Annotated in this window: 53 protein-coding genes (2 of these 53 only partly in view); 6 read left to right on the top strand and 47 right to left on the bottom strand. The window is 70.6% G+C overall.

Features of this window, described 5'->3' with window-relative positions; translation table 11 throughout:
- A protein-coding gene (gene trxA, locus AB4079_RS05175; RefSeq protein ID WP_441786215.1) for a thioredoxin crosses the window boundary here: on the top strand, positions 1-272 show its 3' portion. 52 nt of this gene lie to the left of the window's left edge; only the last 272 of its 324 coding nucleotides appear in the window; its start codon lies off the left edge, out of view; it ends in the stop codon at positions 270-272.
- 3 nt (positions 273-275) lie between these two features.
- Here the strand turns inward: trxA and AB4079_RS05170 are convergent, their stop codons facing one another.
- Positions 276-1,100: a hydrolase gene (locus AB4079_RS05170; protein ID WP_441786214.1), complete on the bottom strand. Its 825-nt coding sequence runs from the start codon at positions 1,098-1,100 to the stop codon at positions 276-278.
- A gap of 48 nt (positions 1,101-1,148) precedes the next feature.
- Between AB4079_RS05170 and AB4079_RS05165 the strand changes: the two genes are divergently transcribed.
- Together AB4079_RS05165 and AB4079_RS05160 are read left to right on the top strand one after the other, a co-directional pair.
- On the top strand, positions 1,149-2,180 hold the full coding sequence (locus tag AB4079_RS05165; RefSeq protein ID WP_441786213.1) for an LLM class flavin-dependent oxidoreductase: 1,032 nt from the start codon (positions 1,149-1,151) through the stop codon (positions 2,178-2,180).
- Between the two features lie 123 nt (positions 2,181-2,303).
- The gene (locus AB4079_RS05160) at positions 2,304-3,245 is read left to right on the top strand and encodes a hypothetical protein (protein WP_441786212.1); all 942 of its coding nucleotides are present in this window, start codon (positions 2,304-2,306) and stop codon (positions 3,243-3,245) included.
- A 6-nt stretch (positions 3,246-3,251) separates the two neighbouring features.
- On the opposite strand, the gene AB4079_RS05155 is transcribed toward AB4079_RS05160, so the two are convergent.
- Positions 3,252-3,719 carry a VOC family protein gene (locus tag AB4079_RS05155; protein WP_441786211.1) on the bottom strand — a complete coding sequence of 156 codons (468 nt, stop codon included), beginning with the start codon at positions 3,717-3,719 and terminating at the stop codon, positions 3,252-3,254.
- A gap of 92 nt (positions 3,720-3,811) precedes the next feature.
- On the opposite strand from AB4079_RS05155, the gene AB4079_RS05150 reads away from it, so the two are divergent.
- Positions 3,812-4,600 carry an SGNH/GDSL hydrolase family protein gene (locus tag AB4079_RS05150; protein ID WP_441786210.1) on the top strand — a complete coding sequence of 263 codons (789 nt, stop codon included), beginning with the start codon at positions 3,812-3,814 and terminating at the stop codon, positions 4,598-4,600.
- A 12-nt stretch (positions 4,601-4,612) separates the two neighbouring features.
- On the opposite strand, the gene AB4079_RS05145 is transcribed toward AB4079_RS05150, so the two are convergent.
- Positions 4,613-7,057, bottom strand: coding sequence for a phosphoketolase family protein (locus AB4079_RS05145; RefSeq protein WP_441786209.1), 2,445 nt, complete (start codon positions 7,055-7,057; stop codon positions 4,613-4,615).
- Between the two features lie 144 nt (positions 7,058-7,201).
- Between AB4079_RS05145 and AB4079_RS05140 the strand changes: the two genes are divergently transcribed.
- Together AB4079_RS05140 and AB4079_RS05135 are read left to right on the top strand one after the other, a co-directional pair.
- A complete protein-coding gene (locus AB4079_RS05140) occupies positions 7,202-7,771 on the top strand; it encodes a GNAT family N-acetyltransferase (protein WP_441786208.1) in 570 nt (189 codons plus the stop codon).
- 26 nt (positions 7,772-7,797) lie between these two features.
- Complete coding sequence (locus AB4079_RS05135; RefSeq protein ID WP_441786207.1) at positions 7,798-8,685, top strand: EamA family transporter; 888 nt, start codon at positions 7,798-7,800, stop codon at positions 8,683-8,685.
- 15 nt (positions 8,686-8,700) lie between these two features.
- On the opposite strand, the gene AB4079_RS05130 is transcribed toward AB4079_RS05135, so the two are convergent.
- The 44 genes from AB4079_RS05130 to alaS all read right to left on the bottom strand — a co-directional run.
- Positions 8,701-9,582, bottom strand: coding sequence for an ABC transporter permease (locus AB4079_RS05130; RefSeq protein WP_441786206.1), 882 nt, complete (start codon positions 9,580-9,582; stop codon positions 8,701-8,703).
- Positions 9,569-10,504: an ABC transporter ATP-binding protein gene (locus tag AB4079_RS05125; protein ID WP_441786205.1), complete on the bottom strand. Its 936-nt coding sequence runs from the start codon at positions 10,502-10,504 to the stop codon at positions 9,569-9,571. The genes AB4079_RS05130 and AB4079_RS05125 overlap by 14 nt, the downstream gene beginning before the upstream one ends.
- On the bottom strand, positions 10,501-11,559 hold the full coding sequence (locus tag AB4079_RS05120; RefSeq protein WP_441786204.1) for a LolA family protein: 1,059 nt from the start codon (positions 11,557-11,559) through the stop codon (positions 10,501-10,503). The genes AB4079_RS05125 and AB4079_RS05120 overlap by 4 nt, the downstream gene beginning before the upstream one ends.
- Positions 11,560-11,978: 419 nt before the next feature.
- Positions 11,979-13,394, bottom strand: coding sequence for a pyruvate kinase (pyk, locus tag AB4079_RS05115; protein ID WP_441786203.1), 1,416 nt, complete (start codon positions 13,392-13,394; stop codon positions 11,979-11,981).
- A 79-nt stretch (positions 13,395-13,473) separates the two neighbouring features.
- Complete coding sequence (locus tag AB4079_RS05110; RefSeq protein ID WP_441786202.1) at positions 13,474-14,931, bottom strand: glutamate synthase subunit beta; 1,458 nt, start codon at positions 14,929-14,931, stop codon at positions 13,474-13,476.
- Positions 14,924-19,501, bottom strand: a complete 4,578-nt coding sequence (gene gltB, locus AB4079_RS05105; protein ID WP_441786201.1) for a glutamate synthase large subunit — start codon at positions 19,499-19,501, stop codon at positions 14,924-14,926. Before gltB ends, AB4079_RS05110 begins: the two co-directional genes overlap by 8 nt.
- Positions 19,502-19,672: 171 nt before the next feature.
- Complete coding sequence (lgt, locus tag AB4079_RS05100; protein ID WP_441786267.1) at positions 19,673-20,662, bottom strand: prolipoprotein diacylglyceryl transferase; 990 nt, start codon at positions 20,660-20,662, stop codon at positions 19,673-19,675.
- Between the two features lie 84 nt (positions 20,663-20,746).
- The gene (gene trpA, locus AB4079_RS05095) at positions 20,747-21,547 is read right to left on the bottom strand and encodes a tryptophan synthase subunit alpha (protein ID WP_441786200.1); all 801 of its coding nucleotides are present in this window, start codon (positions 21,545-21,547) and stop codon (positions 20,747-20,749) included.
- Positions 21,544-22,755 (bottom strand): tryptophan synthase subunit beta, encoded by a 1,212-nt coding sequence (trpB, locus tag AB4079_RS05090; RefSeq protein WP_441786199.1) that lies wholly within the window; start codon positions 22,753-22,755, stop codon positions 21,544-21,546. The genes trpA and trpB overlap by 4 nt, the downstream gene beginning before the upstream one ends.
- A complete protein-coding gene (gene trpC, locus AB4079_RS05085; RefSeq protein WP_441786198.1) occupies positions 22,755-23,525 on the bottom strand; it encodes an indole-3-glycerol phosphate synthase TrpC in 771 nt (256 codons plus the stop codon). Before trpC ends, trpB begins: the two co-directional genes overlap by 1 nt.
- Positions 23,526-23,528: 3 nt before the next feature.
- Positions 23,529-23,759 (bottom strand): DUF6704 family protein, encoded by a 231-nt coding sequence (locus AB4079_RS05080; protein ID WP_441786197.1) that lies wholly within the window; start codon positions 23,757-23,759, stop codon positions 23,529-23,531.
- Between the two features lie 69 nt (positions 23,760-23,828).
- Positions 23,829-24,527, bottom strand: coding sequence for a Trp biosynthesis-associated membrane protein (locus AB4079_RS05075; RefSeq protein WP_441786196.1), 699 nt, complete (start codon positions 24,525-24,527; stop codon positions 23,829-23,831).
- A complete protein-coding gene (locus tag AB4079_RS05070; protein WP_441786195.1) occupies positions 24,517-26,076 on the bottom strand; it encodes an anthranilate synthase component I in 1,560 nt (519 codons plus the stop codon). The genes AB4079_RS05075 and AB4079_RS05070 overlap by 11 nt, the downstream gene beginning before the upstream one ends.
- A complete protein-coding gene (gene hisI / locus AB4079_RS05065) occupies positions 26,073-26,456 on the bottom strand; it encodes a phosphoribosyl-AMP cyclohydrolase (protein WP_441786266.1) in 384 nt (127 codons plus the stop codon). Before hisI ends, AB4079_RS05070 begins: the two co-directional genes overlap by 4 nt.
- A gap of 8 nt (positions 26,457-26,464) precedes the next feature.
- The gene (gene hisF / locus AB4079_RS05060) at positions 26,465-27,229 is read right to left on the bottom strand and encodes an imidazole glycerol phosphate synthase subunit HisF (RefSeq protein ID WP_441786194.1); all 765 of its coding nucleotides are present in this window, start codon (positions 27,227-27,229) and stop codon (positions 26,465-26,467) included.
- Positions 27,229-28,068, bottom strand: coding sequence for an ATP phosphoribosyltransferase (hisG, locus tag AB4079_RS05055; protein ID WP_441786193.1), 840 nt, complete (start codon positions 28,066-28,068; stop codon positions 27,229-27,231). Before hisG ends, hisF begins: the two co-directional genes overlap by 1 nt.
- 63 nt (positions 28,069-28,131) lie before the next feature.
- Positions 28,132-28,395 (bottom strand): phosphoribosyl-ATP diphosphatase, encoded by a 264-nt coding sequence (locus AB4079_RS05050; protein WP_441786192.1) that lies wholly within the window; start codon positions 28,393-28,395, stop codon positions 28,132-28,134.
- A 92-nt stretch (positions 28,396-28,487) separates the two neighbouring features.
- Positions 28,488-29,174, bottom strand: a complete 687-nt coding sequence (gene rpe, locus AB4079_RS05045) for a ribulose-phosphate 3-epimerase (protein ID WP_441786191.1) — start codon at positions 29,172-29,174, stop codon at positions 28,488-28,490.
- A 9-nt stretch (positions 29,175-29,183) separates the two neighbouring features.
- Complete coding sequence (locus tag AB4079_RS05040; RefSeq protein ID WP_441786190.1) at positions 29,184-30,608, bottom strand: RsmB/NOP family class I SAM-dependent RNA methyltransferase; 1,425 nt, start codon at positions 30,606-30,608, stop codon at positions 29,184-29,186.
- Positions 30,605-31,531 carry a methionyl-tRNA formyltransferase gene (gene fmt, locus AB4079_RS05035; RefSeq protein WP_441786189.1) on the bottom strand — a complete coding sequence of 309 codons (927 nt, stop codon included), beginning with the start codon at positions 31,529-31,531 and terminating at the stop codon, positions 30,605-30,607. Before fmt ends, AB4079_RS05040 begins: the two co-directional genes overlap by 4 nt.
- A 121-nt stretch (positions 31,532-31,652) precedes the next feature.
- Positions 31,653-33,836 (bottom strand): primosomal protein N', encoded by a 2,184-nt coding sequence (locus AB4079_RS05030; RefSeq protein WP_441786188.1) that lies wholly within the window; start codon positions 33,834-33,836, stop codon positions 31,653-31,655.
- 2 nt (positions 33,837-33,838) lie between these two features.
- Positions 33,839-35,032 carry a methionine adenosyltransferase gene (gene metK / locus AB4079_RS05025; RefSeq protein ID WP_441786187.1) on the bottom strand — a complete coding sequence of 398 codons (1,194 nt, stop codon included), beginning with the start codon at positions 35,030-35,032 and terminating at the stop codon, positions 33,839-33,841.
- Positions 35,033-35,092: 60 nt separating this feature from the next.
- Positions 35,093-36,409 carry a bifunctional phosphopantothenoylcysteine decarboxylase/phosphopantothenate synthase gene (locus tag AB4079_RS05020; protein ID WP_441786265.1) on the bottom strand — a complete coding sequence of 439 codons (1,317 nt, stop codon included), beginning with the start codon at positions 36,407-36,409 and terminating at the stop codon, positions 35,093-35,095.
- A 100-nt stretch (positions 36,410-36,509) separates the two neighbouring features.
- Positions 36,510-36,770 (bottom strand): DNA-directed RNA polymerase subunit omega, encoded by a 261-nt coding sequence (rpoZ, locus tag AB4079_RS05015; RefSeq protein ID WP_431221387.1) that lies wholly within the window; start codon positions 36,768-36,770, stop codon positions 36,510-36,512.
- A 105-nt stretch (positions 36,771-36,875) separates the two neighbouring features.
- A complete protein-coding gene (gmk, locus tag AB4079_RS05010) occupies positions 36,876-37,790 on the bottom strand; it encodes a guanylate kinase (RefSeq protein WP_441786186.1) in 915 nt (304 codons plus the stop codon).
- Complete coding sequence (pyrF, locus tag AB4079_RS05005) at positions 37,783-38,691, bottom strand: orotidine-5'-phosphate decarboxylase (RefSeq protein ID WP_441786185.1); 909 nt, start codon at positions 38,689-38,691, stop codon at positions 37,783-37,785. Before pyrF ends, gmk begins: the two co-directional genes overlap by 8 nt.
- The gene (gene carB / locus AB4079_RS05000) at positions 38,688-41,975 is read right to left on the bottom strand and encodes a carbamoyl-phosphate synthase large subunit (protein WP_441786184.1); all 3,288 of its coding nucleotides are present in this window, start codon (positions 41,973-41,975) and stop codon (positions 38,688-38,690) included. The genes pyrF and carB overlap by 4 nt, the downstream gene beginning before the upstream one ends.
- The gene (carA, locus tag AB4079_RS04995; protein ID WP_441786183.1) at positions 41,975-43,183 is read right to left on the bottom strand and encodes a glutamine-hydrolyzing carbamoyl-phosphate synthase small subunit; all 1,209 of its coding nucleotides are present in this window, start codon (positions 43,181-43,183) and stop codon (positions 41,975-41,977) included. The genes carB and carA overlap by 1 nt, the downstream gene beginning before the upstream one ends.
- Entirely contained in the window at positions 43,143-43,685 is a 543-nt protein-coding gene (locus AB4079_RS04990) for a PH-like domain-containing protein (protein WP_441786182.1), read from the bottom strand. Before AB4079_RS04990 ends, carA begins: the two co-directional genes overlap by 41 nt.
- Positions 43,678-44,991 carry a dihydroorotase gene (locus AB4079_RS04985; protein WP_441786181.1) on the bottom strand — a complete coding sequence of 438 codons (1,314 nt, stop codon included), beginning with the start codon at positions 44,989-44,991 and terminating at the stop codon, positions 43,678-43,680. Before AB4079_RS04985 ends, AB4079_RS04990 begins: the two co-directional genes overlap by 8 nt.
- A 2-nt stretch (positions 44,992-44,993) precedes the next feature.
- Positions 44,994-45,953, bottom strand: coding sequence for an aspartate carbamoyltransferase catalytic subunit (locus tag AB4079_RS04980; RefSeq protein ID WP_441786180.1), 960 nt, complete (start codon positions 45,951-45,953; stop codon positions 44,994-44,996).
- Positions 45,950-46,531, bottom strand: coding sequence for a bifunctional pyr operon transcriptional regulator/uracil phosphoribosyltransferase PyrR (pyrR, locus tag AB4079_RS04975; RefSeq protein WP_441786179.1), 582 nt, complete (start codon positions 46,529-46,531; stop codon positions 45,950-45,952). Before pyrR ends, AB4079_RS04980 begins: the two co-directional genes overlap by 4 nt.
- A gap of 318 nt (positions 46,532-46,849) precedes the next feature.
- A complete protein-coding gene (locus AB4079_RS04970) occupies positions 46,850-47,563 on the bottom strand; it encodes a DsbA family protein (RefSeq protein WP_441786178.1) in 714 nt (237 codons plus the stop codon).
- Positions 47,560-47,976, bottom strand: a complete 417-nt coding sequence (gene nusB, locus AB4079_RS04965) for a transcription antitermination factor NusB (RefSeq protein WP_441786177.1) — start codon at positions 47,974-47,976, stop codon at positions 47,560-47,562. The genes AB4079_RS04970 and nusB overlap by 4 nt, the downstream gene beginning before the upstream one ends.
- Entirely contained in the window at positions 47,977-48,537 is a 561-nt protein-coding gene (gene efp / locus AB4079_RS04960; RefSeq protein ID WP_441786176.1) for an elongation factor P, read from the bottom strand.
- A 104-nt stretch (positions 48,538-48,641) separates the two neighbouring features.
- On the bottom strand, positions 48,642-49,079 hold the full coding sequence (locus AB4079_RS04955; RefSeq protein ID WP_441786175.1) for a type II 3-dehydroquinate dehydratase: 438 nt from the start codon (positions 49,077-49,079) through the stop codon (positions 48,642-48,644).
- A 1-nt stretch (position 49,080) separates the two neighbouring features.
- Positions 49,081-49,464: a hypothetical protein gene (locus AB4079_RS04950; RefSeq protein ID WP_441786174.1), complete on the bottom strand. Its 384-nt coding sequence runs from the start codon at positions 49,462-49,464 to the stop codon at positions 49,081-49,083.
- A complete protein-coding gene (gene aroB / locus AB4079_RS04945; protein ID WP_441786173.1) occupies positions 49,461-50,540 on the bottom strand; it encodes a 3-dehydroquinate synthase in 1,080 nt (359 codons plus the stop codon). The genes AB4079_RS04950 and aroB overlap by 4 nt, the downstream gene beginning before the upstream one ends.
- Positions 50,537-51,076, bottom strand: coding sequence for a shikimate kinase (locus AB4079_RS04940; protein WP_441786172.1), 540 nt, complete (start codon positions 51,074-51,076; stop codon positions 50,537-50,539). The genes aroB and AB4079_RS04940 overlap by 4 nt, the downstream gene beginning before the upstream one ends.
- Before the next feature lie 7 nt (positions 51,077-51,083).
- Entirely contained in the window at positions 51,084-52,292 is a 1,209-nt protein-coding gene (aroC, locus tag AB4079_RS04935; RefSeq protein ID WP_441786171.1) for a chorismate synthase, read from the bottom strand.
- 74 nt (positions 52,293-52,366) lie between these two features.
- Positions 52,367-53,584, bottom strand: coding sequence for a shikimate dehydrogenase (locus AB4079_RS04930; protein WP_441786170.1), 1,218 nt, complete (start codon positions 53,582-53,584; stop codon positions 52,367-52,369).
- Positions 53,577-55,142 (bottom strand): endolytic transglycosylase MltG, encoded by a 1,566-nt coding sequence (mltG, locus tag AB4079_RS04925; protein ID WP_441786169.1) that lies wholly within the window; start codon positions 55,140-55,142, stop codon positions 53,577-53,579. Before mltG ends, AB4079_RS04930 begins: the two co-directional genes overlap by 8 nt.
- A gap of 1 nt (position 55,143) precedes the next feature.
- Positions 55,144-55,611, bottom strand: coding sequence for a Holliday junction resolvase RuvX (gene ruvX, locus AB4079_RS04920; RefSeq protein WP_441786168.1), 468 nt, complete (start codon positions 55,609-55,611; stop codon positions 55,144-55,146).
- A 6-nt stretch (positions 55,612-55,617) separates the two neighbouring features.
- Positions 55,618-57,671, bottom strand: partial view of an alanine--tRNA ligase gene (gene alaS / locus AB4079_RS04915; protein WP_441786167.1) — the 3' portion only. Its footprint extends 604 nt past the window's final position; the window shows 2,054 of its 2,658 coding nt (coding positions 605-2,658); its start codon lies beyond the right edge, outside the window; the stop codon is at positions 55,618-55,620.

Raw genomic sequence — 57,671 nt, 5'->3', positions numbered from 1 at the left:
CCGCACCGGGCACCACCGTCGTCGAGTTCTGGGCGGAGTGGTGCGGTCCCTGCCGTGCGCTGTCGCCGATCCTGCAGAAGTTGCAGGAGGAGCACGGCGACCGCATCCGCATCGTCAAGATCAACGCCGACGAGAACATGGAGACCACGGTCGCCTACAAAGCGATGGCGCTGCCGGTGATGAAGGTGTTCCGCGACGGCGAGGTGGTCAAGACGATCGTCGGCGCCAAGCCGAAGCGGGCGATGGAGATGGAGCTGGCGCCGTTCCTCTGAGGCTCAGGTGAGGTGGTCGAACGCGCCGCTCACCCAGCCGATGTACCGCTCGGCCGACCGCTGCACCGCACCCCGGGCGTCCTGCAGCACGACGTTGCCGAGGTTGCCGTACAGCCGCTCGAACGGACGGTCGCAGACGTCGTCGGCGATGCGCCGGACCACGGAGGCGGAGAGTGGGATGTCGTTCGGGTAGCTGCGCTGGAACGTCACCCAGCGCTGCGACGGCCCCGGGAAGACGGTGTCCCCGCTGAGCACCACACCGCGGTCCCAGTGCACGACGGCGCTTCCCGGGAAGTGGCCGCCGATGGTCCGCAGGGTGACGCCGGGGAGCACCTCGACCTCACCGGTCCAGGATTGGATGGCCGGGTCGTCTCGTTGCACCCAGTGCCGGTCGGCCGCGTTCACGAGCACAGGAGGGTCGCCCAGCATCCGGGACCAGGTCACCTGAGCCCCGAACATGTGCGGGTGGCTGGTGGCGATGATGGCGGCGCCGCCGAGGTCCTGCACCGCAGCGGCCGCCGCCTCGTCGACGTACCCGGTCGGGTCCCACAGCAGGTTGCCCTCCGGCGTGCGGAGCAGGATGCTCTGCTGCCCGATCCCGACCCGCGGCTCGCTGCGCAGCCCGTAGAGGTCGGGCTCCAGCTCGGTGATGACGACCCGCTCCCCCTCGCGTTGCAGGCGCTGCAGGGTGGTCCACTCCTGACCGGTCGGCGGGACGTACTGCCGCTCGTCCTCGCAGATGGGACACGAGGCGGGTGGACGCTCACCCGCGGCGTCTGGGACCGCGCTCGTCTCCACCGCACACGTTGCACACAGCCAATCCGCCACACCCGGACTCTAGCGTGACGGAATAGGCTGCGACGAGGACCGATTGGAGTGGATGTGAAACGCATCGGGTTCCTCAGCTTCGGGCACTACCAGCCCATTCCCGGCTCCGTGTCGCGCACCGCGGCCGACGCCCTCACCCAGACCATCGAGCTCGCCGTCGCGGCGGAGGAGCTGGGTGCGGACGGCGCGTTCGTCCGCGTGCACCACTTCGCCCCGCAGCTCGCCTCGCCCTTCCCGCTGCTGGCGGCGATCGGCGCGCGCACGAGCCGCATCGACATCGGCACCGCCGTGATCGACATGCGCTACGAGAATCCTCTGTACATGGCCGAGGATGCGTCAGCCGCCGACCTGATCAGCGGCGGCCGGCTGCAGCTGGGCGTGAGCCGCGGCTCACCGGAGACCGCGCTGCGCGGTTCGGAGTCGTTCGGCTACGCGCCCGCCGAGGGCGAGACGGATGCCGACATGGCCCGCCGGCACACCGAGCTGTTCCGCGCCGCGATCTCGGGCGCGGGTGTGGCCGAGGCGAACCCGGCGATGACCGGCGGCCAGCGCGGCGCGCTCGCGATCGAGCCGCAGTCGCCCGGGCTCGCGGACCGGATCTGGTGGGGCGCGGGAACGCGTGCGACCGCCCTCTGGGCCGCGGAGCAGGGCATGAACCTGATGAGCTCGACCCTCCTCACCGAAGACACCGGCGTTCCCTTCTCCGACCTGCAGGCAGAGCAGCTGCAGCAGTACCGCGACGCCTGGGCCGCGGCCGGCTGGGAGCGCGAGCCGCGCGTCTCGGTCAGCCGCAGCATCCTGCCGATCACCACGGACCTGGACCGCCGGTACTTCGGCGCCTCCGCCCTCGCCGAACGGCACGACCAGGTCGGCCACCTCGACGGCGGACTCGCCCGCTTCGGCAAGAGCTACGTCGGCGACCCCGAGCGCATCGTGGAGGAGCTGCGCGAGGATGCCGCGGTCGCCGACGCAGACACTCTGCTGGTGACCGTGCCGAATCAGCTGGGGGTGGACTACAACGCGCACCTGTTGGAGACGATCGTCACCCAGATCGCGCCGGCCCTCGGCTGGCGCGACTAGCGAACACTTCCCCCTCGTGTCCCCCGAACGCGGCATAGACGAATCCTCTGGGCCTGGAATGATGGGGATACCGCACACCCGAATCTGCGGTGACCGTACCGTTCCGCGTTCAAAGGGTGTGCCATGCGCGTTCCACGTCTCCGCTCCGCCGTCACGGCGTCGGCGCTGGCCCTCGCCATCGGCGGGTCTGCTCTGATCGCCACCGCGCCGGCAGCGGCCGTGACCCAGCGCGTCGCGAGCACCACACCCACCTCGGCGATCACCGGGATGTGGGCGTGGGGCAACCCCATCGATCCTGCAGTGGATGCGCGTGGCCTCGGCGAGGCGCAGTTCGAGCCGCAGGCGCTGGCCGACTTCGCTGCGGCGCACAAGCTGCGCACGGTGTTCCTCTCCGTGCCGTGGGCCGCCGACGAGGGGCCGTTCTCGGCCTGGCTGACCGACGCGGTCGCCGCGCTGCACGCCGCCGGCGTCACGAAGGTCGCCGCACTCGGCGGCGACGCCGCGTGGGCGGACGATCCGTCTCTCGCCGCGGACTGGACGGCCGCGGCCCTCCGTGCGGCGCCGTTCGACGCCATCCAATTCGACGTGGAGCCGTGGGTGGTCTCCTCCGACGACCAGCTGCCGGCGGTCGTGGCGAAGCTGCAGGCCATGTACGACAGCGCGAAGACAGCCGCGGGTTCGGTGCCGATCGGAGCCGACCTGCCGTGGTGGCTCGCTGCCAAGCCGCAGCCCGGCGGTGGGACCGCGTTCGACGCCCTGCTCCCCCGGCTGAAGTCGGTGGCCATCGTCGCGTTCAGCGACCACGCGGGCGGCACCGACGGCATCGTGGCGCTCGCCAAGCCGGCGGCGACGGCGGCCGCCGCCAAGCGCATCCCGTTCACCATCGGGGTCGAGACGGACACCCCGGAGGTCGCCGGCGGACCCTCGGCGACGTTCGGTGACGACACGGCAACCCTGCTCGAGTCCGAGACGGCGAAGGTGCGCAGCCAGCTGTCGTCGCTGCGCGGCTACGGCGGCGTGACGGTCGAACACCTGCTCAGCTGGCAGGACCTGATCGCCCGCTAGCGACCGTCAGCGGCCGTCAGCGGCCGCCTCCAGCGCTGCGACGTCGAGCTTCCGCATCCCCAACATCGCCTGGTTCGCCCGGCTCGCTCGCGCGCGGTCCGGGTCCGCCTGCAGTTCCAGGAGCCGTCGCGGCACGATCTGCCAGCTGACACCCCAGCGGTCCTTCAGCCAGCCGCACATGCTCTCCTCGCCGCCGTCGGCCGTCAGCGCGTCCCACAACCGGTCCACCTCGGCCTGGTCGTCGCACACCACCGAGAGCGAGAACGCCTCGGTGAAGCCGCCCGCCGGACCGGTGTTCATCGCCTGGTACTCGACACCGCCCAGGGTGAAGCGCAGAACGACGAGCCCGTCCGGCATCCCCTCGCCGAAGCGCTGGACCTCCAGGATGCTCGAGTCCGGGATCAGGGACGTGTACAGCTCCGCCGCCTCCTCCACTCCGCTCTCGAACCACAGGAACGTGCTGACCTTCTGCATGGGATCCCCCTCCGGACTCCGTCGTCGTTGCGGCCCATGCTAGCCGCGGGCTGCGTTCGGAGGGCAGCTCCCGGCGGAGTAGCGTTGCACCCGTGTCGAGCACCGCATTCTCCAGCTACATCGCCATCGGGGACAGCTTCACGGAGGGCGTCGGCGACGACCTGCCCGACGGGCGCGTGCGCGGCTGGGCCGACTTCGTGGCGCTCGGGATGGCCGCCGCCTCGGACGAACCGTTCCGTTACGCCAACTTGGCCGTACGCGGCCGCAAGCTGGGGCCGATCGTGACCGAGCAGGTGGACCCCGCGATCGCGCAGCATCCGGACCTGGTCAGCCTGAACGGCGGCGGCAACGACATCATGCGTCCGCGCGTCTCCATCGAGGGCGTCGCGCAGACGCTGATGGCCGCGGCCGACCGGGTGATCGCCTCCGGCAGCCACATGCTGCTGCTGAGCGGTGCGAACCCGAGCGCCCATCTGCCCCTCGGCGGCCTGATCCGCCGCAGGGGCGAGGAGTTGGCGGTGGCGGTGCGGGCGATGCTCCCGCGCGACGGCATCACGTTCGTCGACAACTGGGCCGATCAGGGCCTGGAGGACATCCGCTACTGGTCGGAGGACCGCCTCCACCTCGGCCCGCTCGGCCACGCCCGCGTCGCGAGCAACGTGCTGACCGCGCTCGGCGTTCCGGTACCGCCGGAGTGGGGCGTGGAGGAGGTCGCAGCGGCTCCGCCGGGCGAGAAGACCCGACGCACCGCCGACTACTACCGCCGCTATGTCCTGCCCTGGGTGGGCCGCCGGCTGACGGGCCGCTCCTCCGGCGACCACCGCGCGGCTAAGATCGCCGAGCTGACTGTGGTCGACCCGGAGGGCGCGCACCCGCTCTGAGCGCCGCGCACATCAGTCGTTGTCGCCCCCGGTGGTGTCGATGCGCGTGGTCCGCTCGCCGCCGCCCCACTTCCACTCGGCCACCTCGGGGATGTCCTCCCCGTGCTCCCGGGTGTACTGGCGGGCGCGGAGACGCGCATCCTGCATCTCCTGTCGCAGCCCCGCCTCGCGGGAGGAGAGCCCGGCCACCCGGTCGATCACGTCGATGACCAGGTGGTACCGGTCGAGGTCGTTGAGCATGACCATGTCGAACGGTGTGGTCGTCGTCCCCTCCTCCTTGTACCCGCGGACGTGGAGGTTGTCGTGGCCGCGCCGCCGGTAGGTGAGGCGGTGGATCAACCAGGGGTAGCCGTGGTAGGCGAAGATGACCGGCTTGTCGGTGGTGAACAGCGCGTCGTACTCGCGGTCGTTCAGGCCGTGAGGATGCTCCCGCTCGTCCTGCAGCCGCATCAGGTCGACGACGTTGACCACGCGCACCTTCAGGTCGGGCAGGCGGCGACGCAGGATGTCGGCGGCCGCGAGCGTCTCCAGCGTCGGGATGTCGCCCGCGCAGCCGAGCACCACGTCCGGCTCCTCCCCCTCGACCTCGGTGCCCGCCCACGGGAAGATGCCGATGCCACGGGTGCAGTGGGCGACGGCGTCCTCCATGTTCAGCCACTGCGGCGACGGCTGCTTGCCGGCGACCACCACGTTGACGTAGTCGACCGACCGCAGGCAGTGGTCATAGGTCGAGAGCAGCGTGTTCGCGTCGAACGGCAGGTAGACGCGGACGACATCCGCCTTCTTGTTGACGACGTGGTCGATGAAGCCGGGGTCCTGGTGGGAGGCGCCGTTGTGGTCCTGCCGCCAGACATGCGAGCTGAGCAGGTAGTTGAGGGAGGCGACGGGACGCCGCCAGGGCACCTCGCTCGCCGACTTCAGCCACTTGGCGTGCTGGTTGAACATCGAGTCGACGATGTGGACGAACGCCTCGTACGACGTGAAGACGCCGTGCCGGCCAGACAGCAGGTACCCCTCGAGCCAGCCCTGGCACTGGTGCTCGCTGAGCACCTCCATCACGCGGCCCTGCGGCGCCAGGTGGTTGTCCGAGTCGATCGGCAGGTACTCCGCGTTCCACTGCTTGGCCGTCTCCTCGAAGACGGCCTGCAACCGGTTGGAGGCGACCTCGTCCGGACCGAACAGGCGGAAGTCGTGCGGGTTGGCGATCATCACATCCCGGAACCAGTCGCCCAGCACGCGGGTCGCTTCGGCCACCGTGTCGCCGGGGACCGGAACGTCGACGGCGTAGTCGCGGAAGTCGGGCAGCCGCAGGTCGCGCCGGAGGAGGCCGCCGTTCGCAACAGGATTTGCGCTCATCCGCCGGTCGCCCGCTGGCGCCAGCGAGGTGATCAGCTCGACCGGGCGGCCCTCCTCGTCGAAGAGCTCCTCTGGCCGGTAGGAGAGCATCCAACTCTCCAGCAGCCGCGTGTGCTCCTCGGTGTCGCGTGCGTTCGCGAGCGGCACCTGGTGTGAGCGCCAGTTGTTCTCGGCCGGGTGGCCGTCGATCTCGGCCGGGCACGTCCATCCCTTCGGCGTGCGCAGGATGAGCATCGGCCAGGCCGGACGTCCGTCGAAGTCGCCCTCCGCCGCGCCGCCTTTGATCGCGGCGATCCGGTCGAGGATCACGTCGAGCGTCGCCGCCATCCGCTTGTGCACCTCGCGCGGGTCCTCGCCGTCGAAGCCGCCGGACACGACGAACGGCTCGTAGCCGTAGCCGCGCATGAGGTCGAGGAGTTCCGCCTCCGGGATGCGCGCCAGCACCGTCGGGTTAGCGATCTTGTAGCCGTTGAGGTGCAGGATCGGCAGCACCACACCGTCCTGCTGCGGGTTGAGGAACTTGTTCGAGTGCCAGGCGGTCGCCAGCGGCCCGGTCTCGGCCTCCCCGTCGCCGACCACCGCCGCGACGAGGAGGTCGGGATGGTCGAACGCCGCGCCGTACGCGTGCGAGAGGGCGTAGCCGAGCTCACCGCCCTCATGGATGGAACCCGGCGTCTGGGGGGCAGCGTGGCTCGGGATGCCGCCGGGGAAGGAGAACTGCCGGAACAGCCGGCGCAGCCCGTCCTCGCTCTGGTCGATTGCGCTGTAGACCTCGCTGTACGTGCCGTCGAGGTAGGCGCTCGCCACCACGCCCGGTCCGCCGTGGCCGGGACCGGCGACGAACAGCATGTCGAGGTCCCGCTCCCGGATGGCGCGGTTGAGGTGGGCGTAGATGAAGTTGAGGCCGGGAGTGGTTCCCCAGTGCCCGAGCAGCCGGGGCTTGATGTCGTCGCGGGACAGCGGCCGACGGAGCAGCGGATTGTCGAGCAGGTAGATCTGCCCGACCGAGAGGTAGTTGGCCGCTCGCCACCAGGCGTCCAGCCGGTCGAGCATCCCCTCGCTGAGATCGTGTCCGTTGGACGCGGTGGTCGTGTCGGTCATCGTGCTCCCTCCGGTCCCCCGCCCGCACGACGACGCGCCGGGTGCGGGGGTGGCTTGTCGCGAATACTACGGCCGGCAGGTGACGAAGAACAGGCATGCCGCCGGCTCTTGGCCGACGTCGGGGGTCAGCGCTAGCGTCGTGACATGAGCGACACAGTGGTCCGCCCGGTGGACGAAAGCGTGTGGGGCGACATGGAGACGGTGTTCCGCACGCCAGGCGACCCATCCGGATGCTGGTGCCAGTGGTTCCGGTTTCCCCGCTCCGGCTTCGAGGAACTGAAAGTGGCCGGCCGGCACGACCAGCTGCACGAGCAGGTGCGCGACGGGTCACCGGGAGTCCTCGCCTGGATCGACGGCGAACCGGCGGGCTGGGCGGCGGTCGAGCCGTACACGGCCTACCCGAACCTGGCCCGCTCGCCGATCACGAAGCGCCTCGAGGGAGACCCGGCCGACCCGTGGGCCGTCACGTGCTTCGTCGTGCGGACGGAGTTCCGCAGGCAGGGGGTCGCGCGCGCCCTCCTCGACGGAGCCGTCGAGCACGCCCGCGCGCAGGGGGCGGAGGTGCTCGAGGGCTACCCCGTCGACCCCGAGCTGCGGCCGTCGATCTCGACGGCGGCGCGATACCACGGCACCGTGTCGCTGTTCCGGGACGGCGGATTCGAGGTGGTGCGGCGCCCGAGCGCGATCCGCGCGATCATGCGGCGCACGCTCTGACGCCGGGCGCCCAGTAGGCTCCATCGGTGAGCTCCACCCGTCGCGACCGCCTCGTCGGCGCCGGCACCCAGGTGGCGACGGAGGTGAGCATCAACTTCGGCTCGGCCATCGCGGGGCTCCTCATCCCGGTCGTCGGGTCGATCGTTGTGGTCGCAGCGCGACAGGTCGTCACAGCCGTGGCCGTGCTGCCCTTCTACCGTCCCCGCCGCTCCGAGCTGCGCTGGCGACGTCTGTGGTCCGCGCTCGCCCTCGGCGTCGTGCTCGCCGCGATGAACCTCAGCTTCTACGAGGCCGTCGGCCGCCTCGGGCTGGGTATTGCCGCGACGATCGAGTTCCTCGGTCCGTTCGCCCTGGCCCTGGTCGGTTCACGACGCCTACTCGATGCGGGATGCGCACTCGCGGCCGCGGCGGGAGTCCTCCTCCTGACGGCGACGGAGGGCGCGATCGACCCACTCGGCGTGGTCCTCGCGCTCACGGCCGCCGCCGCCTGGGCGGCCTACATCCTGCTCACCCGGCAGGTCGCAACGCGGCTCCCGGGGCTGGAGGGGCTGAGCGTCGCCAGCGTCGTCTCGACGGTGCTGACCGTCCCGCTCGCCCTGATCGTCGTCGACGTCGCCCGACTCGATGCTCACGTACTGCTCCTGCTGCTTGCGCTCGGCGTGCTGTCGTCGGCTGTCCCCTACAGCCTCGACACATTCATCCTGCGCCGTATCACGCCGCGGCTGTACGCCGTCATCACCAGCTTCGGGCCGGTGGTCGCGACGGTGTTCGGGGTGATCGTGCTGCACGAGCGGTTCACGCTGATCCAGCTGGTCGGTATCCTCGTCGTCTGCGCAGCCGCGGCCGTGACGATCGCGACGCAGCGTGAGGCGCCGCGATCTGACCTGGAGCAGACGGCCGAAGGTGTCCCGTGAGCAGACGGGGCCGCTTCAGGACAGGATGTCCTTCGTCGTGAACCGCCCGATCGCCAGCGCGCCGAACACCGCGACGTAACCGAGCTGCAGCAGCGCGTTGTCGCCGAACGAGTCCCACGCGATGGGGTCGCGCAGGAAGTCGCCGAACCCCAGCCAGTAGTGACTGAACAACCACGGGTGAAGTCCATCCAGCTGCGGCAGCTGGTCGAGGACCTGCGAGAAGACGGCGAGCACAGCCGTCGCCGCCATGGCGCCGACGGGGACGTCGGTCAGCGTCGACAGGAACAGCCCGATCGCGCACAGCCCGAGCAACGACACGACGATGTACAGAGCGATCAGCAGGAGCCGGAGGTACGCATCCGGCAGGCTCACCTGGATCCCCGACAGGAGCGTCACCGGACCGATCGGGAACAGCAGCATGCCGATGAGCGCGCCGGCGAGACCGACCACCAGGGCCGCCGCGACGGAGAACACCGCGCAGCCGGCGTATTTGACGGCCAGCAGGCGCAGGCGCCCGGCCGGTGCGATCACGAGGTAGCGCAGAGTTCCGTGGCTCGCCTCCCCCGCGATCGTGTCGCCCGCGACGACACCGATCGTCAGCGGCAGGAACAGCGGAACGCAGACCACGAGCGCGGTGAACGCGACGAACAGGCCATTGCTGCTGATCTCGCTGAGGAAGGCCGGGCCGCGGGAGCTGCCGCCGGTGATGCGCACCGCGACGGCGATCAGGATGGGCACAGCGGCCAGCGCCGCGAGCATCGCCCAGGTGCGCCACCGCCGGAACATCACCGAGATCTCGGAGCCGAGCAGCGCCCAGCCTCCCGAGGGCCGTTCCCGTCGGGCGGCGGTGGTGGATCGCGTGGCCGGAGGCGCGGCGGTCAGTTCACTGCTCGACATCGAAGCCCTCCCCGGTGAGCTCGACGAAGCGCTCCTCCAGGCTGGAGGCGCGCACCGCGAAACCGCGCAGCCGCACGCCGTCGCCCACCAGGGCCGCCGCCAGCTGCTCGGCGGCCGGAGCCGATTCGGAGAGCGACGCCTCGACGCCAGAGGGGACGGTCTCCGGCTCCAGGCCGAAGCGCGCGAGCACGGAGACGGCGAGCGGCACATCCGGCGTCTCCACCACCACTCGCGGACCGGAACCGCGCCTCAACTCGTCCAGCGACCCCTGGGCCACCAGACGGCCCGTCCGCATGATCGCGGCGTGCGTGCACACCTGCTCGATCTCGGCCAGCAGGTGGCTCGACACGAAGACCGTCGTCCCCTCGTCGGCGAGCGACCGCACCAGGGTGCGGACCTCGCGCGTCCCCTGCGGGTCGAGCCCGTTCGTCGGCTCGTCGAGCACCAGGAGGTCACGGTCGGTGAGCAGGGCTCCGGCGATACCGAGCCGCTGCTTCATGCCGAGGGAGTACGCCCGGACGTGCTTGCCTGCCGCATGCGACAGGCCAACGCGCTCCAGCGCGGTTTCGACCCGAGACGTCCGGGTCGCGCCCGGCGCGTAGCGGTCGGCCGTGTCGCGGCGCACCAGATTCGCGGCGCCGGAGAGATACGGCGCGAACGCCGGCCCCTCCACCAGGGCGCCGACCCGCGGGAGCACGCGCGCACCCCGATCCGGCATCGCCTCACCGAGCACCTGGATGGAACCCGCCGACGGCGAAACGAGTCCGAGCAGCATCCGGATCGTCGTGGTCTTTCCGGACCCGTTCGGACCGAGGAAGCCGAACACCGAGCCGCGCGGCACGTTCAGGTCGAGGCCGTCGACGACCGCCCGCGACCGGAAGCGCTTGGTGAGCCCGCTGGTCGCGATGGCCGCGTCGGTCACTGGCCGGCTGCGTTCGCCGCCGCCTGCAGGGTCGAGACGGGCACCGCACCCGTCAGCACGCGGCCGTCGGACGTGACCAGCACCGACAGCAGCGACGAGGTCAGGGCGCGTCCACCATCCACCGGCTGCGTCAGCTGGCTGAACAGCGGGTCACCGGAGACCGAGGCCGGCGCTGAGCCCGCAGGCAGCGCGACGACGGTCGCCCATCCCTCGCCCGTCACGGTGGGCCGCGGATGAGTGCCCGCGTGCTTCGCGGCGTCGCCGCCGGTCGGCAGCTTCTGCTCGGTGACGGTGGCGCCCTTCGGCGGAGTGAAAGCGAACACCGAGGCGTCGGGCTTCTGGTCGCTGAACTGCGTGTACCCGGCCTCGAACCCCGGAGCGCTCGCGCCGCGCGGCGTGACGGCCACCTTCAGCGGGATGCCGGTCTTGCCGTCGACGGCGATCGACACGTGCCCCACCAAGGTCTGGTCGGTCCTCGGAGTCAGCACAAGGTCATAGGCGTCCCGCCCGGCCACCGACACGTTGTCGCCGAGCGTCACCTTCGTGGAGGGGTCGACGGCGTCGAGGAAGCGCTCGGCGATCTGCGAGGGAGTCGTCGCGGTCGCATCCGGAGTCGGAGCGGTCTGCTCATGGGCCGGAAGCGTCGCGTGCGACACCTTCTCGCCCGACGACTGGTAGAGCCACAGGTCGGAGCCGTTGCGGATCGCATCGCGCTCAGCCAGCTTGTCGAGCACCTGCACCCGAACCTGGGTGGGACCGTCGACCCACACCTTGGCCGTGTGGTCGGCGAGGGCGAGCTCCAGCATGTCGGCGGCGCTCGCATCCTGTGAACCGGAAGATGTGGAGGGAAGGCTCGGCAGCCCCAGGTCGGAGGTCTGCTCGACCGTGCCCGAGAACGAGCGCGTGTCGCTCGCGGCGACCAGCCGGAGCACGTCGGACGGCGACTTCACGGGCAGATCTGCGGCGCCTGCGGCCAGCGGCGTCACGATCGCAGCGGTCGCGATCGCGACCGGGATCACGACGGCCGGCGCCCAGCGCATCCAACGGTGTTCCATAGCCTGAGGATACGCGCGGGGCACCCCATCCGACCCTCCGGATTCCATGGGAGAACAGGAGTTCATCCCCTGGTCTGACACCGCGTCATACCCCCGGAGGACACGCCCCGCGGCCGTCTACAAAAAAGGGAGGACGTACGAACCGGATGGCGCCGGACCTCCTCCCATTCCGCACGCCGATCGGCGTGTCGCGGCGGATCTCCTCCGTCGCCCGCCGCAGCCACAAACGGAGGAAAGGGAGGAGATCCGATCCGCCACGCCGGGGGAAGACAGGAAACGGAGGAGGTGGGAGGTGGGGACGGATCGATGTCCTCCGTTTGCGGCGGCAAGACGGGGAGGCGCAGTGGACGAGAGGAGGCGGCCAGGAGACCGACCGACGAAAAAGGCCCCGCACGAAGCGGGGCCTTTTCCGGCCGGTGCTAGAGGACGTCGCCGACCTTGTGCACGCGGATGTCGTTGGTGGTTCCGGGGATCCCTGGAGGGGAACCGGAGATGATGATCACCTTGTCCCCGTCGACGGCACGGCCGGTGGACTTGAGGGCCTCATCCACCTGCGCGACCATCTGGTCGGTGTGGGTGACGCGGCCGACGACGAACGACTCGACGCCCCAGAACAGCGACATGCGGCGACGGACCGACTCCTCCGGCGTGAAGGCCAGGATCGGGATCCTGCTGCGAATGCGCGCCATGCGTCGTGCTGACTCGCCGGACTCGGTGAACACGCAGAGGAACTTGGCCTCGACGAAGTCGGCGACCTCGACGGCGGCCAGCGTGATCGCACCGGACTGGGTGCGCGGGCGCGTTCCGAGCGGCAGGATGCGCTCCAGACCGTGCTCCTCGGTGGAGGTGACGATCTTGGCCATGGTCTGCACCGTGACGGTCGGGTACTCGCCGACGCTGGTCTCACCCGAGAGCATGACCGCGTCCGCACCGTCGAGGACGGCGTTCGCGACGTCCGAGGTCTCGGCGCGGGTCGGCACCGGGCTGGAGATCATCGACTCGAGCATCTGCGTCGCCACGATGACCGGCTTCGCCGCACGACGAGCCAGCTCGACGGCGCGCTTCTGCACGATCGGAACCGCCTCCAGCGGCAGCTCGACGCCGAGGTCGCCGCGGGCGACCATGATGGCGTCGAACGCCTCGATGATCTCCTCCAGAGCATCGACGGCCTGGGGCTTCTCGATCTTGGCGACGACCGGGACCTTGCGGCCCTCCTCCGCCATGATCTCGTGCACGCGCTCGATGTCGGCGGCGTTCCGGACGAACGACAGCGCGATCAGGTCGGCGCCGAGCTTCAGGCCCCAGCGGAGGTCCGCCTCGTCCTTGTCGGAGAGAGCCGGCACGTTGACGGCCACGCCCGGGAGGTTGATGCCCTTGTTGTTGGACACCGGACCCGCGACGATGACCTCGGTGGTGACGACCTGGCCCTCCACCTCGACGACGCGGACGCGCACCTTGCCGTCGTCGATCAGCAGGTAGTCGCCCGCCTTGACGTCCTGCGGGAGGCCCTTGAACGTCGTCGAGGAGATCTCCTTCGTGCCGATGATGTCTTCGGTGGTGATCTTGAAGATGTCGCCTTCGGCGAGCTCGTAGGGACCTGCCTCGAACTTGCCGAGACGGATCTTGGGGCCCTGGAGGTCGACGAGAACGGCGACCGGCTTTCCGGCGTCGTCGGCGGCCTTGCGCACGTTGGCGTAGACCCCCTCGTGCACCTCGTAGCTGCCGTGGCTGAGATTCATCCGCGCCACGTCCACACCCGCGTCGATGATCGCGCGGATGTTGTCGTAGCTGGAAGTCGCCGGCCCGAGGGTCGCGACGATTTTCGCCCTTCTCATACTTCTGTTCGCTCCGTGATTCTGCGCCGACGGCGCGTTTTGTCGTGGTGGGCGCCCGGTCGTGCGGGCATTGCCTCGTTCAGACGAGGATGCCGCGGTCGGTGGGACGGATCGGAGACGGCAACTGCGTCTCCCCTTCAAGATACCGGTCAACAGCGGCCGCCGCTGCCCGGCCCTCCGCGATGGCCCAGACGATGAGGGACTGGCCGCGGCCGGCGTCGCCGGCGACGAACACGCCCTCGTGGGCCGTCTGGTACTCGCCGTCGCGCGCGACGTTGCCGCGCTCGTCGAACGGCAGACCCAGCTGCGCGGAGATGTCCTGCTGCTCAGGACCCGTGAAACCGAGCGCAAGGAGCACCAGGTCGGCTGGGATCTCTCGCTCGGTTCCGGCCTTCGGAACGCGGCGCCCGTCGAGGTACTCGGTCTCGGCCACGCGCAGGGCGCGGACCTCACCGAACTCGTTCGCGAGGAACTCGACGGTCGACGCCAGGAACTCGCGCCGTCCGCCCTCCTCGTGCGCGGTGGACACCTCGAACAGCGTCGGGGTCATCGGCCAGGGCTGGTGTCCGGGACGCTCCTCCGGCGGCTGCTTGCCGATGGCGAGGTTGGTGACGCTCGCGGCGCCCTGACGGTGCGCGGTCCCGATGCAGTCCGCGCCGGTGTCGCCGCCCCCGAGCACGACGACGTGCTTGCCGTCGGCGGTGATCTGCGCGGCGACCTGGTCGCCAGCGCCCGCCTTGTTCTGCTGCACGAGGTACTCCATCGCGAAGTGCACTCCGGCGAGCTCGCGGCCCGGGATGGGCAGGTCGCGCGGCACCAGAGCACCGGTCGCGACGACGACCGCGTCGTAGCGGGCGCGCAGGTCGTCCCAGCTGATGTCGACGCCGATGTTGACGCCCGCGCGGAAGCGGGTGCCCTCGGCCATCATCTGGTTGAGTCGCGCCTCGAGGTGCTTCTTCTCCATCTTGAAGTCGGGGATGCCGTAGCGCAGCAGGCCGCCGATCCGGTCGTCGCGCTCGTACACCGCGACCGTGTGACCGGCGCGGGTGAGCTGCTGCGCCGCGGCGAGGCCTGCAGGCCCGGAGCCGACGACGGCGACCGTCTTGCCAGTGAGGCGCTCCGGCGGGTGCGGCTGCACCCAGCCGTTCTGCCAGGCCTGGTCGATGATCGAGACCTCGACCTGCTTGATGGTGACCGCGGGCTGGTTGATGCCGAGCACGCACGACGACTCGCACGGGGCCGGGCACAGGCGTCCGGTGAACTCCGGGAAGTTGTTGGTCGCGTGCAGGCGGTCGATCGCCTGGCGTCCCTCCCCGCGCCACATCAGGTCGTTCCACTCCGGGATGAGGTTGCCTAGCGGGCAGCCGGAGTGGCAGAACGGGATGCCGCAGTCCATGCAGCGGCCTGCCTGCCGGCGCAGCTGCGCGGGGTCGCCCGCCTCGTAGACCTCTTTCCAGTCCATCAGGCGGACGGAAACGGGTCGGCGCTTCGGCAGCTCCCGCTCGGTCGTCTTCAGAAAGCCTTTAGGGTCAGCCACCGGTCACCTCCAAGATTCGGTTCCACACGATATCGCCGTCGGGGTCGAGGCCCTCGTCGACGGCCTCCTGGCGCATCTGCTGCACTGCCGCGTAGTCGCGGGGCAGTACCTTCACGAACTTCGCGACGGTCGCGTCGAAGTCCTCCAGCATCCGCTTCGCGAGCCCCGACCCGGTCTCGGCCGCGTGCTGCTCCAGCAGGTCGCGGACGATCTCGATGTCGGCGCTGCCGAGCGGCAGCAGCTCCAGCTCGCCGGTGGCAAGGGACTCCCGGTTCACGCGCTCGCGCTTCAGGTCGTACACGTACGCCGTGCCGCCGGACATTCCTGCGCCCAGGTTGCGGCCGGTGCCGCCCAGGATCACGGCCAGTCCGCCGGTCATGTACTCGAGCGCGTGGTCGCCCACGCCCTCCACGACGGCGGTTGCGCCCGAGTTGCGGACCAGGAAGCGCTCCCCCACGATGCCGCGGATGAACATGCTGCCCTGCGTCGCGCCGTACCCGATCACGTTGCCCGCGATCACGTTCCGCTCGGCGGCGAAGACGCTGTCTCGCGGCGGCTTGACGACGATCTGCCCGCCGGAGAGACCCTTGCCGACGTAGTCGTTGGAGTCGCCCTCCAGCCGCAGCGTGATTCCGGACGGCAGGAACGCACCGAGCGACTGGCCGGCGGAACCGGTCAGCGTGATGTCGATCGAGCCGGCCGGGAGGCCGTTCTGGCCGTGGCGGAGGGTCACCTCGTGCCCCAGCATGGTGCCGACGGCGCGCTCGGTGTTGCGGATCGGGAGGCTGAGCTCCAGGTGCCCACCGGCCGCCAGGACCTCCTGCGCAGCCTCGATCAGCTGGACGTCGAAGTGCTGCTCCAGCTCGTGGTCCTGCTTCCGGCCGTTGCGACGCGGTGCCTCCGGGCCGAACGCCGGACCGTGCAGGATGGGCGCAAGGTCGAGCCCGGACGCCTTCCAGTGGTCGATCGCGCTGTCCACATCCAGCAGCTCGGCGTGGCCGATCGCCTCGTCGAGTGTCCGGAAGCCGAGCGCCGCGAGGTACTCGCGCACCTCCTCGGCGATGAACTCGAAGAAGTTGACCACGAACTCCGGCTTGCCGGCGAACCGCGCCCGCAACTCCGGGTTCTGGGTCGCGACGCCGACCGGGCAGGTGTCGAGGTGGCAGACGCGCATCATGACGCAGCCGGAGACCACCAGCGGCGCCGTGGCGAAGCCGAACTCCTCGGCTCCGAGCAGCGCACCGACGATGACGTCGCGGCCGGTCTTCAGCTGCCCGTCGACCTGCACGACGACGCGCTCGCGCATCCCGTTCAGCATCAGGGTCTGCTGCGTCTCGGCAAGGCCGAGCTCCCACGGCGTGCCCGCGTGCTTCAGCGAGTTCACCGGGGAGGCACCCGTTCCGCCGTCGTGGCCGGAGACCAGGATGACGTCGGCCAGCGCCTTCGCCGTGCCGGCGGCGACCGCGCCGATGCCCGACTCGGAGACCAGCTTGACGTGGATGCGGGCGCCCGGGTTGGCGCGCTTCAGGTCGAAGATGAGCTGCTTGAGGTCTTCGATCGAGTAGATGTCGTGGTGCGGGGGCGGTGAGATCAGGCCGACTCCGGCGGTCGCGTGCCGGGTGCGCGCGACCCACGGGTACACCTTGGTCGGCGGCAGCTGGCCGCCCTCGCCGGGCTTCGCGCCCTGGGCGAGCTTGATCTGGATGTCGTCGGCGTGCGTCAGGTACATCGACGTGACGCCGAACCGGCCGGACGCGACCTGCTTGATCGCGCTGCGGCGCTCCGGGTCGAGCAGGCGGTCGAGGTCTTCGCCGCCCTCACCGGTGTTCGACTTCGCGCCGAGCCGGTTCATGGCGATCGCGAGGGTCTCGTGCGCCTCCTTCGAGATGGATCCGTAGCTCATCGCGCCCGTCGAGAACCGCTTCACGATGGACGAGACGGACTCGACCTCGTCGATCGGCACAGGCGGACGCTGGCCCTCCTTGAGCGTGAACATTCCGCGCAGGGTCATCAGCGACTCGGACTGGTCGTCGATCAGCTTCGTGTACTCGCGGAACACGTCGTACCGACGGGTGCGCGTGGCGTGCTGCAGCCGGAACACCGTCTCCGGGTTGAAGAGGTGCGGCGATCCGTCGCGACGCCACTGGTACTCGCCACCGGTCGCCAGGCGCTCGTGCGCCAGGGCTGCGCCCTCGGAGGGGTAGGCGCTCTCGTGGCGGGCGAGGTTCTCGGCCGCGATCACGTCGATCCCGACCCCGCCGAGCTTGCTCGTGGTGCCGGTGAAGTACTGGTCGACGAACTCCTGGCTGAGCCCGACCGCCTCGAACGCCTGTGCTCCGGCGTAGGACGAGACCGTCGAGATGCCCATCTTGGACATGATCTTCAGCACGCCCTTGCCGAGCGCCTTGATGACGTTCTTGACCGCCTTCTCCGGCGTGACGCCGGTGATCATCCCGCTGCGGACGAGCTCCTCGCAGGTCTCCATCGCCAGGTACGGGTTGATCGCCGACGCGCCGTAGCCGATCAGCAGTGCGACGTGGTGCACCTCGCGCACGTCACCGGCCTCGACGATGAGACCGGCCTTCATGCGGGTCTCCGAGCGGATCAGGTGGTGGTGCACCGCGGCCAGCATCAGCAGCGACGGGATGGGCGCAAGGTCTTTCGTGGAGTCGCGGTCGCTGAGCACGATGAACTGGGCGCCGGCGGCGATGGCCTCGTCGACCTCGTCGCACATCTCGGCCAGCCGGCGCTCGAGCGCATCCGGCCCCGCGTCGGACCGGTACAGGCCCCGCACGGTGGTGGTCAGCGTGCTGCCGATCCTCGGGTCGATGTGCTGGATCTTCGCCAGCTCGTCGTTGTCGATCACCGGGAAGTCGAGCACGACCTGCTTCGCGTGCTCCGGGCCGGCGTCGAGGAGGTTGCGCTCCGGACCGAGACCGAGCTTGAGCGAGGTGACGACCTCTTCGCGGATGGAGTCGAGCGGCGGGTTGGTGACCTGCGCGAACTGTTGGGTGAAGTAGTCGAACAGCAGGCGCGGGCGCTCGGAGAGCACCGCGACCGGTGTGTCCGACCCCATCGCGCCGAGCGGCTCGGCGCCGGTGGTCGCCATCGGCTTCAGGAGGATGCGGACTTCTTCTTCGGTGTAACCGAACGTCCGCTGGCGGCGCACGATCGACGCCGGGGTGTGGACGATGTGCTCGCGCTCCGGGAGGTCCTTCAGGTTGATCCTGCCCTCATCCAGCCACTCGCCGTAGGGCGCGGCGGACGCGAGCTCGGACTTGATCTCCTCGTCCTCGATCAGCCGCCCGGCGACTGTGTCGACCAAGAACATGCGGCCGGGGCGGAGGCGGCCCTTGCGGACGACGCGGCTCGGGTCGATGTCGAGCACGCCGATCTCGGACGCCAGGACGACGAGGCCGTCGTTGGTCACTACGTAGCGTCCGGGGCGCAGGCCGTTGCGGTCGAGCGTGGCGCCGACCAGCGAGCCGTCGGTGAACACGATCGCGGCGGGGCCGTCCCACGGCTCCATGAGCATCGAGTGGTACTCGTAGAACGCGCGGCGGACGGGGTCGATCTCGGTCTGGTTCTCCCAGGCCTCCGGCACCATCATCATGACGGCGTGCGGCAGCGGGCGCCCGCTCAGCGAGATGAGCTCGACGACCTCGTCGAACGAGGCGGAGTCGGAGGCGCCGGGGGTCACCACGGGCAGGATCGGGCTCAGGTCGCCGAGGAGTTCGCTCTCCAGCTGGGACTGGCGGGCGCGCATCCAGTTGCGGTTGCCCTGCACCGTATTGATCTCGCCGTTGTGGGCGATCATGCGGAACGGCTGCGCGAGCGGCCAGGACGGGAACGTGTTGGTCGAGTACCGCGAGTGCACCAGCGCCAGCTTCGACGCGAAGCGCTCGTCGGAGAGGTCCGGGTAGAACGGCTCCAGCTGGAGCGTCGTGACCATGCCCTTGTAGACGATCGTGCGGCTCGAGAGCGACGAGAAGTACAGGTCGAGCTCGCGCTCGGCGCGCTTGCGCAGGAAGAACGTCTGCCGGTCGATGGCGATCCCGGAGGCCGGCTCACCGTCGTCGCCGACACGCGTCGACGCGACGAAGAGCTGCTCGACGACGGGCATCGCCTGGCGCGCCAGGGTTCCCAGCTCCTCCGGACGCACCGGCACCGGTCGCCAGCCGAGGACGCTCAGCTCGTGGTCGCCCGCGATGGACTCGAGCGCAAACTTGATCTCGGCCCGCTCCTCCTCGCTGCTCGGCAGGAAGGCGTTGCCGACCGCGTACCGCCCGGCCGGCGGGAGCTCGAACCCGGCGACGGCGCGCAGGAACGCGTCAGGGACCTGGGTGATGATGCCCGCACCGTCGCCGGTGCCCGCGTCGGAGCCGACCGCGCCGCGGTGCTCCAGGTGACGCAGCGCCTCGAGGGCGGCGTCGATGATGTCGTGCCCGGCGGTGCCGCGGAGCGTCGCGACCATGGCGAGGCCACAGGCGTCCTTCTCGTGGGCAGGGTCGTACAGGCCCTGTGGGCCTGGCACGGTCCCGAAGCGGGAATGGGGAGGCGTGAGCGCCATCTGTCGACCGTCCTCACAGTGTCGTGGATGTGGGGATGCTGGGTGCGGGGACGCCTTCGGCCCGATGCTGGGAGGTTTCCGCCGCGCAGCCTGGACCGGGTACGGCCAGGCTTTTCGTGCGGTCAGGTGCGTGGGATCGCCTCGACGGTTCTTACTTCAGGCCGTCGGGAATCATCCGTTCGTGGGGCTTGTGGCCTTGGCCGAAGCGGACCCGGCAGGCACACCGTCTGCATCGGCGGTGTCCTCATCCTCCAGGTCCGTGTCGTCAGAGTCTACCTCAGCATCCGGCCCGACCCATTCACGACCCGGACGGTACGGGCTCGGCTCGAGTCCGGGGTGCCGGGACGTCTGCACGGAGAAGATGATCAGGCCGAGCACGATGGCGACGAATGCCGCCCAGACGTTGGACGGGATACCGAGGAACGAGAACTCGCTCGGGTCGATGCGGATGGACTCCAGGTAGGAGCGGCCGACGCCGTACCAGACCAGGTACAGGGCGAAGAGCCTCCCCCACTGCAGCGTGAACTTGCGCCCGAGGAAGACCAGGAGGGCCACGCCGATGAGGTTCCAGATGATCTCGTAGAGGAAGAGCGGCTGGAAGAGGGTGCCGTCGGGCAGGCCCACCGGGATGGCTTTGTTGCTCGAGTCGATCTGGAGGCCCCAGGGCAGGTCGGTCGGGAGGCCGAACAGCTCCTGGTTGAACCAGTTGCCGAGACGGCCGACCGCCTGGGCGAAGAGCAGCGCCGGAGCCAGCGCGTCCGCGAACGTCCAGAAGCGGATGCCGGTCCAGCGGCAGCCGATCCAGGCGCCGACGGCGCCGCCGATCAGCGAACCGAAGATGGCGTTGCCGCCCTCCCAGATGGCGAAGACCTTCCACGGGTCGGCGCCCGGGTAGAAGTAGTCGGCCGGGTGGGTGAACACGTGGTAGAGCCGCGCGCCGATGATACCGAGGACGACGACCGGGATTAGAATGTCGAGCACCACGCCCGGCTCGGCGCCGCGCTTCGTCAGGCGGCGCGATGTCCACATCGCGGCGATGACGATCCCGATCAGGATCATGATCGCGTACGTCTGTATGCGCCAGTGCAAACCGAAGATATCGATCGGGATCTGCTGCCACTCCGGCCCGGGGCTGGGAATGCTGGCGTACCAGCTGCTCATGGTCAGGGTCACCCGAGGACTCTCTTTCGATCAGGTTGGGATGCGGCGCAAACGCGTCGCGCGCCACATTAGTTTAGGACGCGGTCAGGGGCGGATCGTGCCGCGTGCCAGGGACGCGGCCACCCGGCCGGCCTCGGCGACGCCGCCGTCGCCCAGCGCCTTGACCAGCGCCGAGCCGACGATCGCACCGTCCGCGTACTCCAGGACCTCTGCCACCTGCGCTCCGGAGGAGATCCCCAGCCCGACGCAGGCGCTCGTGGCGCCCGCCTCGCGGAGGCGGCCGACGAGTGTACGCGCGGCAGCATCCACGTCGGTCCTGGCGCCGGTGATGCCCATGGTCGAGACGGCGTAGACGAAGCCGCGGCTCAGGTCGACAGTCTGCTTGAGGCGCACGTCGGTGGAGCTGGGGGCGGCGAGGAACACACGGTCGAGCCCGGCACGGTCGGACGCCGCGAGCCAGTCGGCGCCCTCGTCCGGGATCAGGTCGGGCGTGATGAGGCCCGCTCCCCCGGCCTCGACGAGGTCGTCGGCGAAACGGTCGACGCCGTACTGCAGCACCGGGTTCCAGTACGTCATCACCAGGACAGGGATGTCGACCCGGGTGGTGATCTCGCGGACGGCCGTGAAGCCGTCGCGCAGGCGGAAGCCCGCGCTCAGGGCCTGCTGCGTCGCCGCCTGGATGACGGTGCCGTCCATCACCGGGTCGGAGTACGGGAGGCCGAGCTCGATGACGTCGACGCCGTTCTCCGCGAGGGCGACAGCAGCATCCACGCTCGTCCGCAGGTCCGGGAACCCGGCAGGCAGGTACCCGATCAGGGCTCCTGCCGCCTCGGCGTTGCGGCGAGCGATCGTGTCGGCGACACGGCTCTCGACGACCGCGTTCACGACTGCACCGCGTCGGGGTCGAGCAGGTCGAAGTAGCGGCCGGCGGTCTCCATGTCTTTGTCGCCGCGGCCGCTGAGGTTCACCAGGATGGTGGCCTCCGGCCCGAGCTCGCGGCCGAGGACCAGCGCGCCGGCGAGGGCGTGCGCCGACTCGATGGCCGGGATGATGCCCTCGGTGCGGCTCAGCAGGCTCAGGGCGTCCATGGCGTCCGCATCCGACACCGGACGGTATTCGGCGCGGCCGATCTTCGCCAGCCAGGCGTGCTCCGGACCGACGCCCGGGTAGTCGAGGCCCGCCGAGATCGAGTGGGATTCGATGGTCTGGCCGTCCTCGTCCTGCAGCAGCATCGAGCGCGCACCGTGCAGCACCCCGGGCCGGCCTTTCGTGATCGTGGCCGCGTGCCGCGGGGTGTCCGCGCCTTCGCCGCCCGCCTCGTAGCCGACCAGGCGCACATCCTCGTCATCCAGGAACGCGTGGAAGATGCCCATCGCGTTCGAGCCGCCGCCCACGCAGGCGACGACCGCGTCGGGGAGGCGACCGGTCAGCGCGAGGACCTGCTCGCGCGCTTCTTCGCCGATGATCTTCTGCAGGTCGCGGACCATCGCCGGGAAGGGATGCGGCCCGGCCACGGTGCCGAAGATGTAGTTGGTGTGCTCGACGTTCGTCACCCAGTCGCGCATCGCATCGTTGATGGCGTCCTTGAGCGTGCGCGAGCCGGTCTTGACGGCGACGACCTCGGCGCCGAGGAGGCGCATGCGGGCCACATTGAGCGCCTGGCGCTCTGTGTCGACCTCGCCCATGTAGATGGTGCACTCCAGGCCGAAGAGGGCCGCAGCCGTCGCGGTCGCGACGCCGTGCTGGCCCGCGCCGGTCTCGGCGATCACCCGGGTCTTGCCGATGCGCTTGGTGAGGATGGCCTGCCCCAGCACGTTGTTGATCTTGTGCGAGCCGGTGTGGTTCAGGTCTTCACGCTTCAGGATGATGCGCGCGCCCCCCGCATGTTCTGCGAAGCGCGGCACCTCCGTGATGATCGACGGACGGCCGGTGTAGCTGCGGTGCAGCTCGTCCAGCTCGGCATGGAATGCGGGGTCTGCCTTCGCCTCCTCCCACGCCGCGGACAGCTCGTCGAGCGCTGCGACCAGCGACTCGGGGACGAACCGCCCGCCGAAGTCGCCGAAATACGGACCCTGCTCAGTGCGGAGGGACATCAGACTCCCAGGAATTCTCCGAGCGTCGCGACGGGGTCGCTCGTCACGAGCGCCTCGCCGACGAGCACGACATCGGCGCCCGCAGCCCGGTAGTGCGCGACGTCGTCGGCCGACTTCACGGCAGACTCCGCCACGCGGATGACGCCGGACGGGATGCGTTCGGCCAGGCGGCCGAACAGGTCCCGATCCAGCTCGAACGTTGTGAGGTCGCGGGCGTTCACACCCACGAGGCCGGCGCCGGTGTCGAGCGCGCGGCTCAGCTCCTCGGCCGAGTGCGCCTCCACCAGGGAGGTCATGCCGAGCTGCGTGATCAGCTCGTGCAACTCCACCAGGCGCGGCTGGTCGAGTGCCGCGACGATCAGCAGCACCAGGTCGGCGCCCGCGGCGCGGGCCTCGAACACCTGGTACGGGTCGGTCACGAACTCCTTGCGCAGCACCGGGATGGACACGGCGTCACGCACGGCTTCCAGGTCGGCCAGCGAGCCGTGGAACCGGCGCTCCTCGGTCAGCACGCTGATGGCGCTGGCGCCTCCGGTCTCATAGGAGACGGCGAGAGCGGCCGCGTCCGGGATGGCGGCGAGGGCCCCGCGGGACGGGCTGGCGCGCTTCACCTCGGCGATGACCTTGACGCGCTCGGCCGGTGCGAGGGCCGCCAGCGCATCCAGTGCCGCTGGGCGCGCGAGGGCGTCCGCCTCCACCTGGGCGAGCGGGCGATCGGTGCGCCGCCGGTCAGCGTCTTCCCGTGCGCCGGCGACGAGGTCGGCGAGCACGGATCAGTGGCCCTTCGGGGTGTACTTGGAGCCGCCCACTCCGTAGCCCACGCGCTTCATGATGCCGCCGACGATGAGCCCGATGATCGCGAGTCCCGCTGCCGCCCAGACGATGAGCGGGGCGTCGTAGAAGAAGGCGACCGCGCCGATCGTGAACGCGACCAGCATGATGATCACGGCCGTCCACGCCGCCGGCGAGTGACCGTGACCTGGCTCGACTGACTCGCTGCTCATGGGACTCCTGCACGTCGGGTGCGGGCCGGACGGCCCGCACGGGGATGGAACGGAAAACAGTCTAGTGGCTCACCGCGTCGGGTCGTCGCCCCGTGTCAGCTCGTCCCAGCTGTCGATCGCGGCGTCGCGGTCGAGCGTCGACGGCTCTTCCGATGCGCCGTCGAGCGTGTCGGATGACGGTGTCGCGCCGCCGTCGGCGGCCTCGGCGACGACCTCCTCGGCCGGGCGGCCATCCTCGCCGGCGAACCGGGTCTGGTACTTGCGCGACGGACCGGGCCAGAGCCGCGAGAAGACGACGACGGCCGCCGCGGCGACGATGATCAGCGCGCCGGCGACCATCGCGAGCCAGGGCCAGAACTCCGTCTCGACCGAGTGCACGAGGTGCCGGATGGACGCATCCCCGGCCACGCCCGTCGCGGAGGTGATCGCGGACGCCGACGCCCGCACGGCATCCGACACCGCGGTGATCGCCGAGATCAACACGGAGACACCGAGCAGTACCCCGAGCAGGGCGAGGACGATCCGGAACACCGGACCGGCGATGGCCAGCGCAGCGGTGAGCGCCAATCCGGCCAGGGCGAGTGCCGTCAGGGCGGGCGCAGCGACCGAGCCCGCGACGGTCACCGAGCTGGAATGGTTCGCCGTGTCGGTCAGCCGGATGGTGAACCAGGGCTGCGTCGCGGCCAGCAGTGCGAGACCGCTCCCCACCACGAGGAGCAGCATCGTGAGGTACTTGGCGCGGCGGCCAGCAGCCTGATCAGCGGGCATCGGAGACCCGCCTCATGGCGTTCGCGACGGCCACCGCGCGCAGCGGCGCGGCCGCCTTGTTCTGCGACTCCTGGAACTCGCTCTCCGGCACCGAGTCGGCCACCAGTCCCCCGCCCGCCTGGACCCGCGCGACGCCGTCCATGATCGTGGCGGTCCGGATCGCGATCGCGAGGTCCGCATCCCCCGCGAAGTCGAAGTAGCCGATCACGCCCCCGTAGACGCCACGCTGCGCGGGCTCCAGCTCGTCGATGATCCGCAGCGCCATCGGCTTCGGGGCGCCGGACAGCGTGCCGGCCGGGAAGGTCGCCCGGAACGCGTCGATCGCCGTCGCCTGCGGCCGCAGGTCGCCCTCGACCGACGAGACGATGTGCATGATGTGGCTGAACCGCTCGATGCGCATGAACTCCGTCACCTCAACGGTTCCGGCCTCGCACACCTTGAGCAGGTCGTTGCGGGCGAGGTCGACGAGCATGAGGTGCTCGGCGCGCTCCTTGTCGTCGGCGAGCAGCGACGCCTCCAGCTCGAGGTCCTCCTCGGGGGTGGCGCCGCGCGGGCGTGAACCGGCGATGGGATGCGTGAACGCGCGTCCCTCCTGCACCTTCACCAGGGCTTCGGGTGACGACCCGACGATCTGGTACGGCTCGCCGCCCGGCTTCTCGAGCGAGAGCAGGTACATGTACGGGCTCGGGTTGAGCGTGCGCAGCACGCGGTAGACATCGACGGCAGGCGCCGTGCACTCCAGCTCGAAGCGCTGCGAGATGACGACCTGGAAGATGTCGCCGTCGACGATCCGCTGCTTCGCAGTGACCACCGAAGCGAGGAAGTCCTCGCGCTGCGTGCGCGACACCGGCTCGGCGGGCGTCGCGAGGTCGACCTCCTCGAGCCACGCCTCGGACGGCTGCGCCAGCTCGCTCTGCATGCGATCGAGGCGCTGCTGCGCATCCGCCCACAGCTCATCGGCGCTGTCTGTTCCGTCTGCCAGTGCGTTGGCGATCAGCTTCACGGTGCCCGAGCGGTGGTCGAGCACGACGAGGTCGGAGACGAAGGCGAGCGCCTGCCCGGGTACGTCCACCTCGACGGGCGGCGCGTCCGGCAGCCGTTCGATCTGGCGGATCGCCTCCCAGCCGATGAAGCCGACGAGACCGCCGGTCAGCGGCGGGAGGCCGGGGATGCGCGGCGTCTCCCAGCGCGCGTGCAAGGCGGCGAGAGCCTCCAACGGGCGGAGGGAGGCTGCCGTGCCGAGCGCGCGCTCCGCCGGGAGGCCGTAGTCGAGCCAGCGCACGTCGTCGCCCACCTGGGTGAGGACGCCGAAGGATGCGGCGCCGACGAACGAGAAGCGCCCCCAGATGCCGCCCTGCTCGGCCGACTCCAGCAGGAACGTGCCCGGCCGTCCGGCGGCGAGCTTGCGGTAGATGCCGACCGGCGTCTCGCCGTCGGCGAAAAGCTCCCGGATCACGGGGACCACGCGGTGATCGGCCACCAGAGCGTCGAAGTCCGCGCGGGTCGTCGTCGCGGTCGCCGTGCCGATCCCCGAGGCGCCCACGGTCACAGGTCGGCCGCCTCGATGTCGGGGCTGGCGCCGACGGCCGGCTCCAGCACATCCGCGTCGAAGCAGGTGCGCGTGCCCGTGTGGCATGCCGCGCCCACCTGATCCACCGTCACCAGCAGCGTGTCGCCGTCGCAGTCGAGCGCGGCCCCCTTCACGTACTGCACGTGACCGGAGGTGTCGCCCTTCCGCCAGTACTCCTTGCGCGAGCGGGACCAGAACGTGACCCGGCCCTCGCTCATGGTCCGGCGGAACGCCTCCGCGTCCATCCACCCCATCATGAGCACCTCGCGGGTGTCCCACTGCTGGATGATGGCGGGCACCAGTCCGGCATCGGTGAAGCGGATGCGCTCCAGCACGGCGTCGGTCGACGTCTCGTTCATCGAGGCGTTCATCGGCGGACCTCCATCCCGGCCGCGGCCAGTTCGTCCTTCACCTGGTCGATCGTGAGCTCACCCTGGTGGAACACGCTCGCGGCGAGCACGGCGTCCGCGCCCGCCTGGATCGCCGGCACGAAATCCTGCACCCGGCCGGCACCGCCGGAGGCGATCACAGGCACGCTGCTCAACGCGCGCATCGCCCGGATCAGCTCCAGGTCGAACCCCTCCTTCGTGCCGTCGGCATCGATGGAGTTGACCAGCAGCTCCCCCGCGCCGAGTTCGATGGCACGAGCCGCCCACTCCAGGGCGTCCAGCTCGGTCTCGGTGCGGCCGCCGTGCGTGGTCACCACGAAGCCGGACGGCGTCGCGGCCGAGCGTTTCACGTCCAGCGACAGCACCAGCACCTGGGCGCCGAAGCGGCCGGCGATCTCGGCGATCAGCTCCGGTCGCGCGATGGCGGCGGAGTTGACGCCCACCTTGTCCGCGCCGTGACCCAGGAGCTTCGCGACATCCTCCGGACTGCGCACCCCGCCGCCGACGGTGAGCGGGATGAACACCTGCTCGGCGGTCGCCCGGACCACCTCGTACGTGGTCGCGCGGTCGTCGACGGTGGCCGTCACATCGAGGAAGGTCAGCTCGTCGGCGCCCTGCTCGAAGTACCGCGCGGCGAGCTCGACCGGGTCGCCCTGGTCGCGCAGCTTCTGGAAGTTGACGCCCTTGACGACCCGGCCGGCAGCCACGTCGAGGCAGGGGATCACCCGGACGGCGACGCTCATCAGATCCGCGCCGCGTGGATGGAGGTGACCAGGATGGCGCGCGCGCCCAGCTCGTACAGGTCGTCCATGATGTGGTTGGTCTGCTCGCGCCTGATCATCACGCGAACGGCGACCCAGTCCGGCTCGCCCAGCGGCGACACGGTCGGCGATTCCACGCCGGGAGTGAGCGCGACGGCCTTCTCGAGCAGCGCCACCGGCAGGTTGTAGTCGATGAGCACGTACTGGCGTGCCACCATGACGCCCTGCAGGCGGCGCACCAGCGTGTCGATACCGGCGGCGGGTGTCGGCGAGGAGGCCAGCACGGCCTCCGACTCCAGGATCACCGGACCGAAGATCTCCAGACCCTGCTTGCGAAGGGTGGAGCCGGTCTCGACCACATCGGCCACCGCATCCGCGACGCCCAGCCGCACGGCCGACTCCACCGCGCCGTCGAGCTTGATCAGCGACGTGCTGACGCCCTGCTCGCCGAGGAACGCCCCGACCAGGCCCGGGTAGCTGGTGGCGACCCGCTTGCCCTCCAGGTCGGCGAGCTCGGTGAAGACACCGGCCGGGCCGGCGAACCGGAAGGTGGACGCCGCGAAGTCGAGCCCCTCGATCTCGGCGGCAGGCGAGCCGGAGTCCAGCAGCAGGTCGCGCCCGGTGATTCCGACATCGAGCGCGCCGGAACCGACGTAGGTCGCGATGTCGCGCGGGCGCAGGTAGAAGAACTCGACGCCGTTACGGGCATCGGTGACGATCAGCTCTTTGGGGTCACGGCGGCCGACATAACCGGCCTCGTGCAGCATCTGCGCCGCAGTCTCGGAGAGGGAGCCCTTGTTGGGGACAGCGATCTTCAGCATGGGGAGTCTTTCGTGTGATCGGACAAACGGATGCGCCTGCTTATCGTGACAAAGCTGGGGCCATCACAGATGTCGGTACACGTCGGCCGGGGTCAGGCCCTTCGCCAGCAGCAGGACCTGCAGGTGGTAGAGCAGCTGGGAGGCCTCCTCGGCCAGCGCCTCGTCGGACTCGTACTCGGCGGCCATCCAGACCTCCGCGGCCTCCTCGACGATCTTCTTGCCGATGGTGTGCACGCCGGCGTCGAGCTCGCGCACCGTGCCGGAACCCTCCGGGCGGGTGCGAGCCTTCTCGTCGAGTTCGGCGAAGAGGTCGTCGAAGGTTTTCACCGTCCTAGCGTAGCGCCCCGCCGACCCGCCGACATTTGCCCCGAATCGCGCCTTACGGGACCTCAAAGCCGACAGGCGGGGTGGGAGGGGGGTCAGTGGGCGTGGGCGAGGGCGGCGTCGCGCAGCGACGCGATGCGGTCGGCGGGCTCGCCGCGGAAGACGGCGGAGCCGGCGACGAAGGTGTCAGCGCCGGCGGTCGCCGCCGTCACGATGGTCTCCTCGGTGACCCCGCCATCCACCTGCAGCCAGACATCGAGGCCGCGCGCCTCGACCGCCTGCCGCAGCGCCTGCAGCTTGGGCATCGTCTCCGGCATGAAGGACTGGCCGCCGAAACCAGGCTCCACCGTCATCACCAGCACCTGGTCGAACTCCTCCAGCAGCTCCAGGAAGGGCTCGACGGATGTGCCGGGCTTCACGGCGATTCCGGCACGCGCCCCGATCGCCCGCAGGCGGCGCGCCAGCGAGATCGGGTCGTGGGCCGCCTCGGCGTGGAAGGTGACCGAATACGCGCCCAGCTCGGCGTAGGCGAGCGCCCAGCGGTCCGGGTCGTCGATCATCAGGTGCACATCCAGTGGCACGGGACTCACATCCTGGATGCGGCCCACCATCTGCGGCCCGAACGTCAGGTTGGGGACGAAATGGTTGTCCATGACGTCCACGTGCACCAGGTCGGCGGTCGCGATCCGCTGCAGCTCGCTCTGCATGTTGGCGAAGTCGGCCGCCAGGATGCTCGGATTGATGCGGACACGGGGGTCGATGCGGTCGTCGGAGGGTGCCATGCTCCCAGCCTATTCGGACCGCTTGCGGAGCAGCGCGATGAACATGGCATCGGTGAGGTGCCGGTGCGGCCACAGCTGGACCGTCGCCGGGTCGCCGCCCAGGTCGAGGCGCTCGGCCGCGAACCCCTGGACGACCGTGGCGGTCTCCTCCTGCTCCAGCACGCCCGCGTGCCGCTCCAGCGCATCCGCCACGATCCCGCGGCTCTCGGCGACGTGCGGCGAACAGGTGACGTAGGCGAGCAGTCCACCGGGCTTCAGCGCGGCGACCGCGGAGTCGAGGAGCCCGGCCTGCAGCGTCGTCAGTTCGCTGACGTCGCGCGGCGTCTTGCGCCAGCGCGCCTCGGGCCGGCGGCGCAACGCTCCGAGGCCGGTGCACGGCGCGTCCAGCAGGATCCGGTCGAAGCCCTCGGGATGCTCGTCACCGACCAGCAGGCCGTCCAGCTCCCAGACGGGCACATCGAGCGGTACGGGTGCGAGGGCGCGGCGCACCAGTTCGGCCCGCGCCGGGATCAGCTCGTTGGCGACCAGGGTCGCACCGCCGGCGAGGGCCTCGGCGGCGAGCAGGGCCGCCTTGCCGCCCGGGCCGGCGCAGAGGTCCAGCCAGCGCTCCCCCGGGACGACCGGCCGCGCGCGGGTCAGCGCCAGCGCGGCCAGCTGGGACCCCTCGTCCTGCACCCGGATGCGGCCGCCCGACTCCTCCACCAGACCGTGCGGGTCTCCCCCGCCGACCGTGAAGCCGGGAGGCGAGAACCGGTCCGGACGCGAGTCCTCGGGCTCGTCGACGAGGCCCGGCAGGGCGACCAGGTTGACGCGCGGCGCGGCGTTGTCCGCCTCCAGCAGGGCTTCGAGCTCATCGGCACGGCCCTCCGCCTCCAGCGACCGGCGGAAGGCACGGATCACCCACACGGGATGCGAGTACAGGGCGGCGAGTCGATCGTCTTCGTTTTTCGCACGGCCGGCGACTTCCTCCCGCCACTCCTCCGGCGTGTGACGGCCGATCTCCCGGAGCACGCCGTTGACGAAACCGGTTCCCGAGCGGCTGCCGACCGTGCGCGCGAGGCCGACGGACTCGTTCACGGCCGCATGGGCGGCGACACGCGTCGACAGGAGCTGGTGGGCACCCAGACGGAGCACGTCGAGAAGCGGCGGGTCGATCTTGTCGACCGGACGGCCCGCCGCGACCGCGATGACGCGGTCGTAGTAGCCCTGCATCCGGAGCGTGCCGTAGGTCAGCTCTGTGGCGAGGGCGGCGTCGGCCGGGGACAGCGCGGCGCGCGCGATGCGGGTCGGCAGCAGCAGGTTGGCGTAGGCGTCCGACTCCCGGACGGCCTGGACGACGTCCAGCGCCACCCGACGCGCGGGCTGCACGGGGGTCTGCGGCGGCCGGTTCTGGTGCCCCGGCCGTCCGGACGGGCTGCGACGGGGGGCGCTCACGAGAACACCACCCCGGCGTCGCCCGCTGCCTGTGCGGCGCCGCGCAGCCAGTCGGCGGCGGGCATGGCGCGCTTGCCGGACGGCTGGACGGTCACCAGCTCGAGGGGCGCCGTGCCTGTGCCGACCAGGATGCGGCCGTCGCGCGCCTCCACCGCCCCCGGATCAAGCGCGCTTTCGTTCACGGTGCGTCGTGCGACGTGGATCTTGAACCGCTCACCGCCGAGCAGGACGAACGCGCCCGGCTCCGGGGTGACGCCGCGCAGGCGGGCGTACGCGCGGTCGGCGGGTTGCGTGAGGTCGAGACGGGCATCGTCGATCGACAGCTTGGGTGCGAGGGTCACGTCACCGGCTTGCGCCCTGGCGACCGCCGTCCCGGCGGCCAGCGCGTCCACGGTGTCGGCCAGCAGCGCGGCGCCGTCGACCGAGAGGGCGTCCAGCAGTTCACCGGCGGTCTCGTCCGCACCGATCGGACGCCGCAGCTCGGCGTAGACGTCGCCCGCGTCGAGCTCGGGCACGAGCTGGAACACGGCGGCGCCGGTCTCCGCGTCGCCCGCGATCACTGCGTGCTGCACGGGGGCCGCGCCGCGCCAGCGCGGGAGCAGCGAGAAGTGCAGGTTGATCCATCCCGAGCGCGGCAGCGAGAGGAGCGGCTCGCGCACCAGGCCGCCGTACGCGACGACCACCCCGAGGTCGGGCGCCACCGCACGGATGCGCTCGGTCACGTCGTCACCCAGACGGTTCGCCTTGATCACCGGAAGGCCGAAACGGTCGGCGGCCTCGGCGACCGGGGACGGCGTGAGCACGCGCTTGCGGCCGAGAGGCGCATCCTCACGGGTGATGACGGCAACCACCTCGTGCCGGGCGGCGACGGCCTCCAGCGACCGGATGGCGACGGCCGGCGTGCCGGCGAAGACGATGCGCATGGGAAAGGTTCTTTCGGTTGGGACGACCATCCACCCTACTCCGCGCGGCTGCCGCCGCATCCATGGGGCGCAACACGCCGTTTCGGCGCGACCGGAACGGCGTGTTGCGTCCCATGGATGGTCAGAGGATCTCGGGGTCGTCGAAGCGGACGCGCAGGGTCGGCGCCGGCCGGTACCCGGACTTGCCCGCCGGGGCGCGGCGGCGGCGGGTCGCGTTCTTGACGACAGCGGCGCGGACCTCGGCCGCGACGTCGGCCCCGTGCGCGTACTCGAAGCGCAGCACCGCCCGCACCAGGTCCGGGCCCGAGCGCGCGGCGGCACGATCGTCCTCCACCGGCGCGGGGCCGAGCACATCGATCAGGAGGGAGGCATCCACCGCCTCCAGCACCTCGGTCACCGTCGCCTCGGTACCCGTCACCGACGCCAGCCGGACGGCGGGTGGGAAGCGCAGCTCGCGACGGTCGGCGAGCTCCTCGTGGGCGAACTCCACCAGCCGCCCGGTGGCGAAGTCCCGCGCGAGCGGCCCGGAGACCCCGACCAGCAGGGTCGGCGCGGCGGGGGCCGCGAGCGCGGCGGCGCTCTGCCACCACCGCAGGCAGTCCTCGGCGACGTGCAGGCTCTCCCGCGCCAGCATCCGCTCGCCGTCGAGGAGCAGCACGGCCTGGTAGCCGCCCTCGGCGATCGGCTCGGCGCCGCGGGTCGCCACGACGAGCGCGGGGGCCGCACTGACGCGCTGGACCGGGTGGTCGCCGTCGGCGAGGATCACGCGGGTGCCCGGGAAGGCGCGACCCAGCTCCTCCGCCGTGCGGCCGGAGCCGACCGTCACCATGCGGAAGGTGCGGTGCTCGCAGTGCTCGCACTGCCATCCGGTCGCCAGTCGCCCGCACACCGTGCACGACGGCGGCGCCCCGGCGCGGGTCTGGTGCAACGGGCCCTTGCAGTACGTGCACCGCGCCGCCTGGCCGCACTTCGCGCAGGCGATCACTGGCGCGTAACCGGGGCGGGCGACCTGCACGAGCACCGGGCCGCGCGGCCGTCCGCTGTCGCCGTTCAGCGCCTCCCGGGCCGCCCGCCAGGCCGTCGAGGGGATGCGCGCGGCGCGGGCCATGGGCTCCTGCGCCTGCTGGTTCGCGGTGAGCACGACCTTGGCGGTGAGCGCTCGCTCTGGCCCGATGTCGCGCAGCCAGCCGAGCTCGACGAGGCGCTGCGCCTCCACGCTCCGGATGTTGCCGCTCAGCACGAGCGCGCAACCCTCCAGCTCCTGACGGACGAGGGCTGCATCGCGGGTGTGGACGTACGGGCTGAGCGGCTCGGCGTGCAGCGGATCGCTGTCCTCCCACACCACGAGCAGGCCCAGTCGCTCGGCGGGCGCGTACACGACGGATCGGTTGCCGATGACGATGCGCGGACCGGACAGCGCCTCCAGCAATCCGCGGTACCGGTCCGGGTTGGTCTGCCCTGCGTCGGCGCGGACCACCGCCTCGGCCGGCGCGATCGCGGCGAGGGCCGCGCCGAGCTGCTCCAGGTCGCGGTGGTCGGGAACCGCGACGATGGCAGTGCGGCCGCCCCGCCAGCAGTTGGCGGCCAGCGCCGCGAGGGTGACCGCCCACTCTCCCACCCAGGTCCCGTCGGGCAGCGGGACCAGCCGCGGGATGGCGCGCAGCGCGATCCGCTCGTTCCGGGCCACCGCGTCCTCCACGACGCGCTCCCCGTACCCGCGGACCGCCGCCCCGCCTCGGGCCCCGGGCCCCGCCCCAGCCCCCGCGAGTTGCGACATCGTGTCACCACTCGGCGCGGATTCCGACACCGACTCACGACTCGCGTCGGCCTCCGGCGAGGGAGGGACCGCCACCGACGCGGTCGAACCCGCGAGTTGCGACATCTGGTCGCCACTCGGCGCGGATTCCGACGTCGACTCACGACTCGACGCCGCCGCGGCGAGCCACGCCTTCTCGACGCGCACCATGCGGCCGGGCACCGCGAGGCGCAGGATGTCGCTGGCGGTACCCGCGCTGCGGTCCGCCAGGCGCCGCGCGAGACGCCAGACGCCGGGGGTCAGCACGCGCGCGGGCGACACCACGGCCTCCAGCGGGCTCAGCGTGCCCTCGAACCCGCCGTCCGGCTCGCCGACCTCCACCAGGTAGCCGTCGGCGACGCGGCCCGCCGAGCGCAGCGGGACCCGGACGCGCACGCCGGGCACCGCCTCAGCGGCCAGCTCCTCCGGGATGGCGTAGTCGAAGAGGTGGTCGAGCTGAGGGAGCGGCGAGTCGATGACCACCCGGGCGACCCGTGCGGCCGCCGCCACCGCTAGATCCCCGCGGCCGAGCGCAGGTCGTCGACGCGATCGAGGCGCTCCCAGGTGAACTCGGGGAGTTCGCGTCCGAAGTGACCATAGGTCGCGGTCCGCGCGTAGATCGGCCGCAGCAGGTCGAGGTCGCGGATGATGGCGGCCGGGCGCAGGTCGAACACGTCGCGGATGGCGGCGATGATGCGCTGCTCCGGGACCTTCGCGGTGCCGAACGTCTCGACGTAGAGGCCGACCGGCGCGGCCTTGCCGATCGCGTATGCGATCTGGACTTCGAGCCGGTCGGCGAGGCCCGCGGCGACCGCGTTCTTCGCCACCCAGCGCATCGCGTACGCGGCCGAGCGGTCGACCTTCGACGGGTCCTTGCCCGAGAAGGCGCCGCCGCCGTGCCGGGAGGCCCCGCCGTAGGTGTCGACGATGATCTTGCGGCCGGTCAGCCCGGCGTCGCCCTTGGGGCCGCCGATCTCGAACCGCCCGGTCGGGTTGATGAGCGTGCGGATGTGCGACGTCTCCAGCCCGGCGCCGTGAAGCACCGGGTTGATGATCTCTTCCACGATCTCCGCCTGCAGCTGCTCGTTGGAGACCTGCGGAGCGTGCTGCGTCGACAGCACGACGGTCTGCACCGACTTCGGGACGGCGCCCTCGTAGCCGATGGTGACCTGGGTCTTGCCGTCCGGCCGGAGGTAGTCGAGCGTGCCGTCCTTGCGCACCTCGGCGAGGCGCTCGGCCAGCCGGTGCGCGAGCCAGATCGGCAGCGGCATGTACTGCGGCGTCTCGGTGGTCGCGTACCCGAACATGATGCCCTGGTCACCGGCGCCCTGGCGGTCGAGGTCGTCATGGCTCTGCTCGGCGCGCGTCTCGAGCGCGTTGTCGACACCCTGCGCGATGTCGGGCGACTGGGCTCCGATCGACACGGAGACGCCGCACTGGGTGCCGTCGAAGCTGACGTCGGACGAGTCGTAGCCGATCTCGACCAGCTTGCTGCGCACGAGCGCCGGGATCTCGACGTACCCGTCGGAGGTGACCTCACCGGCGACATGCACCAGGCCGGTCGTGACCAGCGTCTCGACCGCAGCGCGGCTGTGCGGGTCGACGGTGAGGAGCGCGTCGAGGATGCTGTCGGAGATCTGGTCGCAGATCTTGTCCGGGTGCCCTTCGGTGACGGACTCGGACGTGAAGAGGCGCAGATCTGCCATGGTTCTCCCTGGTCGACGGGGCTTCAGGACGCGACCGGATCGTTGCGGCGCGCGCGTCTGTTATGCGATGACGTCGAGGATACGGTCGGCCACCGACAGCTTGCTGCCCGAGGCCTCCATCACTATATCGCCGCCCTTTCGCAGGACGACGACCTCGTTGCTCTCCGTTGCGAAGCCCTGCGACCAGCCGACCTGATTGAGGACGAGGAAGTCGCTGCCCTTCTTCTCCAGCTTGGTGCGGCCCAGCTCCATGAGCGCCTGCGGGTCCGGCTCCGTCTCCGCAGCGAAGCCGACGACGACCTGGCCGTCGCGCTTCCGGGCGGCGAGCCCGGCGAGTATGTCGGGATTGGCGACCAGCTCCAGCGTCAGGGTGTCGCCCTGCTCGGACTTCTTGATCTTGGCGTCGCGCATCTCGGCCGGACGGTAGTCGGCGACCGCCGCGGTCATCACCACGATGTCCGCTGCGCGCGCAGCCTCCTCGACCGCCTCCTGCAGCTCCAGCGCGGTCTGCACCTCGATCAGTTCGACGCCCTCGGGCGGTTCCACCTCGAGGTGCGCGGCGATGAGCACCACATCGGCGCCGCGAGCCTGCGCGGCGCTGGCGATGGCCACACCCTGGCGGCCGCTGGAACGGTTCCCGAGGAAGCGGACGGGGTCGAGCGGCTCGCGCGTGCCTCCTGCCGTGACGACGACGCGCTTGCCGGTGAGGTCGATCCCACCGCGCGGACGGCGCGCCGCCTCGTTGGCGCGGCGCCGCTCGGAGAGCACGACCACATCGTTGGCCGCGGATCCGGCGGAACCGGATGCAGCCGGCAGCGCGGCCGGCGCAGGTGCCTCGACGGCACGGGGAGACGCTCCGGCGGCACGGAGCGCCGCACGCACGATGACCTCGGACTCCTCCATCCGGCCCGGCCCCGAGTCGGCCCCGGTCAGTTGCCCGCTCGCCGGCCCGATCACCGTGACGCCACGGCTGCGCAGCGTCGCGATGTTCGCCACCGTTGCGGCGTTGCGCCACATCTCGGTGTGCATGGCCGGCGCGATCACCAGCGGCGCGGTGGATGCGAGGACCGTGTTCCCGAGCAGGTCGTCGGCGATGCCGGCGGCGAGCTTCGCGATCGTGTTCGCCGTTGCGGGTGCGATGACGATGAGGTCGGCGGACTGGCCGATCGCCACATGCCGCACCTCGGCGACTCCCTCGTAGAGGTCGGTCGCGACCGGGTTGCGGCTGATCGCCTCCAGGGTCGGGCGTCCCACGAAACGCAGTGCCGCCTCGGTGGCGACCACGTGCACCGAGTGACCTTCGAGCACGAGGGCCCGGATGACTCCGACGGCCTTATACGCGGCGATGCCGCCGGTCACTCCGACGACGATGGTCAATCGTGGGCTCAACGGCGGCACCTCTCCTCGGCCGGGGTGTGCCCGGCTGCGGTCGTCTGCGGCTCTACTGCTGCGTGTTCGGCTGCTGCGTGTTCGCTGCCTACTCGGCGGCGATCGGCTTCACGACGAGCTTGTCCTCGTTGATCTCGTGCAGCGCGACGGAGAGCGGCTTGTCGTCGACGGAGGAGTCGACCAGCGGACCGACGTTATCGAAGAGGCTTCCCTCGTGCAGGTCGGCGTAGTAGTCGTTGATCTGGCGGGCCCGCTTGGAGGCGAAGATCACGAGGGCGTACTTCGACTCGACACGCGACAGAAGTTCGTCGATCGGCGGGTCGATGATGCCTTTGTTGTTGGTTGCCATGCGGGCTGCTCCTTGCTCTGGGCGATCGGGCGCGGTGCCCCGATCGACGGCCGCGTCAGGCGACCGGGGACGGTGGGCGCGCCGGTGACGGCGCGGAGAGACGGCTCACGGACGCGACGACGCCGCGCGGACCTTCATCAAGTCTACGACCTCACCGGCGGCCTCTGCGACGTCGTGGTTGACGACCTTGTAATCGAACTCGTCCTGGGCGGCCAGTTCGACCTTCGCCGTCTCCAGCCTGCGCTGCTGCTCCGCGGCCTCCTCGGTGCCCCGGCCGATCAGGCGCCGGACCAGCTCCTCCCAGGTCGGGGGCAGCAGGAAGATCAGCCGCGCCTCGGGCATCGACGCACGCACCTGGCGCGCTCCCTGCAGGTCGATCTCGAGCAGGACGCTGCGCCCGGCGGCCAGGGCCTTGTCGATCGGAGCGCGCGGCGTGCCGTAGCGGTACGCGTTGTGGACCGTCGCGTGCTCGAGCAGTTCGCCTTCGACGATCATCCGGTCGAATTCGGCGTCGTCGACGAAGTAGTAGTTGACGCCGTCGACCTCGCCGGGGCGCGGCTGACGGGTGGTCGCGGAGACGGAGAGCAGCACATCCGGGTAGTTCTCGCGGATGTAGGTGGAGACCGTGCCCTTGCCGACCGCCGTCGGGCCGGCGAGCACGACGAGCCGGTTCCGCTGGCGGTCGCTGCGGTTCTCCCGCTCGATCAGGAACTGCCGCAGCCGCAGCCGTTGGTGCCGGCCGAGGCCGCCGAGCCGCTTGGCGGGCGAGATGGAGAGACGAGTGAGCGCCTCCTGCATCTTCGTCGCCCCGATGGCCGGGACGCTGAGCAGGAACTCGGTCACGCGCAGCCGGCCTTCGACGCCCTCCGGGTCCGCGGTGGCGTGGTCGAGCACGGTCAGCGGCGAGACCTCGCGGGAGGCGATGGATGCTTTCACGGCGGCACGCGCCCGGCGCGCGGCGACGGCGGCCTGCGATGCGGCCTGGCGGTCGACCTCGGGGGGTGCAGGGCGGTCAGACATGCGCGGCGCGCACCTCCTCCGCACGACGCTCGACAGCAGCCGCGAGCCCCTGCGGGCCGGCACTGAGCAGCCCGCGCGACTCGCTGACGATCACTCCGCTCGCCAGCGACCCGAACAGGCGTGCGGCGTCCTCGACCCGCGCGCCCTGGTGCCCGAAGCCGGGCGCAAGGACCGGCAGCCCGGGCGTCCGCTCCCCCGCCGTCGTCACGTCGATCCCGTAGTCGGCCAGCTCGACGGTCGCGCCGAGTACCAGCCCGACGGACCCGAACGGGCGAGACCCCGACTGTTCCTGGTTGAACGAATGCACGTCTTCGATGATGGCACGAGCGACGGAGTGTCCCGCCCGCTCCCCCGTCTGCACGATCGCCTGCTGAATCGCCGCGGCCTCCGGGTTGGAGGTGGCGGCGAGGACGAAGAGCCCCTTGCCGGCGCGCTCGGCCAGCGTCATCGCGTCGGTCAGCGAGCCGACGCCCTGGTAGGCGGCCGCGGTCATGGCGTCCGCCTCCAGCGGCGAGCCCGGCGTCAGCCACGCTTCCGCGTACGCCGTCACGCTGGTGCCGATGTCGCCGCGCTTCGCATCCGCGATGACGAGCAGGCCCGCGTCGCGCGCGGCGGCCAGCACGTCCTCGAGCGCGGCATAGCCGGCAGCGCCGAACCGCTCGAAGAACGCGACCTGCGGCTTGACGATCCCGGCCCGACCGGACACGGCCTCGACCACCCTCAGCCCGAAGGAGCGCAGGCCATCGGCCGACGCCGGCAGCCCCCACTCCTCCAGCAGGTGGGCGTGGGGGTCGATGCCGACGCAGAGCGGGCCGCGCTCTGCGAACGCCCCGGCGAGACGCTCACCGAAGGCGGGCGAAGAAGCGGAGGCGGCGGCCCCGGATGCCGGAGCCGCCGTCATGCGCGAGCGGCCCGGTCCAGTGCGTACTCCTGCAGCGACTTCACGTCGAAGCCGTCGCGGATGGCGTCCAGCGACGCGACAGCGGCGCTCAGCTCCGCGATGGTCGTGAACAGCGGCTTGTCCGCCGCGACAGCGGCCGCGCGGATCTCGTACCCGTCCGCGCGCGCCGAACGCCCGCTCGGGGTGTTGATCACGACATCCACCTCGGACCGGTTGATCATGTCGACGATCGAGTCCCCGCCCGTCTCCTGCGCCTCACTGTGCTTGCGCGCGATGCGCGCCTCGATGCCGTTGCGGTTGAGCACCTCGGCGGTGCCCTCGGTCGCCACGATCTCGAAGCCGAGCTGGTGGAGGCGGAGCACCGGCAGCACCATGGCCCGCTTCTCGCGGTCGGAGACGGAGACGAAGACCGTGCCGCTCAGCGGCATGCCGCCGTACGCGGCCGACTGGCTCTTCGCGAACGCGGTCGGGAAGTCCTTGTCGATGCCCATCACCTCGCCGGTCGAGCGCATCTCCGGGCCGAGCACGGAGTCGACCACGGTGCCTTCGGCGGTGCGGAAGCGCTTGAACGGGAGCACGGCCTCCTTGACGGCGACCGGCGAGTCCATCGGGATCAGCGAGCCGTCGTCCTCGGGAAGGAGACCCTCGGCGATCAGTCCGGCGATGGTCTCGCCGACCATGATCCGCGAAGCCGCCTTCGCGAGCGGGATGCCGAGCGCCTTCGACACGAACGGGACGGTCCGCGACGCGCGCGGGTTCGCCTCCAGCACGTAGAGCACACCGGCGGCGACGGCGAACTGCACGTTGAGCAGGCCGCGCACACCGATCCCCTCGGCGATCTTCAGCGTCGCCTCACGCACACGGTCGATCTCGCGACGGCCGAGCGTGATCGGCGGGAGGGTGCACGACGAGTCGCCGGAGTGGACGCCGGCCTCCTCGATGTGCTCCATCACGCCGCCGATGTAGAGCTGCTCGCCGTCGTAGAGCGCGTCGACGTCGATCTCGATCGCATCGTCGAGGAACCGGTCGACGAGCAGCGGATGCGCGGGCCCGACGATCCCCTGACCGGCGACGCGCTCGAAGTAGTCGGCGAGGGAGGCGTTGTCGTAGACGATCTCCATGCCGCGGCCGCCGAGCACGAAGCTGGGGCGGACCAGCACCGGGTAGCCGATCTGCTCGGCGGCGTGCAGAGCCGTCGGGTAGTCGACGGCGGTGCCATTACGGGGCGCGACCAGGCCTGCGGCGTCCAGGATGCCCGAGAACAGTCCGCGCTCCTCCGCCAGGTCGATCGCGTCCGGCGTCGTTCCGAGGATCGGCACGCCCGCGGCCTCCAGGCCCTTCGCGAGCCCGAGCGCGGTCTGGCCGCCGAGCTGCACGACGACGCCGACCAGCTCGCCGGACTCCGACTCGGCGTGGATGACCTCCAGGACGTCCTCCAGCGTCAGCGGCTCGAAGTAGAGCCGGTCGCTGGTGTCGTAGTCGGTCGACACCGTCTCCGGGTTGCAGTTGATCATGATCGTCTCGAACCCGGCGTCGTGCAGCGCGAACGACGCGTGCACGCACGAGTAGTCGAACTCGACGCCCTGCCCGATGCGGTTCGGGCCGGAGCCGAGGATGACGACCTTGCGCTTGTCGCTCGGCTCCACCTCGGTCTCCAGGTCGTAGCTGGAGTAGTGGTACGGCGTCTGCGCCGGGAATTCGCCCGCGCAGGTGTCGACCGTCTTGTAGACCGGGCGGACGCCGAGGATGTGGCGCACCTCCCGGACGTCGGCCTCGCCGAAGCCGCGCAGCTCGCCGATCTGGGCGTCGGAGAAGCCGTGGTCCTTGGCGAAGCGCAGGGTCTCGGTGTCCAGGGTCGGCGCATCGCGGAGCTGCTCGGCGACCTCATTGATGAGCACGATCTGGTCGATGAACCAGGGATCGATCTTGGTCGCCTCGAAGACCTGCTCGGGCGTCGCGCCCAGGCGGAGCGCCTGCTGCACGTCGACGATGCGACCGTCGGTCGGCGTCGCGATCGAGGCGAGCAGCTCATCCACGGTGCGCGTCTGCTGACCCCAGTGGAACGAGGAGCCGCGCTTCTCCAGCGACCGCAGCGCCTTCTGCAGCGCGCTCGTGAACGACCGACCGATGGCCATCGCCTCGCCGACCGACTTCATGGTCGTGGTGAGGGTCGGGTCGGCGGCCGGGAACTTCTCGAACGCGAACCGCGGCACCTTGACGACGATGTAGTCGAGCGTCGGCTCGAAGCTCGCCGGCGTCACCTTGGTGATGTCGTTCGGGATCTCGTCCAGCCGGTAGCCGATGGCCAGCTTCGCCGCGATCTTGGCGATCGGAAAGCCGGTCGCCTTCGACGCGAGTGCCGACGAGCGGGAGACGCGCGGGTTCATCTCGATGACGATGATCCGGCCGTTCTCGGGGTTCACCGCGAACTGGATGTTGCAGCCGCCGGTGTCGACGCCGACGGCACGGATGATGTCGATGCCGATGTCGCGCATCCGCTGGTACTCGCGGTCGGTCAGCGTCAGCGCCGGGGCGACGGTGATCGAGTCGCCGGTGTGCACACCGACCGGGTCGACGTTCTCGATCGAGCACACCACGACCGTGTTGTCGGCCGTGTCGCGCATGAGCTCGAGCTCGTACTCCTTCCAGCCGAGGATGGACTCCTCCAGGAGCACCTCGCTGGTCGGACTCTGGTGGATGCCGTCGCCGGCGATCCGGCGCAGCTGCTCCGGGTTGTAGGCGAAGCCGGAGCCGAGGCCGCCCATCGTGAACGACGGCCGGACCACGAGCGGGTAGCCGAGGTCTTCGGCGAACTCGAGCGCCTCGTCCACTGTGTGGGCGATGTGCGAGCGCGCCACCTCCGCGCCGGCCTCGACGACCAGCTCCTTGAAGATCTGGCGGTCCTCGCCCTTCTGGATGGCCTCGAACTTGGCGCCGATCAGTTCGACGTTGTACTTCTCCAGGATGCCGTGCTCGTGCAGCTGCATGGCCGCGTTGAGCGCGGTCTGACCGCCCAGAGTCGGCAGGATCGCGTCCGGCCGCTCCTTGGCGATGATGGTCTCGATGACCTCCCAGGTGATCGGCTCGACATAGGTGGCGTCGGCGAAGTCGGGGTCGGTCATGATCGTCGCCGGGTTGGAGTTGACGAGGATGACGCGCACGCCCTCCGCCTTCAGCACGCGGCAGGCCTGCGTGCCGGAGTAGTCGAACTCGACCGCCTGGCCGATGACGATCGGGCCGGAACCGATGACGAGGACGGAGTCGATGTCGTCGCGTTTGGGCATCAGGCGTTCTCCTGGTCGTTCTTCGTTGCGGACTGACCGTGCTGTTCCTTGATCATGTCCAGGAAGCGGTCGAAGAGGTAATTGGCGTCGTGCGGACCGGCCGCCGCCTCCGGGTGGTACTGGACGCTGAAGGCGTTCAGGTCGAGGCAGTTCAGTCCCTCCACGACGTTGTCGTTGAGGGAGAAGTGGCTGACCTCGACGCGGCCGAAACCGGCGGGCGAGTCGAAGGCCTCGTCGATCGGCGCCTTGACGGCGAAGCCGTGGTTCTGGGCCGTGATCTCGACCCGGCCTGTCCTCTTGTCGAGCACCGGCTGGTTGATCCCGCGGTGGCCGAACGGCAGCTTGTAGGTGTCCAGACCCAGCGCGCGGCCGAGCAGTTGGTTGCCGAAGCAGATGCCGAAGTAGGGCAGACCCGCGCGGAGCGTCTCCTGCAGCAGGGCGACGTGCTTGTCGGAGGCCTGCGGGTCGCCGGGGCCGTTCGAGAAGAACAGAGCGGAGACTCCGAGACCGAGCACATCCTGAGCGGACACCTGCTGCGGGAGCACATGCACGTCGAGGCCGCGTCCGGCGAGGTTCTCGACGGTCGACTTCTTGACCCCGAGGTCGAGGACTGCGACCGAGCCGACCTTCTCGCCGACCGCCGGGACCGTGTACGGCTCGACCGTCGAGACCTCGGCCGAGAGGTTGCGGCCCTTCATCGAAGCGCCCGCTCGCACCAGGTCGAGCTGCTCGCTGTCGCTGAGCTCGAAGTCGTCGCCCGAGAAGATGCCCGAGCGCATGGCCCCGGCCGAGCGGATGTGACGGGTCACGGCGCGCGTGTCGATGCTGCTGATCCCGACGACGCCCTGGGCGATCAGGTCGTCGTCCAGGCTGCGCTGGGCGCGGAAGTTCGACACCACACGGCTGGGCTCGCGGACCACGTAGCCGGCGACCCAGATCTGGCGCGACTCCATGTCCTCGTCGTTGGTCCCGGTGTTCCCGATGTGCGGCGCGGTCTGCAGGACGATCTGCCCGGCGTACGACGGGTCGGTCAGGGTCTCCTGGTAGCCGGTCATGCCGGTCGCGAAGACCGCCTCGCCGAGGGTGCGTCCGCGCGCGCCATAGGCCCGGCCGACGTACCTGGTTCCGTCTTCGAGGACGAGCACCGCTGGTTCTGCTGCGAGCACGTCACACCTCCTTGTCGTTCGGGCGGGACGTGCCCGCCTCATCCGGGGCATCCGCCCGCGGGACGATCGTTTCGATGGCCGCGGCGAGCTGCGCGCGACCGGCCGGGTCGACGACCCGGAAGTAGCTGTCGGCGGCGGTGCCGCCGCTGGTGGTCCAGCCCAGGCGGAGCAGACCGTCGCGCTCGACGGCGCGGTCGATCGCGACGCTCGCCGCACCGACGCCGCTGACGACCGCCGACGGCACGAAGACGGGCGACTCTCCGGTCACCGCGAGCGTGACGCCCTCCGGACGGACGGACACGGTGGCCGCACCTCGGAAGGCCAGGCCGGGCAGCGCAAGGCGCTCCAGGTGCTGACCGGCTTTCGTCGTTGCGACGTAGAGCACGTCCGCCTCGGCGGTCGGAGCACTCAGCGTGCCCGGGGTGGAGTAGCCACCGCCGGCACCGCTGTCGCGCTGCACCCGCCGGCGCCAGCCGACGACCGCGAGAGCGAGGACGACGATGACGACCGCCAGGATGCCGAGAGCGGGGAGCAGCTTATCCACGTGCGCCCACCTCCTCGGCAGCGCGCACGACGCCGTCGAGCACCGTCGGCCGGCCCTGGTGGAACGTCGCGACGACTCGGCCCGGCAGCGTCAGACCGAGGTAGGGCGAGTTGACGCCCTTCCCGGCGAGGTCGCCGGTCGCGAACGTGCGCGAGACGGTCGGGTCGTAGAGGAACAGGTTCGCGGCGGCGCCCACCTCCAGCGGACCGCCGTGACCCTGCAGGCGGCCGATGCGGGCCGGGGTCGCGGAGAGCACGCGGGCGACATCCGCCCAGCCGAGCAAGCCGTTGTCGACCACGCTCGCCTGCACGACGGACAGCGCCGACTCGAGGCCGACCATGCCGAACGCCGCAGCATCCCACTCGCAGTCCTTCGCCTCTATGGGATGCGGCGCGTGGTCCGTCGCGACGATGTCGATCGTGCCGTCGGCGAGTCCCGCACGGAGTGCCTCGACGTCCTCACGGCTGCGCAGCGGCGGGTTCACCTTGTAGCGGGCGTCGTATCCGGTCGCCAGCTCTTCGGTCAGCGCCAGGTGGTGCGGTGTGACCTCTGCGGTGACGTCGATGCCGCGGGCCTTCGCCCAGCGGATCACGTCGACGCTTCCGGCGGTGGAGACGTGGCAGACGTGCAGGCGCGAGCCGACATGCTCGGCGAGCAGCACATCCCGGGCGATGATCGACTCCTCGGCGACCGCCGGCCAACCGGTCAGGCCCAGCTCGCCGGAGAGCGCGCCCTCGTTCATCTGGGCGCCCTGCGTCAGGCGCGGCTCCTGGGCGTGCTGAGCGATCACGCCGTCGAACGCCTTCACGTACTCCAGCGCGCGACGCATCAGCAGCGGATCGGAGACGCACTTGCCGTCGTCGGAGAAGACGCGGACCCGGGCACGGGACTGCGCCATCGCACCCAGCTCGGCGAGCCGCTCGCCGTCGAGGCCGACCGTGACCGCGCCGATCGGGCGGACCGTCGCGTAACCGGCGGCCTCGCCCAGGCTCAGCACCTGCTCGACCACACCGGCGGTGTCGGCCACCGGCGACGTGTTCGCCATCGCGAACACGGCGGTGAACCCACCGGCCGCCGCGGCGCGCGTCCCGGTGAGGACCGTCTCGCTCTGCTCGTAGCCGGGCTCCCGCAGATGCGTGTGGAGGTCGACCAGGCCCGGAAGGGCCAGCAGGCCGTCGGCGTCGATCACCGTCGCGCCGGCGGAGCTCAAGCCCGTGCCGACCTCAGCGATCCGGCCGCCGTCGACCAGCAGGTCGGCCCGGCTGCCGTCGGCCAGCGTCGCGCCGCCGATCAGAAAACTGTCCACACTCACCTCATCACCTGCTCACGACCGCCACCCGACAGCAGCAGGTAGAGGGCAGCCATCCGTACGGAGACACCGTTCGCGACCTGCTCCCGGACCGTGGAGCGCGGGGAGTCCGCGGCCGCGGCCGAGATCTCCAGCCCGCGGTTCATCGGCCCAGGGTGCATCACAATGCTATCGGCCTTCACACGCGCCAACCGCTCCTCGTCGAGCCCCCAGCGCCGTGCGTATTCGCGTGTGGTCGGGAAGAACGCCGCGTTCATCCGCTCGGCTTGGATGCGCAGCATCATCACGACGTCCGGCCCGGCGGCGATCGCGTCGTCCAGGTCGTAACCCACCTCGACCGGCCAGCCGGACACATCCACCGGCAGCAGCGTCGGCGGGGCGACCAGGGTGACGTGCGCGCCAAGGGTTTGCAACAGCCAGACGTTGGAGCGGGCCACCCGGGAGTGCAGGATGTCGCCGACGATCGCGACCCCCACCCCGTCGAGGTCCCGCCCGCGGGACGCGGAGCCGTGTAGACGGCGCCGCATGGTGAACGCGTCGAGAAGCGCCTGCGTCGGGTGCTCGTGCGTGCCGTCGCCGGCGTTCAGGATGCCCGCGTCGATCCACCCGCTCGCCGCCAGCGTGTGCGGGGCGCCGGACGAGCCGTGCCGGATGACCACCGCATCCGCGCCCATCGCCTGCAACGTCTGCGCGGTGTCCTTCAGGCTCTCGCCCTTGGAGACGCTGGAACCCTTCGCAGAGAAGTTGATGACGTCGGCCGACAGCCGCTTCGCGGCCGCCTCGAACGAGATGCGGGTGCGGGTGGAATCCTCGAAGAAGAGGTTCACGACGGTCTTGCCGCGCAGCGTCGGCAGCTTCTTGACCTCGCGCTCCTGAACATCCGCCATGTCCTCCGCGACGTCGAGCAGCTGGATGGCCTCATCGCGCGGCAGGTCGCGGGTCGACAGCAGGTGCCTCATGCGGTCACCCCGGCCGCGTGCTCGTCGGTGGTGGCGGCCTCGTCGATGGTCACCGACTCCTCGCCGTCCACCTCGGTGAGCCGCACGAAGATCCGCTCGGACGCCGCCGACGGCAGGTTCTTGCCCACGAAGTCGGCCCGGATGGGCAGCTCGCGGTGGCCGCGATCGACCAGCACCGCGAGTCGCACCGCGCGCGGTCGGCCCAGGTCGCTGAGGGCGTCGAGCGCGGCCCGGATGGTGCGGCCCGAGAAGAGCACGTCATCCACCAGCACAACGGTCTTACCGTCGATCGGGCCAGGCAGCGAGGTCGGCTGGGGGGTGCGGGTGGGATGCCGCGACAGGTCGTCGCGGTACATCGTCACGTCCAGCGAGCCCACGATGTCGGCAGGCGACGCGACCGCCGCCGGCTCGATGCGCTGGATGCTTTCGGCGATCCTCCGCGCGAGCACCACGCCGCGGGTCGGGATCCCGAGGATCACCAGATCGTCCGTTCCCCGGTTGGACTCCAGGATCTCGTGGGAGATCCGAGTCAACGCCCGGGCGATGTCAGCCTGCTGCAGCACGGTTCGCGCTGTCATGCCGACCTCCTTCCCCGCCTCACAGGACGGCTGTTAAAGGATGCCTAATCACCTCAACCCTAGCAGGACCTCGCCCGCGTCGCCGAGCCGACCCCGCTCCCCGGCGCGGCCGACGGAGGAGTTTGCCGCCGGACTCGGTCAAGACTCCTCCGCTGGCCGCCGTCGTGACCTCGCCAGCCCTGAGTTCCTCCGTTTTCCTCACGGAGGCCAAAGGAGGAGATTCGGGCCGGGCACCCCCTGAAAAACTGGAAACGGAGGAGTTCGTGGCCCGTCGGGCCGGGAACTCCTCCGTTGTCCGCCGCAGGACTGCGGACGGGCTCAGTGGTCGGCGAGGAACTCGGCGAACGCCTTCTTGTCGCTCACGCCGCCGGGGTACTGCTTGCCGTTCACGAGGACCGTCGGAGTGCCCTTGATCGTGTCGAGCGCCTTCTTGCCGTCGACGGTGATCGGGCCCTTCTTCGAGTTCGCCGTGTTGGCCTGAGCCCACGCCTGGTACGGCCCGCTGTCGGCGAGGCAGGACGAAATGTTCCCCGCGCCCGCGTCGCTCGCGCGTTTGGCGAGCTCCTTGTCGGTGAGCCCGTCGGAGTTCTCCTCCGGCTGGTGGGTGAACAGCGCCTGGTAGAACGGCAGCACGCCGTTCCGGTCCGTCACCGCGACACAGGTCAGCGCTGCGGCCGCGCGCGTCGAGTACCCGGTGCCATTGGAGGCGGCGTCGAGGAACGTCAGTGGGTGCAGCCGCAGGGTGATGGACCCGTCGTCGACCGCCCCAGCGATGGTCGCGCCGTTCGCCTGCTCGAACGCGCCGCACACCGGGCACATCGCGTCGAACCAGATGTCGACCTTCTTCGCGCCGGAGCCGACCGTGATGAAACCGCCGTCGAAGTCGACAGCGCCGTCGGTGCCTTTCGGGGGCGCATCCGTCGCCACCGGGACGTTGGATGCTCCGCCCAGCAGCGAGCAGGCCGCCACGCTGGTCACCACGCCGATGGCCAGGACGGCCGCCGCTGCGGCACGGCGCAGCCGGCCGGTCACGCGGTCCTGCTCTGCGCGATCTTGGCGAGCAGCCCGTTCACGAAGCCGGCGGAGTCGTCGGTCGAGAGCACGGTCGCCGCCTCGACGGCCTCCGAGATCGCGACGCCCTCCGGCACCTCGTCATTGAAGAGCACCTCCCAGACGCCGATGCGCAGGATCGCGCGGTCGACTGCGGGCATGCGGGCCAGCGTCCAGCCCTGGGCGTACGTCTCGATCTGCTCGTCGATCTCGTCCTGGTGCTCGATCACGCCGTCGAGGATCTCGCGGGCGTACAGCCACGACGCCTCACGTGAGGGCTGACTCGCCGCCCGCTCGGCCTCGGTCGCGAGCGCCTGCCGGAGCGGTGTCTGCCGCAGATCGGCGCTGTAGAGCACATCGAGCGCGCGCTTGCGCGCCTTCGTCCGAGCGCTCATTTAGTTGACGCGGCCGAGGTAGTCGCCCGTGCGGGTGTCGACCTTGACCTTCGTGCCGGTCTCGAGGAACAGCGGGACCTGGATCTGGTAGCCCGTCTCGACCGTCGCCGGCTTGGTGCCGCCGGTGGAGCGGTCCCCCTGCAGGCCCGGCTCGGTGTAGGTGATCTCGAGCACGACGGATGCCGGGAGCTCGACGTAGAGCGGCGATCCCTCGTGCAGCGCGACCGTGACGTTCTGGTTCTCGAGCATGAAGTTGGCGGAGTCGCCGACGACCGGGCCCGGGATGGTGATCTGGTCGTAGTCGGACGTGTCCATGAAGACGAAGTCGGCGCCGTCCTGGTACAGGTACTGGTAGTCGCGGCGGTCGACGTTGGTGATCTCGATCTTGGCGCCCGCGTTGTACGTGCGGTCGACCGTCTTGCCGGTCGTGACATTCTTCAGCTTGGTGCGGACGAACGCGCCGCCCTTGCCCGGCTTGACGTGCTGGAACTCGATCACGCTCCAGAGCTGCCCGTCGATGCTGAGGACGACGCCGTTCTTGATGTCAGCGGTTGAAGCCAAGGGGATGTTCCGTTCGTTCGGTGTGAAGATGCGGGTGGTCGCCGCGCTCCTTCAGAGGCGGCCCACGGCGGGACGCGCGCAGCGGCCCCACAAGATTCTAGACGTCAGCGCCCGTTTCGGCGAATGATCGCGAGGGCCAGCCGGTACGACTCGAAGCCGAACCCGGCGATCACGCCGGTCGCCACCGCACTGATGACGCTGGTGTGCCGGAACTCCTCCCGGGCGTGCGGATTCGACAGGTGCACTTCGATCACGGTGCCCCCCGCCTTTGTGACGAGCGACACCGCATCCCGCAGCGCGAACGAGTAGTGCGTCCAGGCGCCGGCGTTCAGGATGACGGGCGCGCCCGAGTCGGCGGCCTCGTGCAGCCAGCGCAGCAGCTGCCCCTCGTCGTCGGTCTGCCGGAGGTCGATCGCGTCGCCTGCCGCGTCCTCCTGCAGGAGGGCGCGGAGGTCGTCGAGCGTTCCCGAGCCGTAGACGTCGGGCTCACGCGTGCCGAGGCGGCCCAGGTTGGGTCCGTTGAGCACCAGGATGTCGGTCATGTCACTCCTCCCCGTCCTTCAGCGGGCGGACCCGCACGGCCGACCAGACGTCGTCGACCGCGATGTTGCTCACGGCACGCCAGCCGAACGCCCGAGCCTCCGCCGCGACGACGTCACGGTTGACATCCGCACGGCCGCCCTTCGGGTACACGACCCAGACGGCGCGGGCGTCCGCCGCGACCGGCAGCTGCTCCGCGTAGCGGGCGAGCAGTTCACCGCGCGACCGCACGACGGTCCCGACGATGGCCGCCGACGCGACGCCCGCCTCCGTCGTCCCATCCGGCAGCGGGCCGAGCAGTGCACGATCGTCGTGGCTGGCGGCGATCAGCGCGATGCCGTCACCGGCCTTCGCCTGGAACCGCTGAAGCACCGTTTTGGCCGTCACGAACCCACCTCCTGGTATGCGGCGAACAGCAGGCTCTGGTCCGGGCCGGCCAGCACGGTCGGCCGGGCCACGTCGTCGAGCACGATGAAGCGCAGCATACTGCCCCGCGCCTTCTTGTCGCGCTGCATGGTCGCCAGGAGAGTCTGCCAGCGGCCGAGCGGATACGTCACCGGCAGGGTCAGCGACTCCAGGATGCGACGGTGCCGGTCCACCACCTCGTCGCCCAGTCGGCCGCTCAGCCGCGCCAGTTCGGCGGCGAAGACCATCCCGACCGAGACCGCAGCGCCGTGCCGCCACTGGTAGCGCTCCGCATGCTCGATGGCGTGCCCGAGGGTGTGGCCGTAATTGAGGATCTCGCGCAGGCCCTGCTCGGTGAAGTCCTCCCCCACGACGCGCGCCTTGATGCCGATGGACAGCTCCACCAGCCGGCGGAACTCCGGCGACTCCGGGTCGGTCGCCCGCTCGACATCCGCCTCCAGGATGCTCAGGATCTCCGGTTCCGCGATGAAGCCGTACTTGACGACCTCGGCGAAACCGGCGAGCAGCTCGTTGCGCGGAAGCGAGGTGAGGGTGTCGAGATCGCAGATCACCGCAGCGGGCGCATAGAACGCACCGACGAGGTTCTTGCCCTCGGCCGTGTTGATCCCGGTCTTTCCACCGACCGCCGCATCCACCATCCCGAGCAGCGTGGTCGGCACCTGGATCAGCTTCACCCCGCGCAGCCAGGTGGCGGCCACGAACCCGGCGAGGTCGGTGACCGCGCCGCCGCCGAAACCGATCACCGCGTCGGACCGGGTGAAGTCGGCCTGGCCCATGATCTGCCAGAGGAACGACGCGACCTCGACGCGCTTCGCCGCCTCCGCGTCCGGGATCTCGGCCAGCAGCACCTCGTACCGGTCGACCAGCGACTCGCGCAGTTCGGCTGCCGCGGCGCCCAATGTCGGCGGGTGTACGACGAGCACCTTGCTCACACCGGTGCCCAGCTGCGGGCCGATGTCGTAGCGCAGGCCGCGTCCGATGAGGACGGGGTAGGGCTCGGTGCCCGAGACGAGGATCTCGGTGGGTGCGTCGGTCATGCGTGTCCTTCCGTATCCGCGGCCCAGGCGGCGATCTCCGCGACGATGGTGTCGATGGGGCGGGACGACGTGTCCGCGGTGTAGTCGGCCAGCGATCGGTAGAGGTCTATCCGGGAGGCGACGAGCCGCTTCCACGAGTCCAGGTCCGTGATCAGCGGGCGCTTTCCGTTGGTGATGCGCTTGGCGATCGCCTCCGGGCGGACGGTCAGCAGGACGACCCGCACGTCGGCCAGGTCTGACTGCGTGGCCGGGTCGAGCACCGCTCCCCCGCCGAGCGAGACCACACCGGGCCGGCCCAGCGCCTCCGCGACGGCGACCCGCTCCAGCTCGCGGAAGTAGGGCTCGCCGTGGCTCGCGAAGAGCTCCGGGATCGGACCGTGCCCGGCGACGACGACCGCATCGGTGTCGACGAACGGGAGGTGGAGCCGCTTCGCCAGCCGCTTGCCGACGCGCGACTTGCCCGCGGCCGGCGGACCGATCAGAGCGATGGTGGTGCGGGATGCGGTGTTCGAGGCTGCTGTCTTTCGGGAGGTCATAGCGCGCTCAGGCGTACGGAGCGCTCGTGCGCTCCGTGGTGAGGTTCTGCGGGATGCTGTCGAGGTAGCCGCGCAGGTTGCGTGCGGTCTCGGCAACGGAGTCGCCGCCGAACTTCTCCAGCACCGAGTTCGCCAGCACCAGGGCCACCATTGCCTCTGCGACGACGCCCGCGGCGGGCACGGCGCAGACGTCGGACCGCTGGTGGTGGGCCGCAGCGGCCTCGCTGGTGGACACATCCACGGTCCGCAGCGCGTGCGGCACGGTCGCGATCGGCTTCATCCCGGCCCGGACGCGCAGCACGCCGCCGGTGCTCATGCCGCCCTCAGTACCGCCCGCCTTGTCGCTGGTGCGGACGATGGTGCCGTCCTCGGCGAGGAGCTCGTCGTGCGCCTCCGACCCGCGTCGGGTCGTGGTGAGGAAGCCGTCTCCGACCTCCACGCCCTTGATCGCCTGGATGCCCATCAGGGCGGCGGCGAGCTGCGCGTCGAGCTTGCGATCCCAGTGGACGTGCGAGCCGAGCCCCGGCGGGAGGCCGTAGGCGAGCACCTCGACGACCCCGCCGAGCGTGTCGCCGTCCTTGTGGGCGGCGTCGATCTCCGCCACCATCCGCTCCGAGGTCGCCGCGTCGAAGCAGCGCAGTGGGTCGCCGTCGAGCGTGTCGACATCGGACGGACGCGGCAGCGGGGCGTCCTCCGGCACCCGGACGGGGCCGATCGAGAGCGTGTGGCTGACCAGGGTGACGCCGAGCTCGTTGAGGAACGACTTGGCGATCGCCCCGAGAGCGACGCGTGCGGCGGTCTCGCGGGCGCTGGCGCGCTCCAGCACCGGACGGGCCTCGTCGAAGCCGTACTTCTGCATCCCGACCAGGTCGGCGTGCCCGGGACGCGGACGCGTCAGCGGTGCGCCGCGACCGGAGTCGAGGATGGCCGGGTCGACCGGCTCGGGGCTCATCACATCCACCCACTTCGGCCACTCGGTGTTGCCGATGCGCAGGGCGACCGGGCTGCCGAGGCTGAAGCCATGACGCACGCCGCCGGAGATGTCCAGCGCGTCCTGCTCGAACTTCATGCGCGCACCGCGCCCATAGCCGAGCTTGCGCCGGGCCAGATCGGCGCGGATGGCGTCCAGCGACACCGGGACCCCGGCGGGGAGTCCCTCCAGGACGGCGATGAGTTCGGGGCCGTGGGATTCCCCGGCCGTGAGCCAACGAAGCATTCTTCGATTCTGGCACAGCGCGATGAGCCGCCCGCGCGCGGTGGCCCTCTGTGACGCGCCGCTGAAGGGTCTGCTCAGTCCTCCAGCGGAGCGCCCTGCTCGTCGATTCCGACCGCCTCCAGCATGGCCGCCAGAACACTCTGCTCGTCCTGGAGCGGTTGGAGCGGGTCGCCCGAGACGAAGATGCGCACCTGAAGCAGCGCCTGGTGCGCCAGCATCGCGAGACCGGAGACGACGCGACCGTCGACGGCCTCCCACTGGCGCGCCAGCGGCGTCGGCCACGGCTCGTAGGCCACGTCGAGGAGCATCGAGCGGCGGCGCGTGGAGTCGGTGTACACCGCCTCCGTCGCCGTGCCGCCCGGGAGGGTGCTGATGACGAGGTCGGGCACGTCGAGGGAGCGGTCCGCCTGCGCGAACGGACGGATGCGCGCCCGGAGGCCGAGCTCGTTGGCGAGGGGGTCGATCCAGGCGCTGCGTGCCACGTCGCGGACGTGCACGTCGACGCGCTCGGCGCCGAGCTCTGCCGCGGCGACGAGTGCGGACGCTGCAGTCGCTCCCCCGCCGAGGATGTGCACGTAACGCGTCTCGCCGAGACCCGCCGCCTGCACGGCACGGACGATGCCGGCAACGTCGGTGTTGAACCCGCGGAGATCCTCTCCGTCCAGCAGGACGGTGTTCGCGCCGCCGGTCTGGCCGGCGATGCGGTCCGTCTCCGCCAGCAGCGGGAGGACCGCCTTCTTGAGGGGCATCGTCAGGGAGAGGCCGCGCCACTCCGGGCCCAGGCCCTCGATGAAGTCCGGGAGTCCGTCTTCGGTCACATCCACGGCGTCGTACGACCAGTCCAGACCGAGCGCGTCGTAGGCGGCGCGGTGCAGCTGGGGCGACCGGGAGTGCCCGATCGGCGAGCCCAGCACCGCGAGGCGACGGCTGGCGGCCTTCGCCTTACGCGGTTTCGCGGGCGACTTCGCTGCGGACTTCGCCGGCGCTGGGGCGGGGGCGGGCGCGGTCGCGGGCTCCTCGTCCAGTTCGTCGCGCTCTTCCCGCTCGACCGCCTCCTCCGCCTCGGCCACAGCGGCCTCCTCGGCCTGGGCCTGGCGCTCCGCCTCGACGAGTTCCGCGATCGCTGCCTCAGCCGACGCCTCCGGCAGCCCGTCCTCGACCGCCGGCTCACCGTCGGCCGGCTCGCCGTCGGCCACGTCACCGCCGTCCGTTGCTTCCGTCAGATCGCCGTCCTCGAGGACGGCCGGCTCCGCCAGGTCTTCGTCGCGCGGTCGGTCATTCGTGTCATCCAAAGCCAGGGTTGTCCTTCATCCATTGCTGCCACTTCTCCACCGCGGCATCGTGCTCGGCCTGGGTGGTGGAGAAGATCGTCTCTCCGGTCTGGAGGTTCCAGGTGACGAAGTACATCCAGCTCCCGTCGGCGGGATGCTGTACCGCGTTGATCGCCAGGTCGCCCGGGTTGGAGATCGGACCGACCGGCAGGCCGGAGTGCGCGTACGTGTTGTACGGGTTGCTCGCGTCCTCACGCTCAGCGTCCGTCGTCGTCACGCGGTCGGTGTGGCCGGTGCCGTACGCCACTGTCGCGTCCGACTGGAGGTCCCAGCCCTGCGCGAGACGGTTCAGGAACACGCGGGCGACCTTGGGGTAGTCGTCCTTGAGGCCGGCCTCGCGCTGCACGACCGACGCCAGCACGACCGTGTTCCAGCGGTTCTCGGGAGCGACGCCCGCCGCGTCCAGCGACTGGTACATCCGGTCGACCATCGTCTTGATGGCCTGCTGCGCCGTCGTGCCCGGCGCGAACGTGTAGGTCGCCGGGAAGAGGAAGCCTTCGAGCGACTTCGCTTCCGCCGGCAGCCCGTACGCCGCGGGGTTCGCCGCGGCGGACTGCAGGTCGGCGAGCGGGATCTTCGTGTCGTCGGCGACCGTCTGCAGGATGTCCTTCTCAGCCGTCCCCTCGGGGATGACGGCCGTGTTCTGCACCCGGGAGCCCGGGTCCTCCAGGGAGGCCAGGGCGGCGGCCGCGCTCATCTGCTTGGCGAGCTTGAACACACCGGGCTGGAACTGGACCTCCGGCTTCTGACGCAGGAGCAGCGAATAGAAGGCGTCGTAGGTCTTCACAACGCCGGACTTCGCCAGGTTCTTCGCGATCGTAGAGCCGTCGTCGCCCGATTTGATGGTGAACATGACCTCACCACTGCCGCTGCCCTTGTAGTCGTTCGCCGGCGGGAACAGCGCGTTCTGCACCTTGACGATCTGCGGTTGGAAGATGGCGTACGCGCCGCCCCCGAGGCCGCCCAGGATGCCGAGGATCACGACGGTGACGATGAGCCGCCTCACCCAGCGGCGCTTCTTCGGCGGCTCGTCGTGCGATACGTAGTTCTGCTGCCTCCAGATGAGCGGATGCCCGTCCAGCGCGGTGTCGTCTTCGGTGTCCTCGAGCACTCCGAACACAGTACGCGCAGGATGGTCGTGGTGCGAGGGCGACTGCTCCTCGGCCCCGTGACGGACGGCGGCACCCACCGGCTGCGGCTCTTCGACCTGCGCGATCGGACCGGTGATGACGGCATCGAAGTCCAGCCCGGCCAGCGCAGCACGGTCGGACGGCGACTCCATCGTCGGTATCGGGGACGAGATCGGCGACTGCGGCTGCTGCTCCGCCTGCTGCTGCTGGGCCTGCTGCTGCTGGGCCTGCTGCTGCGCCTCGCGCGCGGCTCGGGCCTCGCGACGCGTCATCGGCGGTCGCCCCGCTCCCGAGGCCGAGTCCGTCGCGGGCGCCTGCTCGGGCGTCGGCGGCCGGTTCACGGCCGGGAAAGCGGGCGGCTCCGGCCGCTCCTGGGGGTTCTGAGACAAGCTACTGTCCAATGCTCGTTTCGACGGTGTCACCCGGCGGACGGCCTGTGGCTCGTTCCGCGTCGAGGGCGTGCTGCAAAATTATCGTGGCCGCCACCTGATCCACCACGGGACGCGCCTTCTTCGTGTTCCTGCCCGACGCGCGGAGCGCGTTCGTCGCCGACACGGTCGACAGACGTTCGTCGACGAGTCGAACGGGGACGCCCGCCTCCGCGGCCAGCGCCTCGGCGAAACCGACCGCGTCCGCCGTAGAGGCGGTGTGCGCGCCCGAGAGTGCGAGGGGCAGCCCGACGATAACCTCAAAGGCTCCGAGTTCCCCGACGATCTCGACGATCCTCCGGCGATCCGCAGCATCTTTGGAGCGCGCGACGGTCTCGACGGGGGTGGCCAGCATCCCGTGGAGGTCGGACCGGCTCACGCCGATCCGCACCTTCCCGACGTCGACGCCGACCCGCACTCCGTTGCGCACCCGGTGCTATCCGATCGCCGACACGACCGCGCTCAACGCCGCCGGAATCGCGTCAGCGTCCGTGCCGCCGCCCTGCGCCAGGTCGGCTTTGCCGCCGCCTCCGCCGCCGAGAATGCCGGCCGCAGTCTTGGCGAGCGCGCCCGCGTTGACCCCGGCGTCGCGCGCCGCCTGGTTGGTGGCGACGATGACGACCGGCTTCCCGCCCGCGCGGGCCGCCAGGGCCACGGCCGAAGCATCCGAGCCCAGCCGCTCCCGGACCGTCGTCGCCAGCAGTCGCAGGTCGTCCGCGGTGTTCAGCGCCCCCGCATCCTCGGCGACGACCATGACAGAACCGCGACGGCTGGCGGACTGCACCAGCGCAGGGACCTTGTCGAGCACGGCCCGGGCCTCGAACGCCTGGATGCGCTTCTCAGCGGCCTTGAGGTTCGCCATCAGGTCGGCGATCTTCTCCGGCAGTTGCTCGCGCGGCGTCTTCAGCGAGCCCGACAGCTGCGACACGATCGTCCGCTCCACCGCGAGGTCCTTGAACGCCTCCAAGCCGACCAGCGACTCGACACGGCGGTTCGTCGAACCGACCGACGACTCACTGACCAGGTTGATCATCCCGATCTCCGCACTCGTCGCGACGTGCGTGCCGGCGCAGAGTTCGCGCGACCAGGGTCCGCCGATGTCGACGACGCGCACGACGTCGCCGTACTTCTCGCCGAACAGTGCCATGGCGCCCAGCGACTTGGCCTCGGCGAGCGGCAGCTCGCGCGTGGTGACCTCGAGGTTCTGGCGGATGGCGCTGTTCGAGATCTCCTCGATCTCGCTCCGCGTCTCGGCCGACAGCGCCTGGTTCCACGAGAAGTCGAGGCGCAGGTAGCCGGCCTTGTTGTACGAACCGGACTGGTGCGCGTTCGAGCCGAGCACCTGACGCAGAGCCGCGTGGATGATGTGCGTGCCGGAGTGCGCCTGTCGCGCCCCGCGACGGTAGTCCGCGTCCACGATGCTGGTCGCGGGCGCCCCGACGCCGACATCGCCGCTGCGGACCAGGATCTTGTGGCTGATCAGGCCCTTGACGGGCTTCTGCACGTCGAGCACCTCGAGCTCGTAGCCCGGCCCAACGATGGTTCCGGCGTCAGCATCCTGACCGCCCGACTCGGCGTAGAGTGCGGTCGCGCCGAGGATGATCTCCGCGACCTGGCCCTCGTGCGCCCGGTCGACCGAGCGGCCGTCGACGATGAGGCCGAGCACGCTCGACTCCGTCTCCAGTTCCGTGTAGCCGGTGAAAACCGTCTCACCGAGCGAGCGGAACGAGCTGTAGACCGACAGGTCGGCCAGCGCGGTCTTCTTCGCCTTCGCGTCCGCCTTGGCCCGGGAGCGCTGGTCGGACATCAGCTTGTCGAACGCGGAACGGTCGACGCTGAGTCCCGCCTCCTCCGCCATCTCGAGCGTGAGGTCGATCGGGAAGCCGTAGGTGTCGTGCAGCAGGAAGGCCGTGTCGCCCGCGAGCTGCTTCCGGCCCTCCTTCTGCGTCGTCACGACCGCGGTGTCGAGGATGCTCGTCCCCGCCGCGAGGGTGCGCAGGAACGTCTCCTCCTCCGCATACGCCAGCTGGGAGATCCGGTCGAACTCGGTGCCGACCTCCGGGTACGCCGCCTTCATCGCGTCGCGCGAAGCCGGGAACAGCTCAGGGAAGGTCGCCGTCTCGACCCCGAGCAGGCGCATCGCGCGCACGGTGCGACGAAGCAGCCGCCGGAGCACGTAGCCGCGGCCCTCGTTCGATGGTGTGACGCCGTCGGCCATCAGCATGAGGGCACTGCGGACGTGGTCCGCGACCACCCGGAGACGTACGTCGTCTTCGTGCGCCTCGTTGCCGTACGGCTTGCGCGCGAGCGCGGCAGCACGGTCGAGCACCGGACGCACCTGGTCGATCTCGTACATGTTGTCGACGCCCTGCTTGATGAAGGCGACGCGCTCCAGCCCCAGACCCGTGTCGATGTTCTTCTTCGGCAGGTCGCCGAGGATCTCGAAGTCTTTCTTGCCGTCGCCCTCGCCACGGAGGTACTGCATGAAGA

Origin of the sequence: Leifsonia sp. 2MCAF36, assembly GCF_052115525.1 — a bacterium.
Classification (GTDB): Bacteria; Actinomycetota; Actinomycetes; order Actinomycetales; family Microbacteriaceae; genus Leifsonia.
The sequence above is the reverse complement of the archived record's forward strand: the minus strand, read 5'-3'. Positions and strand labels throughout refer to the sequence as shown.

Coding starts and splice junctions, on each gene's coding strand:
- AB4079_RS05160 (WP_441786212.1), top strand. CDS start 2,304: ATGCGCGTTCCACGTCTCCGCTCCGCCGTCACGGCGTCGGCGCTGGCC.
- AB4079_RS05155 (WP_441786211.1), bottom strand. CDS start 3,719: ATGCAGAAGGTCAGCACGTTCCTGTGGTTCGAGAGCGGAGTGGAGGAG.
- AB4079_RS05145 (WP_441786209.1), bottom strand. CDS start 7,057: ATGACCGACACGACCACCGCGTCCAACGGACACGATCTCAGCGAGGGG.
- AB4079_RS05140 (WP_441786208.1), top strand. CDS start 7,202: ATGAGCGACACAGTGGTCCGCCCGGTGGACGAAAGCGTGTGGGGCGAC.
- AB4079_RS05130 (WP_441786206.1), bottom strand. CDS start 9,582: ATGTCGAGCAGTGAACTGACCGCCGCGCCTCCGGCCACGCGATCCACC.
- AB4079_RS05120 (WP_441786204.1), bottom strand. CDS start 11,559: ATGGAACACCGTTGGATGCGCTGGGCGCCGGCCGTCGTGATCCCGGTC.
- pyk (WP_441786203.1), bottom strand. CDS start 13,394: ATGAGAAGGGCGAAAATCGTCGCGACCCTCGGGCCGGCGACTTCCAGC.
- gltB (WP_441786201.1), bottom strand. CDS start 19,501: ATGGCGCTCACGCCTCCCCATTCCCGCTTCGGGACCGTGCCAGGCCCA.
- lgt (WP_441786267.1), bottom strand. CDS start 20,662: ATGAGCAGCTGGTACGCCAGCATTCCCAGCCCCGGGCCGGAGTGGCAG.
- trpB (WP_441786199.1), bottom strand. CDS start 22,755: ATGTCCCTCCGCACTGAGCAGGGTCCGTATTTCGGCGACTTCGGCGGG.
- AB4079_RS05080 (WP_441786197.1), bottom strand. CDS start 23,759: ATGAGCAGCGAGTCAGTCGAGCCAGGTCACGGTCACTCGCCGGCGGCG.
- AB4079_RS05075 (WP_441786196.1), bottom strand. CDS start 24,527: ATGCCCGCTGATCAGGCTGCTGGCCGCCGCGCCAAGTACCTCACGATG.
- hisI (WP_441786266.1), bottom strand. CDS start 26,456: ATGAACGAGACGTCGACCGACGCCGTGCTGGAGCGCATCCGCTTCACC.
- hisF (WP_441786194.1), bottom strand. CDS start 27,229: ATGAGCGTCGCCGTCCGGGTGATCCCCTGCCTCGACGTGGCTGCCGGC.
- hisG (WP_441786193.1), bottom strand. CDS start 28,068: ATGCTGAAGATCGCTGTCCCCAACAAGGGCTCCCTCTCCGAGACTGCG.
- rpe (WP_441786191.1), bottom strand. CDS start 29,174: ATGGCACCCTCCGACGACCGCATCGACCCCCGTGTCCGCATCAATCCG.
- fmt (WP_441786189.1), bottom strand. CDS start 31,531: ATGCGCATCGTCTTCGCCGGCACGCCGGCCGTCGCCATCCGGTCGCTG.
- metK (WP_441786187.1), bottom strand. CDS start 35,032: ATGGCAGATCTGCGCCTCTTCACGTCCGAGTCCGTCACCGAAGGGCAC.
- rpoZ (WP_431221387.1), bottom strand. CDS start 36,770: ATGGCAACCAACAACAAAGGCATCATCGACCCGCCGATCGACGAACTT.
- gmk (WP_441786186.1), bottom strand. CDS start 37,790: ATGTCTGACCGCCCTGCACCCCCCGAGGTCGACCGCCAGGCCGCATCG.
- pyrF (WP_441786185.1), bottom strand. CDS start 38,691: ATGACGGCGGCTCCGGCATCCGGGGCCGCCGCCTCCGCTTCTTCGCCC.
- carB (WP_441786184.1), bottom strand. CDS start 41,975: ATGCCCAAACGCGACGACATCGACTCCGTCCTCGTCATCGGTTCCGGC.
- carA (WP_441786183.1), bottom strand. CDS start 43,183: ATGAGGCGGGCACGTCCCGCCCGAACGACAAGGAGGTGTGACGTGCTC.
- AB4079_RS04980 (WP_441786180.1), bottom strand. CDS start 45,953: ATGAGGCACCTGCTGTCGACCCGCGACCTGCCGCGCGATGAGGCCATC.
- pyrR (WP_441786179.1), bottom strand. CDS start 46,531: ATGACAGCGCGAACCGTGCTGCAGCAGGCTGACATCGCCCGGGCGTTG.
- nusB (WP_441786177.1), bottom strand. CDS start 47,976: ATGAGCGCTCGGACGAAGGCGCGCAAGCGCGCGCTCGATGTGCTCTAC.
- AB4079_RS04955 (WP_441786175.1), bottom strand. CDS start 49,079: ATGACCGACATCCTGGTGCTCAACGGACCCAACCTGGGCCGCCTCGGC.
- aroB (WP_441786173.1), bottom strand. CDS start 50,540: ATGACCGACGCACCCACCGAGATCCTCGTCTCGGGCACCGAGCCCTAC.
- AB4079_RS04940 (WP_441786172.1), bottom strand. CDS start 51,076: ATGACCTCCCGAAAGACAGCAGCCTCGAACACCGCATCCCGCACCACC.
- aroC (WP_441786171.1), bottom strand. CDS start 52,292: ATGCTTCGTTGGCTCACGGCCGGGGAATCCCACGGCCCCGAACTCATC.